Annotated in this window: 40 protein-coding genes (1 of these 40 only partly in view); 14 read left to right on the forward strand and 26 right to left on the reverse strand. The window is 61.0% G+C overall.

What is annotated here, in order from left to right:
• The 3 genes from AC13QY_RS19355 to zwf all read left to right on the forward strand — a co-directional run.
• On the forward strand, positions 1 to 470 hold the 3' end of the coding sequence (locus AC13QY_RS19355; RefSeq protein ID WP_113353988.1) for a zinc-dependent alcohol dehydrogenase family protein. 571 nt of this gene lie to the left of the window's left edge; only the last 470 of its 1,041 coding nucleotides appear in the window; its start codon lies off the left edge, out of view; its stop codon occupies positions 468 to 470.
• 56 nt (positions 471 to 526) lie between these two features.
• Positions 527 to 1,297, forward strand: coding sequence for a trans-aconitate 2-methyltransferase (gene tam, locus AC13QY_RS19360; RefSeq protein WP_113354082.1), 771 nt, complete (start codon positions 527 to 529; stop codon positions 1,295 to 1,297).
• Between the two features lie 172 nt (positions 1,298 to 1,469).
• Entirely contained in the window at positions 1,470 to 2,990 is a 1,521-nt protein-coding gene (gene zwf / locus AC13QY_RS19365; protein ID WP_113353987.1) for a glucose-6-phosphate dehydrogenase, read from the forward strand.
• Positions 2,991 to 3,021: 31 nt separating this feature from the next.
• Here zwf and AC13QY_RS19370 read toward each other — a convergent pair whose 3' ends face one another.
• Positions 3,022 to 4,377, reverse strand: a complete 1,356-nt coding sequence (locus AC13QY_RS19370; RefSeq protein WP_113353986.1) for a metallophosphoesterase family protein — start codon at positions 4,375 to 4,377, stop codon at positions 3,022 to 3,024.
• 161 nt (positions 4,378 to 4,538) lie between these two features.
• Positions 4,539 to 4,934, reverse strand: a complete 396-nt coding sequence (locus tag AC13QY_RS19375) for a hypothetical protein (protein WP_113353985.1) — start codon at positions 4,932 to 4,934, stop codon at positions 4,539 to 4,541.
• 430 nt (positions 4,935 to 5,364) lie between these two features.
• Between AC13QY_RS19375 and AC13QY_RS19380 the strand changes: the two genes are divergently transcribed.
• On the forward strand, positions 5,365 to 6,879 hold the full coding sequence (locus tag AC13QY_RS19380; protein ID WP_113353984.1) for a helicase HerA-like C-terminal domain-containing protein: 1,515 nt from the start codon (positions 5,365 to 5,367) through the stop codon (positions 6,877 to 6,879).
• Between the two features lie 160 nt (positions 6,880 to 7,039).
• Here AC13QY_RS19380 and AC13QY_RS19385 read toward each other — a convergent pair whose 3' ends face one another.
• Positions 7,040 to 7,816 (reverse strand): VOC family protein, encoded by a 777-nt coding sequence (locus AC13QY_RS19385; protein ID WP_113331877.1) that lies wholly within the window; start codon positions 7,814 to 7,816, stop codon positions 7,040 to 7,042.
• A gap of 219 nt (positions 7,817 to 8,035) precedes the next feature.
• Positions 8,036 to 8,761, reverse strand: coding sequence for a DUF899 domain-containing protein (locus AC13QY_RS19390; RefSeq protein WP_113331878.1), 726 nt, complete (start codon positions 8,759 to 8,761; stop codon positions 8,036 to 8,038).
• 71 nt (positions 8,762 to 8,832) lie between these two features.
• Between AC13QY_RS19390 and AC13QY_RS19395 the strand changes: the two genes are divergently transcribed.
• On the forward strand, positions 8,833 to 9,279 hold the full coding sequence (locus AC13QY_RS19395; protein WP_113353983.1) for a MarR family winged helix-turn-helix transcriptional regulator: 447 nt from the start codon (positions 8,833 to 8,835) through the stop codon (positions 9,277 to 9,279).
• On the opposite strand, the gene AC13QY_RS19400 is transcribed toward AC13QY_RS19395, so the two are convergent.
• The 5 genes from AC13QY_RS19400 to AC13QY_RS19420 all read right to left on the reverse strand — a co-directional run bounded on the left by AC13QY_RS19400 (position 9,266) and on the right by AC13QY_RS19420 (position 12,904).
• Positions 9,266 to 10,036 carry an RES family NAD+ phosphorylase gene (locus AC13QY_RS19400; protein ID WP_113331880.1) on the reverse strand — a complete coding sequence of 257 codons (771 nt, stop codon included), beginning with the start codon at positions 10,034 to 10,036 and terminating at the stop codon, positions 9,266 to 9,268. The genes AC13QY_RS19395 and AC13QY_RS19400 overlap by 14 nt on opposite strands.
• Positions 9,996 to 10,379, reverse strand: coding sequence for an MbcA/ParS/Xre antitoxin family protein (locus tag AC13QY_RS19405; RefSeq protein ID WP_113353982.1), 384 nt, complete (start codon positions 10,377 to 10,379; stop codon positions 9,996 to 9,998). The genes AC13QY_RS19400 and AC13QY_RS19405 overlap by 41 nt, the downstream gene beginning before the upstream one ends.
• A gap of 132 nt (positions 10,380 to 10,511) precedes the next feature.
• On the reverse strand, positions 10,512 to 10,934 hold the full coding sequence (locus AC13QY_RS19410; protein WP_069613858.1) for an organic hydroperoxide resistance protein: 423 nt from the start codon (positions 10,932 to 10,934) through the stop codon (positions 10,512 to 10,514).
• Between the two features lie 273 nt (positions 10,935 to 11,207).
• Complete coding sequence (locus AC13QY_RS19415; protein WP_113331882.1) at positions 11,208 to 11,939, reverse strand: L,D-transpeptidase family protein; 732 nt, start codon at positions 11,937 to 11,939, stop codon at positions 11,208 to 11,210.
• A gap of 161 nt (positions 11,940 to 12,100) precedes the next feature.
• On the reverse strand, positions 12,101 to 12,904 hold the full coding sequence (locus AC13QY_RS19420; protein WP_113353981.1) for a L,D-transpeptidase: 804 nt from the start codon (positions 12,902 to 12,904) through the stop codon (positions 12,101 to 12,103).
• A gap of 171 nt (positions 12,905 to 13,075) precedes the next feature.
• On the opposite strand from AC13QY_RS19420, the gene AC13QY_RS19425 reads away from it, so the two are divergent.
• Together AC13QY_RS19425 and scpA are read left to right on the forward strand one after the other, a co-directional pair.
• Entirely contained in the window at positions 13,076 to 14,425 is a 1,350-nt protein-coding gene (locus AC13QY_RS19425) for a methylmalonyl-CoA mutase family protein (protein ID WP_113353980.1), read from the forward strand.
• Between the two features lie 253 nt (positions 14,426 to 14,678).
• Complete coding sequence (scpA, locus tag AC13QY_RS19430; RefSeq protein WP_113353979.1) at positions 14,679 to 16,811, forward strand: methylmalonyl-CoA mutase; 2,133 nt, start codon at positions 14,679 to 14,681, stop codon at positions 16,809 to 16,811.
• Positions 16,812 to 16,868: 57 nt separating this feature from the next.
• Here scpA and AC13QY_RS19435 read toward each other — a convergent pair whose 3' ends face one another.
• From AC13QY_RS19435 to AC13QY_RS19450, 4 genes are all read right to left on the reverse strand, one after another.
• Entirely contained in the window at positions 16,869 to 17,849 is a 981-nt protein-coding gene (locus tag AC13QY_RS19435; protein ID WP_113353978.1) for an alpha/beta fold hydrolase, read from the reverse strand.
• Positions 17,850 to 17,944: 95 nt separating this feature from the next.
• Positions 17,945 to 19,582 carry a cisplatin damage response ATP-dependent DNA ligase gene (locus AC13QY_RS19440; protein ID WP_113353977.1) on the reverse strand — a complete coding sequence of 546 codons (1,638 nt, stop codon included), beginning with the start codon at positions 19,580 to 19,582 and terminating at the stop codon, positions 17,945 to 17,947.
• A complete protein-coding gene (locus AC13QY_RS19445; RefSeq protein ID WP_488493804.1) occupies positions 19,582 to 20,592 on the reverse strand; it encodes a ligase-associated DNA damage response exonuclease in 1,011 nt (336 codons plus the stop codon). The genes AC13QY_RS19440 and AC13QY_RS19445 overlap by 1 nt, the downstream gene beginning before the upstream one ends.
• A gap of 111 nt (positions 20,593 to 20,703) precedes the next feature.
• Positions 20,704 to 21,018, reverse strand: a complete 315-nt coding sequence (locus tag AC13QY_RS19450) for a carbon-nitrogen hydrolase family protein (RefSeq protein ID WP_233788683.1) — start codon at positions 21,016 to 21,018, stop codon at positions 20,704 to 20,706.
• Between the two features lie 207 nt (positions 21,019 to 21,225).
• On the opposite strand from AC13QY_RS19450, the gene AC13QY_RS19455 reads away from it, so the two are divergent.
• Entirely contained in the window at positions 21,226 to 22,596 is a 1,371-nt protein-coding gene (locus AC13QY_RS19455; RefSeq protein WP_152095990.1) for a TIGR03808 family TAT-translocated repetitive protein, read from the forward strand.
• On the opposite strand, the gene AC13QY_RS19460 is transcribed toward AC13QY_RS19455, so the two are convergent.
• From AC13QY_RS19460 to AC13QY_RS19490, 7 genes are all read right to left on the reverse strand, one after another.
• On the reverse strand, positions 22,593 to 23,381 hold the full coding sequence (locus tag AC13QY_RS19460) for a crotonase/enoyl-CoA hydratase family protein (protein WP_152095989.1): 789 nt from the start codon (positions 23,379 to 23,381) through the stop codon (positions 22,593 to 22,595). The genes AC13QY_RS19455 and AC13QY_RS19460 overlap by 4 nt on opposite strands.
• The gene (locus AC13QY_RS19465) at positions 23,378 to 24,247 is read right to left on the reverse strand and encodes a hydroxymethylglutaryl-CoA lyase (protein ID WP_152095988.1); all 870 of its coding nucleotides are present in this window, start codon (positions 24,245 to 24,247) and stop codon (positions 23,378 to 23,380) included. Before AC13QY_RS19465 ends, AC13QY_RS19460 begins: the two co-directional genes overlap by 4 nt.
• The gene (locus tag AC13QY_RS19470) at positions 24,244 to 26,232 is read right to left on the reverse strand and encodes an acetyl/propionyl/methylcrotonyl-CoA carboxylase subunit alpha (protein ID WP_152095987.1); all 1,989 of its coding nucleotides are present in this window, start codon (positions 26,230 to 26,232) and stop codon (positions 24,244 to 24,246) included. Before AC13QY_RS19470 ends, AC13QY_RS19465 begins: the two co-directional genes overlap by 4 nt.
• 9 nt (positions 26,233 to 26,241) lie before the next feature.
• Positions 26,242 to 26,625 carry a RidA family protein gene (locus tag AC13QY_RS19475; RefSeq protein ID WP_113331893.1) on the reverse strand — a complete coding sequence of 128 codons (384 nt, stop codon included), beginning with the start codon at positions 26,623 to 26,625 and terminating at the stop codon, positions 26,242 to 26,244.
• 10 nt (positions 26,626 to 26,635) lie between these two features.
• Entirely contained in the window at positions 26,636 to 28,243 is a 1,608-nt protein-coding gene (locus AC13QY_RS19480) for a carboxyl transferase domain-containing protein (RefSeq protein WP_152095986.1), read from the reverse strand.
• Positions 28,244 to 28,278: 35 nt separating this feature from the next.
• Positions 28,279 to 29,442, reverse strand: a complete 1,164-nt coding sequence (locus AC13QY_RS19485) for an isovaleryl-CoA dehydrogenase (protein WP_488493805.1) — start codon at positions 29,440 to 29,442, stop codon at positions 28,279 to 28,281.
• Positions 29,443 to 29,528: 86 nt separating this feature from the next.
• Entirely contained in the window at positions 29,529 to 33,002 is a 3,474-nt protein-coding gene (locus AC13QY_RS19490) for an indolepyruvate ferredoxin oxidoreductase family protein (protein WP_488493806.1), read from the reverse strand.
• Between the two features lie 304 nt (positions 33,003 to 33,306).
• Here AC13QY_RS19490 and AC13QY_RS19495 point away from each other — a divergent pair, with 304 nt between their 5' ends.
• Positions 33,307 to 33,966 (forward strand): glutathione S-transferase family protein, encoded by a 660-nt coding sequence (locus AC13QY_RS19495; RefSeq protein WP_113353966.1) that lies wholly within the window; start codon positions 33,307 to 33,309, stop codon positions 33,964 to 33,966.
• A gap of 2 nt (positions 33,967 to 33,968) precedes the next feature.
• Here the strand turns inward: AC13QY_RS19495 and AC13QY_RS19500 are convergent, their stop codons facing one another.
• Positions 33,969 to 34,865: a LysR substrate-binding domain-containing protein gene (locus AC13QY_RS19500; RefSeq protein WP_113331898.1), complete on the reverse strand. Its 897-nt coding sequence runs from the start codon at positions 34,863 to 34,865 to the stop codon at positions 33,969 to 33,971.
• Positions 34,866 to 35,015: 150 nt separating this feature from the next.
• On the opposite strand from AC13QY_RS19500, the gene AC13QY_RS19505 reads away from it, so the two are divergent.
• Both AC13QY_RS19505 and AC13QY_RS19510 read left to right on the forward strand, forming a co-directional pair.
• Entirely contained in the window at positions 35,016 to 35,201 is a 186-nt protein-coding gene (locus AC13QY_RS19505; protein ID WP_113353964.1) for a hypothetical protein, read from the forward strand.
• Between the two features lie 28 nt (positions 35,202 to 35,229).
• Positions 35,230 to 35,586, forward strand: coding sequence for an MmcQ/YjbR family DNA-binding protein (locus AC13QY_RS19510; RefSeq protein WP_113331900.1), 357 nt, complete (start codon positions 35,230 to 35,232; stop codon positions 35,584 to 35,586).
• Between the two features lie 4 nt (positions 35,587 to 35,590).
• Here the strand turns inward: AC13QY_RS19510 and AC13QY_RS19515 are convergent, their stop codons facing one another.
• Both AC13QY_RS19515 and AC13QY_RS19520 read right to left on the reverse strand, forming a co-directional pair.
• Positions 35,591 to 36,211: a glutathione S-transferase family protein gene (locus AC13QY_RS19515; protein ID WP_113331901.1), complete on the reverse strand. Its 621-nt coding sequence runs from the start codon at positions 36,209 to 36,211 to the stop codon at positions 35,591 to 35,593.
• A gap of 153 nt (positions 36,212 to 36,364) precedes the next feature.
• The gene (locus AC13QY_RS19520; protein ID WP_015339137.1) at positions 36,365 to 36,721 is read right to left on the reverse strand and encodes an ADP-ribose pyrophosphatase; all 357 of its coding nucleotides are present in this window, start codon (positions 36,719 to 36,721) and stop codon (positions 36,365 to 36,367) included.
• A gap of 126 nt (positions 36,722 to 36,847) precedes the next feature.
• Between AC13QY_RS19520 and AC13QY_RS19525 the strand changes: the two genes are divergently transcribed.
• Positions 36,848 to 37,603 carry a DeoR/GlpR family DNA-binding transcription regulator gene (locus AC13QY_RS19525; RefSeq protein WP_488493810.1) on the forward strand — a complete coding sequence of 252 codons (756 nt, stop codon included), beginning with the start codon at positions 36,848 to 36,850 and terminating at the stop codon, positions 37,601 to 37,603.
• Positions 37,604 to 37,683: 80 nt separating this feature from the next.
• Positions 37,684 to 38,172: a DUF2127 domain-containing protein gene (locus tag AC13QY_RS19530; protein ID WP_095434223.1), complete on the forward strand. Its 489-nt coding sequence runs from the start codon at positions 37,684 to 37,686 to the stop codon at positions 38,170 to 38,172.
• 15 nt (positions 38,173 to 38,187) lie between these two features.
• Here AC13QY_RS19530 and AC13QY_RS19535 read toward each other — a convergent pair whose 3' ends face one another.
• Together AC13QY_RS19535 and AC13QY_RS19540 are read right to left on the reverse strand one after the other, a co-directional pair.
• Positions 38,188 to 39,195, reverse strand: a complete 1,008-nt coding sequence (locus AC13QY_RS19535) for an asparaginase (protein ID WP_488493807.1) — start codon at positions 39,193 to 39,195, stop codon at positions 38,188 to 38,190.
• Positions 39,196 to 39,294: 99 nt separating this feature from the next.
• Complete coding sequence (locus AC13QY_RS19540) at positions 39,295 to 39,921, reverse strand: helix-turn-helix transcriptional regulator (RefSeq protein WP_113353959.1); 627 nt, start codon at positions 39,919 to 39,921, stop codon at positions 39,295 to 39,297.
• Positions 39,922 to 40,022: 101 nt separating this feature from the next.
• Between AC13QY_RS19540 and AC13QY_RS19545 the strand changes: the two genes are divergently transcribed.
• On the forward strand, positions 40,023 to 41,447 hold the full coding sequence (locus AC13QY_RS19545; RefSeq protein ID WP_113353958.1) for an MFS transporter: 1,425 nt from the start codon (positions 40,023 to 40,025) through the stop codon (positions 41,445 to 41,447).
• Here AC13QY_RS19545 and AC13QY_RS19550 read toward each other — a convergent pair.
• Positions 41,428 to 42,426 (reverse strand): NAD(P)H-quinone oxidoreductase, encoded by a 999-nt coding sequence (locus tag AC13QY_RS19550; RefSeq protein ID WP_113353957.1) that lies wholly within the window; start codon positions 42,424 to 42,426, stop codon positions 41,428 to 41,430. The genes AC13QY_RS19545 and AC13QY_RS19550 overlap by 20 nt on opposite strands.
• Positions 42,427 to 42,651: the final 225 nt, after the last annotated feature.

Genomic DNA, 42,651 nt, shown 5'->3' on the forward strand with positions numbered 1-42,651 from the left:
ATGCCATCGCCGTCGACATTTCCGACGAAAAGCTCGCCTTTGCCCGCGAATGCGGCGCGGTCGCGACGATCAATGCGGCTGAGGTCGCTGATGTGGCGGAGGCGGTGCGCGAGATCACCAAGGGCGGCGCCCATGTCTCGATCGACGCGCTCGGCCACCCTGCCACCTGCTTCAACTCCATCAAGAACCTGAGACGGCGCGGCCGGCATGTGCAGGTCGGCCTCATGCTCGGTGACTATGCGACTCCGCAGATCCCGATGGCGCAAGTCATCGGCCATGAACTCGAGATCTACGGCAGCCACGGCATGCAGGCCTGGCGCTATGATGCCATGCTCGACATGCTCGCCGCCGGCAAGATCGCGCCGCAGAAGCTCATTGGCCGCAGGATCAGCCTGGAAGACGCCGTTCCGGCGCTGATGACGCTTGATAAGGCCGAGGGCAAGGGCATCAGCGTCATTACACGGTTCTGATACATCCCGGTGCTATGCGCATCGGGAAAACGGCAATCCAGGAAGAGGGTATGCCCATGGCATGGTCTGCTGGCCAATATGTGAAATTCGAGGATGAACGCACGCGTCCGGCGCGCGACCTCTTGGCGCAGGTGCCGCTGCAGCATGTCGAGCGAGCGATCGATCTCGGTTGCGGCCCTGGCAATTCGACCGAGCTGATCGCCGAACGATATGGCATTGCCAGTGTCTCCGGCCTCGATAGCGACGACAATATGCTGGAGGCCGCTCGCAAGCGCATGCCCGGCACGCACTTTGAAAAGGCCGATCTCGCCACATGGCGGCCGGAAGAACCCGTCGACCTGCTTTTTGCCAATGCCGTGTTTCAGTGGTTGCCCAATCATCTCGACATCCTCGACCACCTGATGGACGGGCTGAAGCCTGGCGGCGTTCTTGCCGTGCAAATGCCCGACAATCTCACCGAACAGAGCCATCTGATGATGGAGGAAACGGCCAAGAATGGTCCTTGGAGCGAGGCCTTTGCGAAGAAGAGCGTACGCCGCAATCCCCTGCCCGCGCCCTCGGTCTATTACAACAGGCTAATCGGCAAATCGGCCCGGGTCGATATCTGGCACACCAACTACAATCACGTGCTGGAAAACGCGGCAGCCATTGTCGAATGGGTGAAGGGCACGGGCTTGCGCCCCTATCTCGACCATGCCGGCGACGAGCATCGCGATGCCTTTGCCGTCGAATATCTGAAGCATATCGAGCAGGCCTATCCGCCGCTTGTCGACGGCAAGGTGCTGTTGCGCTTTCCGCGGCTCTTCCTGGTCGCGGTGAAGAAATAGGATATTTATCAGCCGCGAAATGCCGACTGACGGCGGTGCGTCGATCCCATCGACAACCGGCATCGGCCCGCGCTAGAACACCCACAGCCAAAGCTGAAACAGCAATAGCTCCGAGGAGATAGTCGATGTCGTCCAGAAGCCCCGAATATGGCCGCCAGAAGGAGATGCGCGCATGACCACCCCCGACGTCGCACCGGCTCCGCCGCTGACATTCGTGATCTTCGGTGCTGCCGGCGACCTTACGCGGCGCCTGCTGATCCCGACGCTGATCAACATGACCCGCAGCGGGCTCGTCGGCGAAGACCTGCATATTCTCGGCATCGGCATCGAGACCGGCGGCGTCGACATGCTGCTGGATCGTCTGGAATCATTTCTGAAGACCTCCGGCGATATGGACGATCCGGAGCGGCAGGCCGCGTGGCAGAGCCTGCGCAAGCGCATCAGCTACATCTCTGGCGATTTCACCCAGAACGGCGTCTACAAGGAGATTTCGGATTATCTCTCGCATGCGCCGACCGCCAATGCAGCCTTCTATTTCGCCGTGCCGCCGCGCTTCTTCGGCGATATCGCCGAGAAACTCTCCGAAAACGGGCTGATGAACGAGGCGACCGGCGCCTTTCGCCGCATCGCGATCGAAAAGCCCTTCGGCCACGATCTTGCTTCGGCACAGGCTTTGAATGCGCGGCTGCTGAACCATGTGTCCGAAAGCCAGATCTATCGCATCGACCATTTCCTCGGCAAGGAAACGGTGCAGAACATCATGACGACGCGCTTCGCCAACATGATGATCGAGGCGCTTTGGAACAACAACTATATCGACCACGTGCAGATCACGGCGGCAGAGCTTGTGGATGTCGGCACGCGCGGTAAATTCTACGATTCGACCGGCGCGCTTCGCGACATGGTGCCGAACCATCTTTTCCAGCTGCTGGCGATGGTGGCGATGGAACCCCCGAACAGCTTCGATGCCGAATCCATCCGTAATGAAAAGGGCAAGGTACTGAAGGCTCTGCGTGTCTACTCGCGGGAGGAGGCAATCAAGAACGGCGTGCGCGGCGCCTATACGGCCGGCCCTATTGCCGGCAGGGATCTGCCAGCCTTTACCCAGACGCCCGATGTCGCGCCCGACAGCAACACCGAAACCTTTGTGGCGCTAAAGCTCTTCGTTGATACATGGCGCTGGGCGGGCGTGCCCTTCTACCTGCGCACGGGCAAGGCGATGAAGGCGCGCGATACCGAAGTGGTCATCACCTTCCGGCCGGTGCCTTTCGCCCAGTTCCCGCGCCACGAATCCCGCCCCGAGCTGCCGCCGAACAGGCTCATCATCCAGGTGCAGCCCGACGAAGGCCTCGACATGGAAATCTCGATCAAATCGCCGGGGCTGGTGCTGAAAACCGCGCCGGTTTCACTCGATTTCCGCTATGCCGACAGTTTCGACATCGGCAAGCAAACCGGCTACGAAAGCCTGTTCTACGAACTCTTCGTCGGCGACCAGACGCTCTTCCAGCGCGCCGACGGCATCGAAGCCGGCTGGGCGGCCGTTAAACCCTTCCTCGACCTCTGGGCAGAGGGCGGCAAACCCGATCCTTACGCCCCCGGCAGCACAGGCCCGGCCTGCGCCGACGAACTCATCGAACGCGACGGCCGTAAATGGCATGAGATCGATGGGACGCCGAAGGGCAGGAAGGTTTAGTATTGCCGGCTGGTCTGTGCGGCGAAGGCGCTCATGCCGACGCCGCAATCTGGACGGCCAGATCCTCGCCCGTGAAGGGACGGTCCGCGGCGCCACCCTGGCCATGGCCCATAGCCCATCGTTCAGGCCATATGGTGCGCTCGAGACCGGTTGCCGACGCGCCCTTGAGCGAGCTCCACCCGTGGTCGGTCGGCATGCGAAAGAGCATGCCGCCAGGCCCCATGCCTGCGTGCAGGGCAATGTCTATATCGAATGGTCGGCCCGGAGCGAGATCAGGCCCGAACCAGTAATGCGGACTGCGGCCGGGATCGCGGCCAAGAATCAAAGTCAATGTCTGCCGGGAACCACGCAAGCCCAGCCACACGGGGGCGATCTCCTGGTTTTCGAAGGCGGAAAATAGCGTTTGCGCCGGGGCATGCACCTCGTCCGCCAAGCGTCCGGAGATCCGGAGGTGAACGATATAATTGTCGCCCTGGAGACCGCCAAAGTCGGCTTCGTTCAATCCGAGCGATAGATGTCGCAACGTCTTGGCCGATTTAAAAGGCCATTGCAGCCGCTCGCGAACAATGCCGCAGGTGTCGAGCACCTGATAGCGGAATCCGTCCGCGTCCAATGCGGCCTGAACGCAGTGGAGATACTCCACGCCTTCCGGCATACGGTGCGCCGTCCCTGCTCCCGCCGTGCAAAGCTGCAAGACGCCGCGATGAACTTGAACGTCGAAAACCAGCATATGGCTGCAGACATAAGCCAGGACATCGGCGTCCACGAGAATATCCCAGAACGGCTTCGCATATTCGTGACCGATCTCCCGCTGGTATGTACCGGAATAGCCGTTGACGGGGAAAACAGGGTGATGACCCAGCACGATCTTATGCCTGGCATCGGAATGCGCCTTCAGCGTCGCTTCCAGCCATTCCGTCTCGACGTGCCCTTCACCGCCCAACCCCGTCCACAACGTATGTACGAACACCAGCAGCAGATCATCGCGACGAACCCAGTAGGATAATCCCTCCTGCCCCGCTGGCCCGTTTTCGGGCAGCTGAAGGACTTCGCGGAAAATCCGCTCGCTCATCTCGTCATAGGTCGTGTGGTTGCCTGTCGTATGCCAAAGCGGCGTTTTGCTGCGATCGAGCCATGCCATCTCACGATCAAGCCAATGCCGCCATTGCGCCCGCAATGCATCCGGATCGGCGGTTAGCCCGATGATCTCGTCACCCGGAAACAGAATGAATTCCGGGGGCGGATCGAGCCTGCGCAGGATCTGATTGACGCTGGCGAAAGTGCTTTCATGAAGGGCGCCAGGGATACCAGAACAGGCATCACCATAGAGGACGAACTGGTGACCGGACCTGCTTGGCATAAGGGCCGGGATAGGGCTGTCTGGCACGAATCTGCCTCCTCAAAAACGACGGCCCTCGCCCAAGGGCGAAGGCCGAGATCGAAGTAATCAATACTTAAACTGCGGAACGTACCCATGAAGTCAACGGATGAAACCGATGGCTATCGGCCAGTCGGCTCTCTCGTCATCAGGAGAACGCTTCTTCAGCCTCAAATGAACTGGTGCAGGCCCGGGACGGAATTGACGACCTGGTCGACCACCTCGTCGCCGGCATGCTGGCGAGCGGTTGCAATCGTTTCCTTGGCGAGCGAGCCGATTTCACCCATGCTGAGACCGCTGCTCATCAGCTGCTGGCCGAGCGCCATCAGGCCGCCGCCACCGCCGACTGCGCTAAGCAAGCCGCCGAGCAGGCCGCCGCCGCCCGTTTCCTCGCCATTATATTGTGCAACGAGATCGGTGGCGCCGGGAATAGATTCGATCATTTTGGTGACGGGACCATCCGGAGCTTCGCGCTGCAGGAAACCGAGAATCATGCCGACGGCCTTTTCCGCGAGGTCGGGAGCGATGCCGGCTTTGGTCGCGATCTGATCAATAACTTCGTTCACTGTGGCCTCCTGCCTTTATAACGTTAACGTCAACGTAACTGAATGCGGCAACCGGCACAAGACGCCCCGGCGGCTATCATTCTACCAGAAGCGGAACCTCGACGCGAATGGTTGTCCCTCTTCACGCGAGTTCTTATAACAGTGTCAGGACAAATCGATGAATGGCCCTTGCAGCTTTCAGAAGCTGCTGTGCCGCCGCCCTAGAACCGGATGATTTCGGATCCAATCGATCCGAAATCATCCGGTTCTAGAATCATATAGGTAGAGCATGATGTCGTCTGAAAACCGGTGACATTTTTCGGCAGCATGCTCTGGAGCATTTCCGCTTTTCTTCGAATCGCGAAAACGTTCTATCTTTTTGTTTTTACGCAGTTCCGGACGCAAAACCGCTTCGCACTTTTGCTGGAAGTGCTTTAAGGGAGACGACACCATGCCGCAGCAGGATGGACAGATTTTCGTCGGCGCGAGCCGCAATCCGGATGACAGCATCAACAAGGACGAATTCCTGACGCTGAAATTCGGCAACCGTCATGGCCTCGTCACAGGTGCCACCGGCACCGGCAAGACGGTGACGCTGCAGGTTCTGGCGGAAGGATTTTCCAAGGCCGGCGTGCCCGTCTTCTGTGCCGACATCAAGGGCGATCTTTCGGGCATCGCCGCCAAGGGCGAGCCGAAGGACTTCCTGCTGAAGCGCGCCGAGGAAATCGGCCTGTCGCCCTATGAGTTCGACCAGTTCCCGGTGATCTTCTGGGACCTCTATGGCGAAAAGGGCCACAGCGTGCGCACTACCATCGCCGAGATGGGGCCGCTGCTGCTGGCGCGCTTGATGGATGCGTCCGAGGCGCAGGAAGGCGTGCTCAACATTGCCTTCAAGATCGCCGATGAGAATGGCCTGGCGCTGCTCGATCTCAAGGACCTGCAGGCGCTGCTGAATTATATGGGCGACAATGCCAGCGAGCTTTCCAGCAAATACGGCCTGATCTCGAAATCCTCCGTCGGTTCGATCCAGCGCGCAATGCTCGTGCTGGAGCAGCAGGGCGCGGAAAACTTCTTCGGCGAGCCGGCGCTGAAAATCTCCGACATCATGCGGGTCAGCAATGACGGCTACGGGCAGGTCTCGGTGCTTGCGGCCGACAAGCTGATGATGAACCCGCGGCTCTATGCCACCTTCTTGCTGTGGCTGCTCTCCGAGCTATTCGAGGAACTGCCCGAAGTCGGCGATCCGGACAAGCCGAAGCTGGTCTTCTTCTTCGATGAGGCGCACCTGCTTTTCAACGACGCGCCGAAGGTGCTGATCGAACGCGTGGAGCAAGTGGTGCGACTGATCCGCTCAAAGGGCGTGGGCGTCTATTTCGTGACGCAGAACCCGCTCGACGTGCCGGAAACGGTGCTGGCACAGCTTGGCAATCGCGTGCAGCATGCGCTTCGCGCCTATACACCACGCGAACAGAAGGCCGTGCAGACGGCGGCCTCGACCTTCCGGCCCAATCCGGCCTTCGATTGCGCCACCGTCATCACGACGCTCGGCACTGGCGAGGCGCTGGTATCAATGCTCGAGGGCAAGGGTGCGCCCTCCATCGTCGAACGCACGCTGATCCGCCCGCCATCGGGCCGTATCGGCCCCGTCACGGATGGCGAGCGTCAAGCCATCATCAACGGCAGTCCGGTTGCAGGCGTCTATGACCAGACGATCGACCGCGAATCCGCTTACGAGATCCTGACGGAGCGTGCGCGCAAGGCGGCTGCGCCGCAGAGCGAGAGTGCCGGCGATGGCTGGACCTTGCCCGGCTTTGGCGGCGACAGCAGCAAGCCGGCAAGCCGCGGCCGTTCGGGCTATCAGCGCGAGACGATTCTGGAGGCGACGATGAAAAGCATGGCGCGCACGGTGGCAACGCAGGTCGGACGAGCGCTGGTGCGCGGCATTCTTGGCAGCCTGAAGCGATAGAAGATTACCCTCCCCTTGAGGGGGAGGGTCGGAGCGAAGCTCTGGGGTGGGGTGATCCGCGGAGACCTTTCCGGTTCCGACTATCACCCCCACCCGCCGCTTTGCGGCGACCTCCCCCATCAAAGGGAGGTGTTACTTCCCTCAAGGGAGAAGGTGAAGATCAGCGCACCGGTGCGACCAGCGAGAAGAATGCGCCTTGCGGATCGGTTGCCTGGACGATCCAGCTGCCGCCGGGCACTTCCATCGGGCCGTTGGCGATCCTGCCGCCGCCCTCCGTGATGCGGGCGATCGCGGCGTCGATCGCCGGAACGTTGATGTAGAAATTCCAGGCCGCCATCGGCATTTCCGCCGGCTTGGTCATGATGCCGCCGAAGTCGCGATCGCCGATCTTGAAGATCTTGTATTTACCCATCGGCCCCATGTCGAAATCGGAGCTCAGTTCCCAGCCGAACATCTCGCTATAGAAATCGAAGGCCTTCGGGCCGTCGTTGGAATAGAGTTCGTGCCAGCCGAAATAGCCCGGTGTCGCAGGCGCAGGCGGCTCCCAATCCTGGCCCGGCAGCGGGGTGAACAGGCAGAATGCAGCGCCATAGGGATCGGAGACGACGGAGAACCGGCCGACGCCTGGAATATCCGTGGGCTCGCGATAGGTCTTGCCGCCCTTAGCGACAACGGTCTTGGTGGCTTCATCGACATTGGGAACGCCGATATAGCCGGTCCAGCAGGGCGGCGTGCCCATGGCCTTCGCCTCGTCAGGCAGGATCATCAAACCGGCAACAGGGCCTGCACCGGCGCTGAACAGCGTATAGTCCATGCCGACATCAGGCATGCCGGCATCCGCCGCATCCCAGCCGACGACCTTGGTATAGAAGGCTTCCGCCGCTTTCATGTCTGTCGTCATCAGCTCGTACCAGACAAAATATCCCTTCTCAGCCATAACATCGCTCCCTATTGTGATTGTTGCGGTCATCCGTCTCATCCTGAGCCTGATGTCGGCGCAAGCTCATCATGGCCGATGAAAGTGACGGCCGAACGATGGTCAATCGGTTGATCCGTCGTTCCCCGGCGAGCAGGCTCCAGGTCTTAACTAGGCGCAAGGCGTAATAATTCGACCCCTTGTGCCGCATGGCATGAATTTGGCGGTCTCGCCACGCCCTCAATGGCAGCAGGAGCCCGCCTTCTCCGCCTCCTGATATTCGTCATGGCGGCGCACGAAATCCATGGTCTGGCCTTCATTTCGGCCCTTCGGTGCGTTGTCGAGGATCATCAGCGTGCCGATCATTTCCTCGCCGCCGCGGGCATAGCTGGAATAGGTGTGGAAGATATTGCCGGCTTCATCCTTGTAGAAGGCGCTGAGTCCAGGCAACTCGTCGTTGCCGTTGGCGGCGTCCATATCATTGAAATTATAGAACACCTTTTCACCGGCGAGCTGCTCTTTGGTGAAAGAGACGTGATAGTCGAAATTGAAATCGTTGGAGAAGGACGACACCCAGGGGAATTTCCAGCCCATGCGCTTCTTATAGGCCTCTATCTTTTCGATCGGCGCGCGCGACACTGCGACCAGCGTGACATCGTGATGATTGAGATGCGGAAGCGTTCCATCGAAATGATCGGCGAGGAAGGAGCAACCGGTGCATCCGGCATCCCAATCCGGGCCGAGCATGAAATGATAGATGATCAGCTGGCTGCGGCCGTCGAAGAGATCGGCAAGCGTCCTCTTGCCGGCCGGCGTGTCGAAAACATAATCCTTATCGACCTTTACCCAGGGCAAGGCTAGGCGTTCCGCATTGACGCGATCGCGAAGATGCGTGGCCTCCTTCTCCCTGGCAAGCAGTTGACGGCGGGCCTCGAGCCACACTTCCCTGGAAACGACCTGGTTCATTGTCCGCGCCCTCCTCCGGCGTTTTCATTTCCAAATCTTGACAAATATATTGATATCAATATTAATGAATCATGTCAAACGCAGTCCAAATCCCCTTTGAAACCACGCTGTTAGTCCGCGATACCTGCCTGTGCCTGCATGTCCAACGCGCGGCGCGCGCGCTTGCCCGCCGTTTTGACGAGGCACTGCGGCCATTCGGACTCACCAACGGCCAGTTCTCCCTGATGATGTCTCTGAACAGGCCGGCGCCGGCATCCATGGGATCGGTCACAGCGCTCCTGGCAATAGACCAGACGACGCTGACGGCGGCCTTAAAGCCACTGGAACGGCGGGGATGGGTGAGCATCGTGCCCAATCCAAAAGATCGCCGCGCCCGCCTGCTCAGCCTCACGCCATCGGGAAAGGCGGCGCTCGCCGCCGCCGTGCCGATCTGGAAGACGACACATGCCGCCCTCGAAGAGCGGCTGCCCGACGGCAATGGCGACCGCCTGCGTAGCGATCTCGCTATTCTGCTCTGAATTGCGGTTCAGACAATCGCGGATCGCCCTCGAAATCCTGCCTTTCGAAGCCGATGCGGCGCCGTGGGAATTCGCACAGCGCCTGCACGCCGACGCGAGACAGCCGGATGCGCCAGGTCTGGCGTTCGACGGGTTCGCGGGCGGAGAAGGCCCTGGCCGTGAGCAGCGCGATGTTCATGCCTCCGCGGGGATCCCGGACGGAACGATAAAGGATTGCCTCGATACCGCCGGCTCGCGCCGCCTCGGCGAGCGACTGGCAGGCTTCGTAGTTGACCGGATCGGTCCACAGTTGCCGATCGCGATCCAAGGGAGGCACTGTCAGATCGATCCCGGCCTTCGTCGCAATCGCAGCAGAAAAGGCTGTATATTCAGCGGCATTGGCAGGCAACGGCGTGTCAGGGGAATCACGGAAGAAGAGCAGCCGATAGAAGCTCATTTCAGCCAGGGCCGTCTCCACCTGCTCCGAGGCATAGAAAACGCCGAGCGTGCGGCCGGCGCGTCTGAAACGGGAACCGTGGGGATAGATCGCTCCGTAACGGAAGGGTGTGGCGAGCAGATAATCCAGCCCTGCGCATTCCGGCGGCAGCGCCGGCTTGGTTTCCTCGAGCACGCTTTCGAGAAGCGCTTGCTCCTCCAGCGTATCGACAAGCTTCAGCGTCGAGACCTGATGCTGCGATTCCACCAGCCGCCAATATTGGCCGGAGATGACCTTTGCCTCAGACGAGAGCGCGGCGGGCGTCCAGATAGGCAAGGACATCGGTCAAACCGGAAATCGAGATGATCTTGTCGATCGGCGCTGCGCCAAAGGCGATATTGCCGTTACGCAGCCATTGCCGCGCCACAGCCTCGTCGCCGCCGACGATGGCATCGAGCGAACGGAAGAGACGAACGAAAAGCACGGCAAGTTCGAAAGGCTTGCTATCGCGCTCCAGCAGATGATCCTGCCGCTTCATGCGCGATACCGTCGCCTCCGACACGCCGATGATGGCCGCAAGGATGCGGGCGTTCAATCCCAGCCTCTCGGCGGCATTGACGACGGCCTTGGTGATGACCAGCGCTTCACCGGGCATCGGCTGGCCTATTACCTGGGCTTTTATCATGGCTACTTCCTTTCCTAAGAAAAGATATAGCATTTTTCTTGCAAAAGAAAAGGAGCGATAGATAAAACTGCCGCTCCTTTTCAATATATTCCCACATATCCGGTCCTCAATCGACCGGCGGCGCGTTTCCCGTCAGACAACAGCAACCGGCACTTCGGTCGAGGTGCGCATGGCATGGCTGTAGGGGCATACGATATGGGCGGCAGCGGCGAGCTTTTCAGCCTCGGCCTTGTCCATGCCGGGAATGTGGACAGCCAACGAAACTTCGATGCCGAAGCCGGTGCCATCCGCGCGAGGACCAATCCCGACAGTCGCCGTGACCTTGGCGTCTTCCGGAATCTTGACCTTCTGCTGGCCTGCGACAAATTTCAAAGCGCCCAGGAAGCAGGCGGAATAGCCGGCTGCAAAGAGCTGCTCCGGATTGGTGCCGGTAGCGCCATCGCCACCGAGCTCCTTCGGTACGGTCAGCGTGACGTCGAGGACGCCATTTTCGGAAACTGCATGGCCGGCGCGGCCACCGGTGGCGGAAGCTTTGGTCGTATAAAGAATAGGCATGTCCTGTCTCCTTCGGTTGGATGAATTTTATATACATCACGATTTAATCGCGCGCAACATATATTTCGCAATGGTTTTGAGAAAGTGAATTGCGATAAGGCCGTCAATACGAGGATAGTGACGACTGCGATATGGCGGAGAGCCAATCAGCGCGACCAGCGCCGGCAGTCGAAAATCAATCTGACAATCGTTTGAGATCGGCTTCCGGGTACTTCCAGTCAGGACCGCAAACAAAAAGGGCGCCAGCGGCGCCCCTTTTTCAATGATGCGGTATCAGGCCGTGACCAGGATCGGCGCGCGCTCGGGAACGCGGTCATAGAGATCGATGACATCCTGATTCAGCAGACGGACGCAGCCGGAGGAAACGGCCTTGCCGATGGAGCGCCAATCGGGATTACCGTGCAGGCGGTAAAGCGAATCCTGCTTGTCCTCGAAAATATAGAGAGCACGTGCCCCCAGCGGGTTCTTCAGGCCCGGGTCCATGCCGCCATTGGCGATGGAATATTTCACGAGTTCCGGCTGGCGGGCGACCATTTCATCCGGCGGATTCCAGCGCGGCCATTTCTTGCGCCACTGGATGACGCCCCGGCCCTGCCAGGCAAATCCTTCGCGGCCGACGCCGATGCCATAGCGCATCGCCGTTCCACCCTGCTCGGTCACATAAAGCATGCGCTGGGTTGTATTGACGACCACGCTGCCGGGTGCCTCGCCTGTTGGGTCGATCACCCGTTGACGATAGAAGCGGGGATCGATTTGCTGGTAGGGAACCGCCGGAATGATGAAGCCGCCATCCTCGACGGAGGCATAGATTACGGCCGGATCAGGCTGCTCGCCATCATAGCTGGAGAACCAGGTTCGGAACGGCCGCGGGGAGCCGGTATATTGAACCGGGCTGACGACGGGGCCGTTGTCGATGGTGGAGGCGCAGCTGGCAAGCGTCGAAACGGCGCCGAGACCCGCCAGAGCGAGGAAGTTACGTCGCGATAGGGATGAAGGAAGGCTCATGTCGACAGCATAGTTCCTTTTGTGGAGGAAGCGAAAACCCGTACCAACAGGCTGATTCGGCTCCCCGAGAGGTTCGCAGAGACAGACGCAAAACTAAAGAGCGCAAACCACCCCGACTATCGCACTTATGCAACATCACGAAAATTTGTGGTAAAATACCGCTACAGAACGACGATTTCCGCCTTATCGGGCACCCGGTTGTAAAGATCTATCACGTCCTGGTTGAGCATGCGAACACAGCCGGAAGATGCAGCCTTGCCGATCGACTGCCAATCCGGGGTGCCGTGAACTCGATAAAGAGTATCCCGGCCATTCTGATAGATATAGAGCGCACGCGCGCCGAGCGGATTGGTCGGCCCCGGATTCATGCCGCCGCGCTCGGCCGATAGCGGCCTCATCTGCGGGTCGCGCGCGACCATTTCTGCGGGCGGGGTCCAGCGCGGCCATTTCTGCTTCCATTGGATCAGGCCCCTGCCGTGCCAGGCATATCCTGCCGCGCCGAGGCCGACGCCATAGCGCATCGCCTTGCCGCCCGGTTCGATGAAATAGAGGAAGTGGTCGCGCGTATCGACAACAATGGTGCCGGGGCGTTCCCTGGTCTGGTAATCCACCTCCTGGCGCAGGAAGCGCGGATCGATGCGCTTGTAGGGGATGGCCGGCAACGTGAAGTCGTCTTCACTGCGCTGCGCATACATGGCCTGGTGCACTGGATTGAAGGTCGGCAGGCCATAGGTCTGGTGGAATTGGGTGCGGAAGAGATCGCGCGATTGCGGCACGGGCTGCACCGGCAGGCGCCTTACCCTGTTCGGCTCGATCCCCTCCGGACGATAGAAGACGGGCGTCGTCTCCTGCACGAAGCGATCCGGATCGGTGGCGCCCGTATCGGGAATGATGCTGCAGGCGGACAATGTCGTCAGTGCGGCAGCGGCAAACAGATGACGGGAAACGGGCAGCAGGTCGGCCATTATCGGAAACCAGTTGGGACACATCGGATCGGCCGCATAATGACTGCCGCGGCTGGAGCGAGGCTGGCGTCGATCGCCAGACGGTTCCAACGAAGATATTGCACCGATCGGCCAAACTCCTGTTTTCCCTTGCGACATCATGGGCTAGACCAATGCAGTACGGAGGAGCGCATGAATATCGACAGTCTCGACCCGGGCATCTTCGGCCAGACCGACCAAAAGACTTGGCTGAAGCTGGTGGAACGGGCGCTGAAAGGCAAGAATTTCCAGGAAGCACTGGTCTCGCGAACCGATGACGGCATCGCGATAGAGCCGCTTTACCAGCGACGGCGCGACGGCAAGCCGCTATTTCGTCAGCGGGCCGAGTTGCCATGGACGGTGATGCAGCGCATGGACGATCCGGACACCGAGCGGGCAATGGTGCAGCTCGGCGACGATCTTGCCAATGGCGCAAGCGGTATCAGCCTCGTTTCCAGCAGTTCCGCTTCGGCCTTCGGCATCGGGATGGATGCTCAGTCGCCAATCTTTTCCGAAGTGCTGGCAGCAGCATCCGCCAAGACTACGACCCTGCGCCTCGATGGCTTTTCTTCCGGCATTGCGAAAATGGCGGCAGCCTCGATTGTGGATGGTGGCGCCCAAAGATTGCACCTTGGACTCGACGCTTTCTTGACAGCCGGGCGTTTCGCCAATTTTACCAGCGACATCAAATACTTCAAAGAGTTGAAGTCGGTTGGTACGATCGTCAATGCGGACGGCCGTGCCGTGCATAACGCCGGCGGGACCGAGGCGCAGGAACTGGCGGTGATGGCGGCAAGCCTCGTAGGCCATTTACGACTGCTTGAGGAGGCGGGACTGTCACCGGAAGCAGCGCTTGCGGCAATCAGCCTCTGCCTTTCGGCCGATCAGAATCAGTTCATCACAACCGCGAAGATGCGCGCCGCGCGGCTGATCTTCACCCGGATCGCCGAGGCCTGCGGCGTTACCGACCCACGACCGGCACATCTCTTTGCTGAGACCAGCTATCGCATGCTGACCCGCCTCGATCCGGAGACGAACATCCTGCGCAACACGATCGCGGTCTTTTCAGCCGGCGTTGGCGGCGCCGACGAGATCGGTGTTCTGCCGCACAGCCTGACGCACGGCATTCCTGATCCGCTGGCGCGGCGCCTAGCGCGCAACACGCAGACGATTCTGATCGCCGAAAGCCACCTCGATCATGTCGCCGATCCAGCTGCCGGGGCCGGCGGCATCGAGGCGCTGACCGACGCGCTTTGCGAACGGGCTTGGGAGATTTTCACCCGGATCGAAGGCAAGGGAGGATTGGCGAAGGTCATTTCCAGCGGCGAGTTAGCGGCGATGATCGCAGAGGCGCGGGAGAGCCGTGCCGCGAGGCCGATCGTGGGGACGACGCTGTTTGCCATGAAGACCGAGCGGCCGGTGACGGTTTTGGGGCCTTTGGGTCCGATTGTTGGCGGGATGGGGTTGGTGCCGATACGATTGGATGAGGGGGTGGAGGCATGAGGATGGACATCGGGTTCGAGGAGATTGGGCACCCCCCTCTGTCACTTCGTGACATCTCCCCCACAAGGGGGGAGATCGTTCCGTGCCAGAATTTAACCCCAGCGAGAATGACAACCTATGCTGCCGCAGATGCGGTATCTATTTGGGGCAGAAAGACTCCACCAGTTTCCAATCTCCCCCCCTGTGGGGGAGATGTCGCGAAAGCGACAGAGGGGGGTACCGCAATCTCCACATCCACGGAGGCATCGGCTCCATGACCAATATCCCCGACTTCGCCACCATCCCCTGGGCCAAGCCGCAGGCAACGACGCCAACAATCGGCGCCCCAGCCTGGGAAACTCCCGAAGGCATCAGCGTCAAGCGCAGCTATGGCGAAAGCGACCTCGCCCGCCTGAAGTTTTTGGATGCCTATCCCGGTGCTGCGCCGTTCGTGCGCGGCCCCTACCCCACAATGTATGTCCAGCAGCCCTGGACCATCCGCCAATATGCCGGCTTCTCCACTGCCGAGGAGTCCAACGCCTTCTATCGCCGCAATCTTGCCGCCGGCCAGAAGGGCCTCTCCGTCGCCTTCGATCTTGCCACTCACCGCGGCTATGACAGCGATCATCCGCGAGTGGCCGGCGATGTCGGTATGGCGGGGGTGGCGATCGATTCCATCCTCGATATGCGCCAGCTCTTCGACGGTATTCCGCTTGACGAGATGAGCGTATCGATGACCATGAACGGCGCTGTGCTGCCGGTCATGGCGCTCTATATCGTCGCGGCGGAGGAACAGGGCGTTTCCGAGGATAAGCTGTCGGGCACGATCCAGAACGACATTCTCAAGGAGTTCATGGTTCGCAACACCTACATTTATCCGCCGCAGCCCTCGATGCGCATCGTCTCGGACATTTTCAGCTATACCAGCCAGCGGATGCCGAAGTTCAACTCCATCTCGATCTCCGGCTACCACATGCAGGAAGCCGGCGCGACGGCGGATCTGGAGCTCGCCTACACGATCGCCGACGGCATCGAATATGCACGGGCAGGCGTGGCAGCCGGGCTCGATATAGACAGCTTCGCCCCTCGCCTCTCCTTCTTCTGGGCCGTCGGCATGAACTTCTTCATGGAGGTTGCCAAGATGCGCGCGGGACGGCTGATCTGGGCCGCGCTGATGCAGAAGAATTTCGCACCGAAAGACCAAAAATCCCTGGCACTCAGAACCCATAGCCAGACCTCCGGCTGGTCGCTGACGGCGCAGGATCCGATGAACAACATCATCCGCACGATGGTCGAGGCCATGGCGGCGACGCAGGGGCATACGCAGTCGCTTCATACCAATTCCTTCGACGAAGCACTCGCACTCCCGACCGATCATTCCGCTCGCATCGCGCGCAACACGCAGATCCTGCTGCAGAAGGAATCCGGCACGACAGGGATCATCGATCCCTGGGGCGGCTCGGCCTATGTCGAACGACTGACCCATGATCTCGCCGCCCGCGCCCTTGCCCATATCGAGGAAGTCGAGGCACTTGGCGGCATGGCGAAGGCGATCGAGAAAGGCATTCCGAAGCTTCGCATCGAGGAAGCCGCGGCCCGCACGCAAGCACGCATCGACAGCGGCCATCAGACCGTCGTCGGTGTCAATTTTTCCAAGCCGGAGCAGGATATCGAAGTCGACGTGCTGAAGGTCGACAATTCCGAAGTACGGGCACGCCAGCTTTCCAAACTGCAGCAGTTGAAGGGCACACGCGAGACGGCCGCCGTCGAGACTGCCCTCGACGCCCTGACGGATGCGGCGCGCACCGGCAGCGGCAATCTGCTCGACTTCGCCGTTAAGGCAGCAAGGGCAAGAGCGACCGTCGGCGAAATTTCGCTGGCGCTGGAAAAGGCATATGGCCGGCATGTGGCCGAGATCAGGACCATTTCCGGCGTCTATCGTCGGGAAGTCGGCGATGCCGATCCTGCTTTCAACAAGGCTGTGGTCAAGGTTGAAGCCTTCCGCAGAGCGCGCGGTGAAAAGCCCCGCATCCTCATCGCCAAGATGGGCCAGGACGGCCATGATCGCGGGCAGAAGGTGATTGCGACGGCCTTTGCCGATCTCGGCTTCGATGTCGTCGTCGGCGCCATGTTCCAGACTCCGGAAGAAGTGGCCGATGTCGCCGTTCGCGAAGGCGTCGACATCCTCGGCGCATCATCGCTTGCCGCCGGCCATCTGACGCTAGTGCCGGAACTGAAGGAAGCGCTTGCGCGCCGTCATGCCGGCAATGTGCTGATCGCCGTCGGCGGCGTCATCCCGCCACAGGATTTCGCGGCGCTGGAAGCGGCCGGTGCGGACGCAATCTTCCCGCCCGGCACGGTGATTGCAGAAGCGGCGACTGCGCTGATCGAGAAGCTGATGGCGTAAGCATCGACTCGCAGAGCGGTTCGGATTATCTCCCGCGCCGCTCTTGCGGGCGCTGGTTCAGACAGCCACGCTCTTGAAGAACTCGATACTTTGAGCGATTTCGCCCGGCAAAGCCGAATTGTGGCTGCCCGGCACCGTCGCCATTTCGATCTTCACGCCGGCGGCCGTTGCCCGTTTCGAAAGCAATGCCAGACGCGAGTCGAAATGCGCCTCTTCGGTTCCGTGGAACAGTTTTATCGGGCTTTTGAAGCTGTGCGCGTAGCAGAGCGGCGAGCGCATCTGGTATTCACGCGGGTTCCTGGTGTTGAAGCGGATGTCCTGCGGGTAACGGCTGAAGAAGGCGTAAGCGTCGGGGTTGCCGGATATCGGCGCGACCGCACGGAAGCGCTTCGTCGACATGGCCGCCAGCATGGCGAGCGTACCGCCGATGCTGTGGCCAGCCAGGAACATGCGATGCGGATCGACACCCGGCAGATGCCGCAGCCGGTTGGACGCGGCCAGCACATCGGCAACTTCGTCGTAAAAGCCGGAAAAATTGCCCTTCTGGCCGTTTTCGCCGCGCATGGAAGGGATCATGACGACGTAGCCGGCCTCGACATAGGGCTTCATCAGCTGCCAATGTCCCTGGCCGATGGCGTTGCCGCCATGCAGGAACAATACGGCCGGCTTCGGTTTCTCCGAACGCGTGTAGCGGGAAACCCAGGCGACGAGCTCCAGCTCCTCGCCGACGCCGCTGCGATAGAAAAGCCGTTCGGCGGTCGATGGCGTCACCAGCGGTTCGTAGATATCGGGAGCAGGTCCCTTGCTCACGAGATCAGTGCGAAACAGATGGCGTTCCTTGGCATAGTCGCCCGAAAGCAGCGGCGGCGCATCCTCGGCCTTCTCGTCGTTCCGTGTGGCGACACTCTTGTTCTCGGCAGGCTTGCTTGCAGTCGTACTGTCGTCGGCAGCTCTGACGATGTTGGGCGCAAAGAGCGTGAAGGCAATACCGGCTAGAAGGCTGCGGCGATTGGGACGAAATGCGTGGTCGTCGGACATGGTCGTGGGCTCTGTCGAAATATCCCGGCGCAGATCGAATCTGCACGGGTTGGAAGGCTAGGCCAACTCACTTTGTGGTGAGGAATCGCCCTCGCCTATTCATCGACAACCGGAGCCTTGGCGTCAATCATCGCGATCAAAGTTTCCAGCCTGTCGGCCTCGTAGGGCGGTTTGTCGGGCCGCAGTCGGGCAATGCGTGGAAAGCGCATGGCGACACCCGATTTATGGCGGGTCGAGCGGTTGATGCCCTCGAAAGCGACCTCGAGCACGAAGCCAAAATCGCGATCGGCGCGCACCGCTCGCACTGGGCCGAAACGGTCGACCGTATTGTTGCGCACGAACTTGTCGAGCACCTCAAGCTCCGCATCGGTAAAGCCGAAATAGGCCTTGCCGACAGGCACGAGCTGCTCACCCTCCGGCGTCGTCGCCCAGACGCCGAAGGTGAAATCGGAATAGTAGCTGGAGCGCTTGCCGTGGCCGCGCTGGGCATACATCAGCACGGCATCGACATTATAGGGATCGCGCTTCCACTTGAACCAGGGGCCTTTGGCGCGGCCTGCGAGATAGGCGCTGTCCCTGCGCTTGATCATCACGCCTTCGATCACCGGATCGGGCGGCGAGGAGCGCAGGCGGTCGAGCTCCTCCCAGGAAGAGAAATCGACGAGCGGCGACAGATCAAAGCGGTCGTGGGGCGCGGCATCGATAATCTCCGTCAGCCGCTCCCGCCGATCGAGGAACCCGCGGGCGCGCACGTCCTCCGCGCCGTCAAAAAGAAGATCATAGGCGCGGATGAAGGCCGGAAACTCGTCCAGCATCTTTGCCGTCACGGTCTTGCGGTTGAGGCGCTGCTGCAGATCGGAGAAGCTGCGTGTCGGGCTGTTGGAGCGAACAGTGCCGCCAACCAGCAGCTCACCGTCCATGACGCCCTCGAAATTCATGGCGTCCACAACGTCTGGAAAGGCGCCGGATATGTCATCGCCGGAGCGCGAATAGAGCTTGCTCGTCTCCCCGGAGCGCGAAAGCTGGACGCGGATGCCATCCCACTTCCATTCGGCGGCGAAATCGCGAGGGTCGAGCCCGTCGAGATCGCCTGTTTCAACAGGATTGGCCAGCATAACGGAATGGAAGATCGCCGGCGTCGCCAATATCGGCCGCTCGCCCTTTCCTTCCAGCCATCGAAACAGGCTTTCATAGGGCGGCTGCAGACCATGCCACAGCGTTTCGATTTCGGTCACATCCTTGCCGCTGAGTTCGGCCAGCGCCTGTTTGGCAAGCCGGGCCGAAACACCGATGCGCATGGCGCCGGTCGCAAGCTTCAGGAAGGCAAAGCGGCCCGACGTATCCAACCGATCCAACAGGTCGCGGACGAAGCTGCGCACTTCGGTCCGCCCAAGCGCATTCATGCGCCTGATAACCTCGCCGAGCTTCGGCTGCTCTCCGGCAGGACGCTCGATATCGCTTTCCTTGTCCCATACCAGCGAGATCGTCTCGGCAAGATCGCCGACATAATCGTAGGAATAGCGAAACAGCACCTCGTCCATGCGCTCGAGAACGAGCTCGCGCAGCATGGCGGGCTTGACGTTGCGCACCTCGAGCGTGCCGGCAATGGCGGCCAGACCATAGCCGCGGTCCGGATCGGGCGTATCGCGGAAATAATCGGTCAGCAGCTTCAGCTTGCCGTTGCGGCTCGGCGTCAGCACCAGGCGATCGAGGAGGTCGGCAAAGGCTTTCATCAATCGCCCTCATCTTCATAGCCGATGAGATGCAGCGGCTTGGCGGCGATGCCCTGCAGCTCGCACCAGCGCACCAGCGCCTCTTCGCGGCCGTGGGTGACCCACACCTCGCTCGGCTTCAAATCGGAGATCGTCTCGGTCAGTTCGGGCCAGTCGCAATGATCCGATATGACCAGCGGCAGCTCGACGCCAAGCTGCTTGGCACGCTGGCGCACCATCATCCAGCCGGAGGCGAAAGCCGGCAGCGGATCGTTAAATCGTCTCGCCCAGCGATCCTGAAACGCGGAGGGCGGACCGACGACGACGGCGCCCTGAAAGATCGACTGATCGCGGCTTTCGAAGGTGGCTGGCTTGAGTTCGCCAAGCGCGATGCCCTGGCTGACATAGTAGTCGCACAGGGTTTCGAGCGCGCCATGGATATAGATCGGCTTGTCATAGCCGGCATCGCGCAGCAGGCGGATGACACGCTGTGCCTTGCCGAGCGCATAGGCGCCGACCAGATGCGTTCGTTCTGGAAACTGCCGAAGCGAAGCCAGGAGCTTGCGCGTCTCTGCCATCGGATCGGGATGATGGAAGACCGGCAGGCCGAAGGTCGCCTCGGTGATGAAGACGTCGCAGGGAACCGGCACATAGGCTTCACAGGTCGGGTCCGGCCGGCGCTTGTAATCGCCTGAGACCACGATGCGCAGTCCATCCTTCTCCACTGCGATCTGAGCCGAACCCAGGACGTGGCCGGCAGGATGGAACTGCACCTTGACGCCATTGATCGTCACTTCCTCGCCGAAGGCAACCGCCTGCTCCGATCCTGCAAAGCCATCACCATAGCGGATGCGCATGATATCGAGGGTCTGGCGCGTGGCGAGCACATTGGCATGGCCGGAACGAGCGTGGTCCGAATGACCATGCGTGACGAGCGCTCGCTCGACCGGCTGCACGGGATCGATATAGAAGCCGCCTATCGGGCAGAACAAGCCCGCAGGCGCCGGATAAAGCAGTTGATCGGGTCTCATGACTTGTGAGGATAGCGCGATTTGCACAATTAGGTAGCGATATCAGCTGCTTTTCGCGCGAATCCGCGCTCGGGTTGCCGATCCGGCAGATCGAAGACGAGGACATCCTCGCTATGCGGCTTGGCCTTTGCCACGACGGCGCCGTTCGGATCGACGATTGCGCTTCTTCTCGAAGAGGCCAATAATCGCTGTCGTCCTGCTCGAGGCGAAGCGAGCGACAAGCGCGTCCAAACCGGGATCGTCGAGGGAAAGCGCGCGGCGTCTGGCGATGGCTTCGTTGTAGCTGTGTCCCTGCAGATAGCATTCTGGAAAGAGGGCGAGATCGATGCCCTGCCTTTCCGCCCAGGCGAGATCGCGCGCCAAAGCCTGGGCCGCCTGCTCGACGGCATCGAAAAGTGCCAGACGTTGAAAGGCCGCGATCCGCATGCGGCAGAGGTAACATGCGCGGCGAGTCGCCCCTAGCACAAATGGATCAGGTGCGGGTCATCGCCTCTACCGGACTGGTAAATGAAATAGAAAGAGGTCGAGGCTCTTGGCCGATCGAAAGCGTTTGAAGAACAGCTTCTGTATCAAAACGGCACAGATGGGCCTGGCACGATTTCTGCTTCGTAAGTGACGTTCCAGGAGTTCATAATGATGCAACGCCGCGCCTTTATCGCTTCCCTCGCCGCCTCGGCAGCGGCTGGCGTGCTTGCACGGCGCGGTTTCGCGGCACCACTTGCCAAGATGGCCGGTGCCGAGCTGCGCGGTCCGATCGACGCCATTGCGCTGAAGACGACACCGGGCGCCAGCGATTTCAAGAGCGGCAAGCTGCAGGCGATGATCGACAATGCGGCGCGAAGCAACATGCCGCTTTTCCTACCACCGGGCACCTACAACATCTCAAACCTGACACTCCCCAATAATACGCGCATCACAGGCGTTCCTGGCGCCTCACGGCTCATCTATAGCGGCGACGGCCATCTGATGAATGCAGATAAAGCCAGGCGTATCGAGCTTTCCGGCCTGGTTTTCGATGGCGGCAATCGCTGGCTTGCCGATTATGCCGGCGGTCTGCTGCAATTTACCGGCGTCGACGAGGTGCTGATCGACAATTGCGAGGTCGCCGGCAGCCGCAAACACGGACTGCAGCTGGAGCGCTGCGGCGGCCGGATCGAGCGCAGCCGAATCTCCGGGGCCGCCGAGGCCGGCATCTATTCCGTCCAGTCCACCGGCGTGGCGGTGACCGGCAATCGCGTCGAGGATTGCGGCAATGGCGGCATCCTCATCCATCGCTGGGACAAGGCCGAGGATGTCAGCAGCGTCGTCAACAACCGCGTTACCCGCATCCGTGCCAATGGCGGCGGCACCGGCCAGAACGGCAACGGCATCAACGTCTTCCGCGCCGATGGCGTGACGGTTTCGGGCAATCAGATCGCCGATTGTGCCTTCACCGCCATCCGCGCCAATTCGGCCTCGAATATACAGATCTCGAATAATCAATGCGTGCGTTCGGGCGAAACGGCCATCTATTGCGAATTCGAATTCGTCGGCGCCACGATCAGCAACAATCTGGTCGATGGCGCCGCCAACGGCATTTCAGTTACCAATTTCGACAAGGGCGGAAGGCTCGCTTCGGTGACGGGCAACGTCATCCGCAACCTGTCGCTTATCGCACCCTATGCGCAGGATGGCGGCTTCGGCATCGGCATCTCGGCGGAAGCCGATACGCTTGTTGCCGATAATGTTATCGAGAATGCGCCGCTCTGGGGCCTGCGGCTCGGCTGGGGGCAATATCTCCGTAATGTCGTTGCGACCGGCAATATCGTCAGACATGCCGGCATCGGCTGCGTCGTCTCCGTCGCCGATGGCGCCGGCTCGGCGGTGATTGCAGGCAATCTCTTCCAGGAAATGCAGCAAGCCGCGATCATGGGCTTCCGCTGGGACAAGCCGGCATCGGGAGAGCTGGTCAGGGGAAGCATGCAGTTTCCGCAGCTGACCATCGAAAACAACAGACTCGTTTAGGCCGATCGCCAGTTCGGCTGCCGCTTTTCGAAGAAGGCGGTGATGCCTTCCTTCGCCTCGTCGGTCTCCCAGGCATCTGCCAATTGTTTGACGACGTGATCGATCATGCCATCAGTAATCGGCCTGCCGACGGAACGCGCCAGAGCCTTTGCGCGGGCCGCTGCCTGCGGTGACGCTCCCAGGAAATGGCGGACTTCGGCTTCTACGGCTTCATCCAACGCCTCCTCCGCCACGACCCGTGACAGGAGGCCCGTGGCATGCGCCTGCCAGGCATCGATGATTTTGCCGGAGAGAAACAACGGGCGCGCATTCGCTTCGCCGATACGCGCGACGACATAGGGACTGATCGTGGCCGGAATGATGCCGAGGCGCACCTCCGTCAGGCCGAAACGGGCCGTCGATGCCGATATCACCATGTCGCAGACGCTGAGGATGCCGATACCGCCGCCGAAAGCATTGCCCTGGACGCGGGCGATCAGCGGCTTCGGCAATTCGTTCAACGCCTTGAACAGCATGGCAAGTCGCCGCGCCTCGGCCATACGCCCATCCCGCGTAGCATCGAACTGGGCACGCATCCAACCGAGATCGCCGCCGGCACAGAAACTGGCGCCCTCGCCGGTCAGCACGATGACCCGGACTGCGCTGTCGTGAGCAAGGTCGTCCGTTGCCGCTGTCAAGTCATCGATCATCTCCGCCGAAAGGGCATTGTGCTTTTCCGGGCGCGCCAGCGTCACATGGGCAACACCGCGCTCGTCGGTGGCGATGCGGATCGTCTGCGATATCATGAGGCACTCCTGAGGCTGCGGGCAAAGGCGGCGGCGCGGGCAAGCTTGTCCTCGTCGAGACCGGTCTCGAAGCCCCGCGCCGATAGATAATCTTGAACAGAAACGGTATCGACATTGCCCTTGGCGCCGGGAGCGAAGGGACAACCGCCAAGGCCGCCGGCTGACGCATCGAATACCCGCAGGCCGCGCTCCAACGCGACGCCGATATTGTCAAGCGCACGGCCGGACGTGTCATGAAAATGGCCGGCAAGGACTGCCGCGGGGAGTTCTCCGAGCACTGCGCCAAGCATCCGGTCGACGGCCTCGGGCGTGCCTTTGCCGATCGTGTCGCCAAGGCTGATCTCATAGCAACCAAGCGCACGCAACTGCCACGCGACGCTGACAACATTTTGCGGCGGCACCGCGCCCTCATAAGGGCACTCGACGACGCAGCTGACATAGCCGCGCAACGGAACGCCGCGATCCCGACTGGCGGCCGCCACCGGCCGAAAGCGCTCGATGCTCTCGGCGATCGAGCAGTTGATGTTGCGCATGGAGAAGGTTTCCGAGGCGGAAGCGAAGATCGCCACTTCATCGGCGCCAGCCGCAAGGGCGGCCTCGAAGCCCTGCATGTTGGGCGCCAGCGCTGCGTAACGAACGCCTGGACGCCGCTCTATGCCGGCCATGACCGAAGCGGCATCCCCAAGCTGCGGCACCCATTTCGGGCTGACGAAGCTGGTGACTTCAATTCGCTCGAAACCGCAATCCGAAAGCAGATTGACCAGCTCGATCTTGTGTTCGGTATCAACCTGCCGCTTCTCGTTCTGCAGCCCGTCACGCGGTGCCATCTCGACGATGGTGACGTGGTTGGAAGGCTTGTCGTTCATGCCGCATCCTCCGGACGGAGTGACAGAAGCACGGCGCTTTCGCTGGTCTGATCCCCCTCGCCGACATACAGACCTTCGACGATGCCGTCGCGTGCCGCCGTCAGCGTCAGCTCCATCTTCATGGCCTCCATGACGATCAGCGCCTGGCCCCTCGCCACCGCGTCACCCTCGCGCACACGTACGATCTTGACGAGGCCCGGCATCGGCGCGATGACGCGATCGCCACCGCCGGCCGCCTCTTCTCCACCGTCGAGCAGATCGAGTCGATGGAAATGATGCGTCTGTCCATCGAGGAATAAAGTCACGCCTGACGATGTCTCGAAGATATCGACATGGGACTGCCGGCCGTCGATCTCGACGTGGTGGGAAAGGCCCTCGCCTGCGAGCAAGCGAACGAGAATGATGCGATCGTCAAAGGTGACGCTAAACAGCGACCGACTCTTTGCAGCCACGCGGCAATTCTGATAACCACCGGCAAAATGCAGCGTGAGGGGACGGCTTGCTTCACCCCAGAGCTGCCAAGGACCGAGCGACAGCCAAGGATCACTGCCAGTGGCTTCTGCGAACCCACCCGCCTCCACAATGGCAGCAATGGCGAGGGCAGCATCGTCTGGCGGTTGCGCCGAGGTCAGCGCCTCCACGTCACGATCGATCAATCCCGTATCCGGATGGCCGGCGGCGAAATCCGGCTGGCGGCTCAACCGGATAAGGAAATCGAGGTTGGTGGTGGTTCCGGCAACCTGTGTCTGCTCGAGACCGTGCGTGAGCTTGGCAAGCGCCGCCGCCCGATCGGGCGCATGCACGGTCAGCTTGGCGATCAGCGGGTCGTAATGCGGGGTGATGCTGTCGCCCTCGCGCACGCCGGCATCGATGCGGACATCGCCTTCGGGAAAGCGCAGGCGGGAAAGCGTGCCGGTTGCCGGCAGGAAGCCGCGCGATGGGTCTTCGGCATAGATGCGGGCTTCGAAGGCCCAGCCGTTTATGGTGAGCTCAGCTTGCGTTTTCGGCAGCGCCTCGCCGCTCGCAACGCGCAATTGCCATTCGACAAGATCGACGCCGGCGATTGCCTCTGTGACGGGATGCTCGACCTGCAGGCGGGTGTTCATCTCCATGAAGAAGAAGCGATCCGGCGACAGGCCGTCGGAGACATCGGCGATGAACTCAACGGTGCCGGCGCCGCGATAATCGATGGCGCGGGCGGCGCGAACCGCCGCTTCGCCCATGGCGCTGCGCATCTCCTCCGTCATGCCGGGCGCCGGGGCCTCCTCGATCACCTTCTGGTGCCGGCGCTGCAGGGAGCAATCGCGCTCGAAGAGGTGCACGGCATTGCCCTGGCTGTCACCGAACACCTGAATCTCGATATGGCGCGGCTTGATGAGATATTTTTCGATGAGCACGGCATCGTCGCCGAAAGCGGATTTCGCCTCGCGCTTCGCCGCCTCCAGCGAAGCCTCGAAATCCTCCGGACGGTCGACGCGGCGCATGCCCTTGCCGCCGCCGCCGGCCCTCGCCTTGATAAGAACGGGAAAGCCGATGCCGTCGGCCTGCTCGGCAAGAAAGCCGGGCTCTTGCCTATCGCCATGATAGCCGGGAACAACGGGCACGCCGGCCCGCTCCATCAGCGCCTTGGCCGCATCCTTGAGCCCCATCGCTCGAATGGAGGCCGGCGACGGGCCGATGAAAACCAGGCCGGCAGCTTCGACGGCCTCGGCAAAAGCTGCATTTTCCGAGAGAAAGCCGTAGCCCGGATGGATGGCCTCCGCGCCGGTTCGCTTTGCGGCTGCGATAATCTTTTCCTTCGAAAGATAGCTTTCGCTCGCCGCCGCCGGGCCGATATGGGCGGCTTCGTCGGCCAGGGTCACATGCAGGGCATTCCGATCGGCGTCGGAATAGACGGCGACCGTGCGGATGCCGAGGCGCCTTGCGGTGTAGATGACCCGGCAGGCGATTTCGCCGCGATTGGCGATCAGTATCTTCGAAAACATCGGCAGACCCTATTGCGCGGCAATGACTTCGACTTCGAGCAGCCAGGCCGTATCGAAAATACCGGCGATCACGACAGTCATGGCCGGCGTGAGCGAGCCTAGATATTCGCTACGGATCTCGCGGTTCTCGATCGTATGATGTCGATCGGCGAGAAAGGTGGTGACCTTGACGATATCGTCCTTCGTCATGCCGGCCGCCTTCAGCTGCGCATCGATGTTGTGCCAGACCTGGCGAGCCTGCGCCTTAAAACCCTCCGGCAAGGCATCGTCGACGTCGGTCGGTATCTGTCCGCTGATAAAAAGCAATCGTTCGAAATTCTCGAGCTTTACGGCTTGAGCATAACCGCCGCGGGGCTGCGGCGCATTCTTGGCATTGATGGCATCGCGTTTCATCTCCGTCTCCTCACATCCTGAACAGACCGAAGCGTGTGTCTTCGATCGGTGCGTTGAGTGCTGCTGAAAGCGACAGAGCCAGCACGTCGCGGCTCTTGCGCGGATCGATGATGCCATCGTCCCATAGGCGGGCCGAGGCGTAGAGCGGGTGGCTCTGGGTTTCGAACATCTTAAGTGTCGGCGCCTTGAAGGCGGCCTCTTCTTCCTGCGTCCAAGGCTTGCCGGCACGCGCCAGCGCCTCGCCGCGTACGGTGGCGAGCACGCCTGCCGCCTGCTCTCCGCCCATGACGGATATGCGGCTGTTGGGCCAGGTCCAGAGAAAACGCGGCGAATAGGCCCGGCCGCCCATGCCGTAATTGCCGGCGCCGAAGGAACCGCCGATCAGCATGGTGATCTTCGGGACCTTGGTCGTCGCCACAGCCGTCACCAGCTTGGCGCCATTCTTGGCGATGCCCTCCGTCTCGTATTTGCGGCCGACCATGAAGCCGGTGATATTCTGCAGGAAAACGAGCGGGATCTTGCGTTGCGAACAAAGCTCGACGAAATGCGCGCCCTTCAGCGCCGACTCCGAGAAGAGAACGCCGTTGTTGGCGATGATGCCGACTGGGATGCCGTGGATGTGGGCAAAGCCGCAGACTAGCGTCGTGCCGTAGCGCGCCTTGAACTCATCCAGCCGGGAGCCGTCTACCATGCGGGCGATGACCTCGCGCACGTCATAGGGCGTGCGCAGATCCGAGGGGACGATGCCGAGAATATCCTCGGGATCGTAGAGCGGCGCCTCGGGCGTGCGACGCTCGACACTCTCGGGCTTGCGGCGATTGAGATTGGCGACCGCTTGCCGGCCGAGTGCGAGCGCATGGGCATCGTCGCGCGCCAGATGATCGGCAACACCGGAAAGGCGCGTATGGACATCGCCGCCGCCTAGATCTTCGGCAGAGACAACCTCCCCCGTCGCCGCCTTGACGAGCGGCGGACCGGCGAGAAAGATCGTTCCCTGTTTCTCGACGATGATGGTTTCGTCCGACATGGCCGGCACATAGGCGCCACCCGCCGTGCAGGACCCCATGACGACGGCGATCTGCGGAATGCCGGCCGCCGACATATTGGCTTGATTGTAGAAGATGCGCCCGAAATGATCGCGGTCGGGAAATACCTCGTCCTGGTTCGGCAAGTTGGCACCACCGGAATCGACGAGGTAGATGCAGGGGAGATTGTTTTCCGCCGCAATCTCCTGCGCGCGCAGATGCTTCTTCACCGTGATCGGATAATAAGTGCCACCTTTGACGGTGGCATCATTGCAGACGATCATGCAATCGCGGCCGGAAACGCGGCCGATGCCGGCGATCAACCCGGCGCCCGGTGCCTCGCCGCCATAGAGACCGTGGGCTGCCGTCGTCCCGATCTCCAGAAACGGCGTGGCGGGATCGATCAGCCCGGCGACACGATCGCGCGGCAGCATCTTGCCGCGGCCGACATGGCGCTCACGCGCCTGCGCGCCGCCGCCTTCCGCCGCCTGCGACGCCGCAGCCTCAGCGACGCCGATCGCCTCCAGCATGGCGGCGCGATTGTCGCGGAAGCGATCCGTATGCGTCGATATCTCTGATTTCAGGACGGTCATGCGCTTCACCGGTTGATGGGAATGGAATTTCGCAGTCAGGCCGTTTCGCCAAACAGCTCGCGGCCGATCAGCATGCGCCGGATTTCGGATGTGCCGGCACCGATCTCATAGAGCTTGGCGTCGCGCAGCAGCCGTCCAGCGGGATAATCATTGGTGTAGCCGTTGCCACCGAGCGCCTGGATGCATTCGAGCGCCAGCGCCGTCGCCTTCTCGGCGGAATAGAGAATGCAGCCGGCCGCATCCTTGCGCGACGTCTCGCCGCGATCGCAGGCGGCGGCCACGGCATAGACATAGGCGCGGCAGGCATTCATGGTGACATACATATCGGCCAGCTTGCCCTGCATCAGCTGGAACTCGCCGATCGACTGGCCGAACTGCTTGCGCTCATGCATGTAAGGCAGCACCACATCCATGCAGGCCGCCATGATGCCGACGGGGCCACCGGAAAGGACCACGCGCTCGTAATCGAGACCCGACATCAGTACGCGCACGCCGCCATCGATGTGACCGAGAACATTCTCCTCCGGAACCTCGCAATCGAGGAAGATCAGCTCCGAGGTGTTGGAGCCACGCATACCGAGCTTATCGAGCTTCTGGCCGACGGAAAAGCCGGGGAAGCCTTTCTCGACGAGAAAGGCGGTAATCCCGCGCGGACCGGCATCCGGAGAGGTTTTGGCGTAGACGACGAGCACATCGGCATCCGGGCCATTGGTGATCCACATCTTGCTGCCGTTCAGCACATAGCGATGGCCGCGCTTTTCGGCATACAGCTTCATGGAGACGACATCGGAGCCTGCACTCGGCTCCGACATGGCGAGAGCCCCCACATGCTCGCCGGATATCAGCTTCGGCAGGTAGCGCTCCTTCTGTGCCGCCGTGCCGTTGCGGTAGATCTGGTTGACGCAGAGATTGGAATGAGCGCCGTAGCTCAGACCCACGGAAGCCGAAGCACGGCTGATCTCTTCCATGGCAACCGTGTGGGCGAGATAGCCGAGGCCGGCGCCGCCATAGGCTTCGTCAACCGTGATCCCGAGTACGCCGAGATCGCCCATCTCCCGCCACAGATGCATCGGGAAGCTGTTGTTGCGATCGATCTCGTCTGCAAAGGGTGCAATGCGATTGCTGGCAAAGCGGCGCACCTGCTCGCGCAGCGCATCGATGTCCTCGCCCAGCGCGAAGTTCAATCCCCCAGAAAACATCCGGCTTCTCCTCCCGACCTTCCCGAACGTCCAATTTCTTTGAACGTATGTCTCGTTATGCCTGCTTCAAGTTTCCGCCGCCGGCGTCATGCCGCATCTGCGGGTACATGCTGCGCCTCCCGCGGCACCTCATAGGCTTTCAGTCTGTCCGCTATCCTCACCATGATCGTCCGGCGAGCCTCCTCCTTGACCGGGCCAAAGCCTCTTATCTCATCAAACAGCGAGAGAATGGCAAGGGCTTCTGCCTCGTTGTCGTGGCGCAGACTGGAAAGCACACGCCCGGCGATCTCTTCGTATTCGGCAATCAGGCGGCGTTCCATTTGCCGTTCCGCCATATAGCCGAAGGGATCGAAAGCGGTGCCTCGTAGCCGCTTCATCGGTGCAAGCATCCGCAGCAGCGGCAGGATCCAGGCGCCGAACTCGCGCTTCCTTGGTCGGCCGTTCGGATCCTTGCCGCCGAGGATGGGTGGAGCAAGATTGAGGGCCAGCTTGAAATCTCCCTCCATCTCCTCACGCAATTGCGCTTCGAAAGCAGGATCGGTGAGTAGCCGGGCAACCTCATATTCATCCTTGTAGGCCAGGACCCGCGCATAAGTGACGGCGACGGCAAAGGGCACCTTGTCCGAAAGCCGCTCTTTTGTCGCCAGAGCATTGGCGTGGGCGACGAAAGCACCATAGCGCTCGGCAAGGGCCGCATCCTGATAGGCGATCAGATGCGCCTTGCGATGCCTGACGAGATCATCGAGACTCATGTCAGCCAGCGTCTTGCCGGCATCGGGCGCGACCATCAGGGCATGCACGGCCTGCGGATCATGCGCGAGAAGCCGGCCCCAATGAAACGCGGAGAGGCTCGCCTTGACGGCGACGCCGTTGAGCTCGATCGCCTTTTCGATCGCCTCCAACGATAACGGCAGCAGACCGCGCTGCCAGGCAAAGCCGGTCAGCAGGATATTGGTCGAGATCGCATCGCCGGTGACCTCGGTCGCGACATGACCGAAATCGAGGAAGACGGACTTATCGCTGACGGTCTTTGCAATCGTATGCTGGATCGAACCGGTCCTGAAGTCGAAATCGCGGTTGCGAACAAAATCGGCGACCGGCATGAGCCCGGTGTTGACGATGGCGGTCGTACGCGTCGTTGAGCAGAGCGTGACCGCATCCTTGGAGGCCCCAACCACTTCGTCCGCCGACAACAGCAAGTCCGCGCCGCCATTGACGATGCGCGAGGAGGTGACGTCTGTCTGGTTGAGACCGATGCGCAGATGGCTCATGACGGCGCCGCCCTTCTGGGCGAGGCCTGCCATGTCAAGGATCATCGGCACCTTGCCATCCAGATGCGCGGCCATGCCAAGGATGGCCCCGATGGTCAGGATGCCCGTGCCGCCGACGCCGGCTATCGCGATGTTCCAGGGACGATCGGCGATGGCAGGGATTTCCGGCATCGGCACGTCGATGTCGGCGTGGCCCAGTGCCTTCCGCTTGCGGCGCTTGCCGCCATGAACCGTGACGAAGGACGGACAAAAGCCTTTGACGCAGGAGAAATCTTTGTTGCAGCTCGATTGGTTGATCTGGCGCTTGCGGCCGAATTCCGTTTCCAGCGGCTCGACGGAGATGCAGTTCGACTGTACCGAGCAATCACCGCATCCCTCGCAGACAGCCTTGTTGATGAAGACGCGCTTGGCCGGATCTTCCATCAGGCCGCGGCTGCGGCGACGGCGCTTCTCGGCGGCGCAGGTCTGGACATAGACGATCGCCGAGCATCCTTCGGTCTCGCGCAGCGTCAGCATCACCTGATCGATATGGTCGCGATGCAGGACCTTGACGCCGGGCGCCAGCTCCGAAGCGCGATAGGCATCGGGATTGTCCGAGAGCAGATAGATCGGCCGGACACCCTCGTCATGCAACTGCTTGGTCACCAGTTGCGGCGTCAGATGGCCGTCGATCTGCTGCCCGCCGGTCATCGCTACGGCATCGTTGTAGAGCAGCTTGTAGGTGACGTTGACCTTGGCGGCGACGGACTGGCGGACGGCAAGAATGCCGGAGTGGAAATAGGTGCCGTCACCGAGATTGACGAACATATGCTTTTCGTCGGTGTAACGCGCAATCGCCGTCCACGGCACGCCTTCACCGCCCATCTGGGTGAAGGTCTCGGTGTTGCGGTCCATCCAGGTGGCCATGTAATGGCAGCCGATGCCGGCGATGGCGCGGCTGCCTTCGGGAACGCGGGTGGACGTATTATGCGGACAGCCTGAGCAGAAGAACGGCGTACGGTTCAGCGGCGCCACATGGCTGCGGCTGATCTGACCGCGCTCGGCAAGATAGGCAAGCTTGGCGGCAATGCGATCATGCAGGCCCTGATCGAGATCGAGCTTGACGATGCGTCCGGCGATGGCTCTCGCAACCGCGCCGACGGTCAGCGCCGAAGACAGGCTGAGATAGGGTTTGTCATGCTCGTCGAACTTGCCGACGATGCGCGGGCGCACATCGGCGCGCCAGTTGAAGAGCTGCTGTTTGATCTGGTTTTCGATGATTTCGCGACGCTCCTCGACGACAAGAACTTCGTCCAGCCCTTCCGAGAAATGGCGCACGGCCTCCGGCTCCAACGGCCAGGGCATACGCACCTTCAAGATACGCAGGCCGATACCAGCCATTTCCCGCGGGCCGATCTCCAGCTCGCGCAGCGCCTGCAGCACATCCTCATAGGCCTTGCCGGAGGAGATGATGCCGAAGCGGGCATTGGGAACATCATGGGTGATTTCGTCGACGCGATTGGCGCGGGCGAAAGCGATGGCCGCATAGGCCTTGTAATTCTGCAGGCGATCGTCCTGCACCAGCGGCGGATCGGGCCAGCGCAAGTTGAGGCCGCCGGGAGGCAGCTCGAAATCCGTCGGCAAGACGAACTGCCGCTTTTCTCCCGATAGATCGACGGCCGCCGTCGTCTCGACCGTATCGGCAATGAATTTCATGCCGACCCAGCAGCCGGAATAACGCGACATGGCGATGCCGAGCAGACCGTATTCGAGGAATTCGTGGATCGAAGAAGGATAGATGACCGGCATGACCGCCGACATGAACTCATGGTCGGTCTGGTGCGGAATGGTCGAGGATTTGGCGGAATGATCGTCGCCGGCAAAACAGAGGACCCCACCATGCCTGGAGGTGCCGGCGGCATTGCCATGCTTCAGCACGTCACCGGAGCGGTCAACGCCGGGGCCTTTGCCGTACCAGATGCCGAGCACGCCGTCCTTGCGGGCGCCGGGAGAAAGGCCGACCTGCTGCGAACCCCACACGGCCGTGGCTGCAAGGTCTTCATTGATTCCAGGCTGGAAGGTGACATCATGCGCGTCAAGGTAAGTCCGGGCCTTCAGAAGCTGCTGGTCGTAGCCGCCGAGGGGCGAGCCGCGATAGCCTGAAATGAACGTTGCCGTATTGAGTCCTGCGGCGCGATCACGCCGCATCTGCGTCATGGGCAGCCGCACCAGCGCCTGCAGGCCGGTCATGAAAACGCGGCCATCCTCAGCGGTATATTTGTCGTCTAGCGAAACGCCGGTCGCAAGCATCTGCTCTCCTCCCGAGATCGCAGTTACCGATTGCCCATGTACCTTTCACCGGATGCCTCCTACCGCATCCGACGAAAGCCATAACCGAACGGTAACATGCAGCGACGCTAATTTCTGAACGAAGGCTAGGCCTCGGCAGCATGATTTGCAAAGATTTAGACGGGCTGGCGGATATTTTCGTGCTTGCTCGGCGCTGGCCATCCGCCATCCATCACGAGCTTTCATCGCAGATATCAGCGGCAGGGTCTTTTACTCGCCCAAGCTGCCCAATAAGGTCGCGCCGACTCGAATCTGGGAGACCCATATGCTGACGATCTACGGTGTCTATCGCTCGCGCGCCTCGCGAAATTACTGGATGGCGGAGGAGCTCGGCATCGAGTTCAAATCCGTGCCTGTCATCCAGGCCAGCCGGCTTGCCAATCCGCTCGCTGCCGACGCGCCAATCAACACGATGTCGCCGGAGTTTCTGGCGGTCAATCCGATGGGCATGATCCCCTGCATCAAGGATGGCGATCTCGCGATGCATGAGTCGCTCGCCATCAACCTCTATCTCGCACGCAAATATGGCGGCCCGCTGGCTGGCAAGACGGTAGAGGAAGAAGGACTAATGTCTATGTGGACGATGTGGGCGGCGACGGAAGTCGAACCCTATAGCGTCGCGCTCGTGCGCATCTATGACAATGCGCAGGAAAATAGCGATGCCGGCAAGGCCGGGATCGCAGTCGCCTGCCGCTCGCTGAAGAAACCGCTCGACGTGCTCGAAAAGCACCTGCAAAACCAGGACTATCTCGTCGGCAATCGCTTTACCGCCGCCGACCTCAACCTGGCCGAAGTGCTGCGCTATGCCCAAACCGAGCAGGACTTGTTCGACGCTCGCCCGAAGATGAAGGCCTGGATCGAGCGCTGCCAGGCGCGCGATGCCTACAAAGCCATGCAGGCGACCCGCGGCAAGGAGCCGGTCTGACATTATTGGAAGAGACGCATGCTCTCTTCCATTTCCTCACGGATCCAGGCCTTGAAGGCGGTGACCTTCTTCGGCTCCCGCACGCCTTCGGCGGTGACGAAATAATGGCCGAAACCGGTTTTGGCGCGGATGCCGAAGGGATCGACGAGGCATTTCTGCTGGAGGGCATAGGCCGCCAGCGTCTGCCAGGCGAGCATCACCCCTTGCCCCGCTATGGCCGCATCCAGACAGAGCGATGCGTCGTTGAAGATGTGACGCTCTTCCATGCAATGGCCCGGGAGCCCGGCCTCGCGCAACCACACCTCCCAGCCGAACATCGCATGTCCGTCGATGACGGCGGGGACTTTCAGTATATCGACAGGCTCCTGAAGCGTCGCGGCAATCTGCGGCGTAACGACCGGGAACACCTCCTGGGCCAGCAGCAGCTCGGCCTTGACGCCGGGCCATTGCCCATTGCCGACCCGAATGCCAATATCGACATCAGACGTCGCCGGGTTGATCAGCCGTGTTGTGGCATCGATGCGCAGGCGGATATCCGGATGGCGGCCGGCGAAGCGGTCCAGCCGATAGACTAGCCAGCGGGCCGCAAAAACCGGTGCCACCGAAATGGTGAGGATATTCTCATCCTTGTGCTGCACAAGCGCAATTGCCGCCGAAAGCGCCTGAAATCCCTCGCCCAACCTTGCCAGCACCGCCAGTCCCGATGCCGTCACCGTCATCCCCTTAGGCGTCCGCTCGAACAGCGGCCGACCGAGTTGCGCCTCGGCCTTGATGACCTGCTGGCTGACCGCACCGACCGTCACGCCGAGTTCATCGGCCGCTGCCTGCAGCGAACCGAGGCGCCCGACCGCCTCCAGCGCGCGCAAGCCATTCAAATGAACGTTGTTGAGGTTTTTCATTATAGAATATCTATATCAGCATCCCCGCATTCTCAATTGCATCGAGCGCATATTCGCGCGATTATTGCACCATGAAATTGAAGACCGTCGCCGCTCGCTCGGCTGATGCCCTCACGGTTGCATCGATGCGAGCATCCAAGGAGGCATGCCATGTCGATCTTGAAGCTTTTCTTCAATCATCTTCTCGAAGAGGATCGCAAATCGGATAGCGATCCGTTGCAGCATCCCATGCTTGCGGCCATGTCGCTGGAAGAATTGGCCGATCTGCCGCTGATGCCGGAAAACCTGGGGCGGCCTATGGACAAGCGGACCATTCAGCCGGAAGAATGCGCATAAGAGAGTTAATCATGGCACTCACACGCGCATGACATCGAACCTAGGCATGGACGCCATAGCAGAACGATTGCAGCGGCTGGTGGCGCAAGCCAGGCTGCTCGAGGTCGAGCCTGGCCTTCATTATGGACTGCCGGCCTTCAAAGTCGGCGGCAAGGCGTTTGTGACCGTCAAGAACAACGAGACCATCGTGCTGTCGCTGCCGGTCGACCGCAAGGAACAGCTGATGGAAATGGCACCGAAGATCTATTTCCAGACGGATCACTACGTCGGCTGGCCATCCCTGCCGCTGCGCATCGCCGCGATCGGCGACGAGGAACTGGAGCTGCGCTTAGTCGAGGCGTGGCGATACCGCGCCCCGAAAAAACTTCTGGCAATGTTCGGCTGATCGATCAGCCCTGTTCGACGGCAAGGGCCTTCTGAACGGCCGGGCGCTCGAGCATACGCTGATAATGCGCGCTAACCTTGGGGAACTGCTTGATATCGACATTGTCTCCCGGCAGCCACTTCTCCATGGTGAAGAGATAGCCGTCTGCGACGGTATATTGCTCGCCCATCACCCAGGGACCCTTCAGCATCTTATCCTCGATCAAAGCGAAGCTTTCGGTCATGGTCTGCGGCACCTTGGCCTTCATCGTCTCGATGGCTGCCGCATCGTCGGTCCAGCGGTAGCCGCGTCCCTTGTGCGAATGGTTCACATGAACGGTGGAGACGATGTAACTGTTGAAGGACTGCATCTGCGCGAATTCGAAGGGGTCGTCGAGCGGTGCCAGCTTCGCGGCCGGTGCGATCTGGGCGAGATAGGCCATGATCGCGATATTCTCGGTGAGGACGCCGCGATCGGTCACCAGCGCCGGAACGCGACCTTTCGGATTGATGGCCAGATAATCCGGCTGGCGCTGATCGCCGTTGGCGAGGTTGAGGCGTCGGGGCTCGTAGGCAAGGCCGGATTCTTCCAGGGCGATGAGACTGGCGAGCGCGCAGCTTCCGGGCGCATAATAGAATGTCAGCATGTTCCGTTCCTCAATTGAATTCTGCAAGGAAGCTAAAACGAACCCGGCCGATACGGAAGTGGCTGATGCTGATGGGCGCCACAAAAGGTTTTGATCGATTAAGCCGATATCCCCATCCCCATTGGCTGGCTCAATGGGGATGGGCGGTTGATCTCAGGCGCAGCCTGGCACGTCTTCCAGCCTGTACCAGACGGGAATGCCGCGCTCGCGGGCAATGCGGACATCATTATCGGCGCCCTTGGAATCACCCGGCAACCTGAGAACACCCTCGCAAAGCTGCAGCAGGCGGCCGGCTGTCGGGTGGAAGATCTCTTCATAGAGATCGTCGCCGATGCTCTTGCCGCCGGCGGCATGCCAGACCGGCAGGGCGACCCATTCGCCGATCATGGGGAGATGACCTGCCTTGAACAGGGCATAGGACGGCTCCTCAAGGCGCTTGAGGTTTTCGGCCATCTTCTTCGGATCATCGCCGGTGCCGGAGCGATAGGGCCCCGCAATCAGGATCAACATGTCATGTCTCCATTCTGAGTACCTGCTTCCTGCAGGAATTTGCACGAATATGCGCATATTTTCTTGAATGTCGAATCGATTCTGATAAATTCATGATTATTCGTGATGTATCGTGCAGAAATCGACATGCTGACCAGCCAACGCAAAGCCCTCATCCTCGACAGATTGCGCCGGGACGGCCAAGTGATCGCCAAGGTTCTGGCCGACGAACTCGATCTGTCCGAAGACACGATCCGCCGGAATCTGCGGGAAATGGCAACGGAGAAGCTGCTGAAGCGCGTGCACGGCGGCGCATTGCCGCTGTCACCTGAGCTCCCCGATTTCACCGCGCGGCAGGCAGTCTCATCCGATGCGAAGCGACGGCTCGGCGCCTATGCGGCCAGCATGATCCAACCGGGCCGGACCGTATTTCTCGATGGTGGCACGACCAATGCCGAGATCGCCCGGCAGCTTCCGAAGGACCTTCCCGTCACCATCGTCACCCACAGCCCGACGATTGCTGGTGAGCTGGAGCATCATCCTCTGGCCGAGGTGATCCTGATCGGCGGCAAGCTCTACAAGCATTCGATGGTCGCGACGGGTGCTGCCGCCATGGCGGCCATCGCCTCGATAAGGGCCGACATCTTCTTTCTGGGCGTCACCGCCATCCATCCCGCCCGCGGCTTTTCGACCGGCGATTTCGAGGAAGCGGCCATCAAGCGACATATCGCGCAATGCTCGGCCGAAACCTATGTGCTGGCGACGGTCGAAAAGCTCGACGCAGCCTCACCATGCCAGATCCTGCCATTGACAGGCGTCTCCGGCCTGATCGTGCCCTCCGATATTCCGGAGGGGAGCCTGACACCCTATCGAGATATGGACGTGCCGATCTTCCTGGCCTGACCGACGGCCGGAGATCGGTATGCCTTGTCGTCGCCGCCGATCAAGTCTACCTGAATAGGCCCCAGAGGTTGTGATCGCCCATGAACGAACGACGCATTCATCAGCTCTTCGAAATCAGCGTCCTGTTGAAGGGCGCGCATGCCCTGATCGAATGCCTCGGCGGCCTTGTGCTCGCGCTCGTCAGCACCGAATCGATCCTTCGGCTGGCGAACCGGATCACCCAGCCCGAGCTGCTCAACGACCCGCATGATTTTATCGCGACCCATCTGCTCACATGGGCACAAGATTTCTCGGTCGGCACCAAGAATTTCTATGCCTATTACCTCTTGAGCCATGGGCTGGTGAAGGTGTTGCTGGTCATCGGCCTGCTCCGGGGCAAGATGTGGGCCTATCCGGCCTCGCTGGTCGCCTTGGGCCTTTTCATCGTCTACCAGCTTTATCGCTTCACCGACACGCATGGCATCGGGCTCATCATCCTCACCATCTTCGACCTCGTGGTCATGGTTCTCATCTGGCAGGAGTACAAGGTCGTCCGGCACCATGTACCGGCTCAGAAAACGAGCGGCTGAGACGAAGAGCCTAACCTATGCCGTCAGCGCCGCTGCCGGCCTGATATCGCCGACATGGATGCCGTTCCAGTTCTTGAAGGATCGTTCAGCCATCGCCATTAGGCCAGCATAAACAGCGCCGTCCTTCTCGAAGAAGCGGGCCAAGGTTGCGGCCACCATGACTTCGGCGGCACGGCTGTTGCCATCGTCGCATTTGAGCGCGATAGCAATGCCCTGCTCGGGGATCGCCGCGCAAAATACACCCTCGGCGCCGGTCTTGGCGAAGATGCGGCCGGGGGCAATCTGCATCAGCCTAGTGCAGGCGCGGTCGGTGCCGGCAACGTAGAAGGGTTCGGCCATGCATGCCTCGAACAGCCGGCGTGACGCCTTGGCGCGCAACGGCTCCAGGCCGATGCCGGTCGCCATCCTGGCGAAGCCATGGGCCAGTCCCTTCAGCGGAACCGCATAGGTCGGGATCGAGCAGCCATCCGTGCCGCAATTGTCGTGCGTGAGAATGGCGCCGGTCAGGCTCTGCATCGTATCACGGACCTGCTGCTGCAGCGGATGGTCATAGCCGACATAGCCCTTGGGATCGATGTCCTGATGACAGCAAGCGCAGACGAAGCCGGCATGCTTGCCAGAGCAATTGTTATGCAGCGCCGTCGGCGTCTCAATGGTGCGGGCCTGATGGATTGTTGTTTTCAGGTTGGAGGACCAGTGCGCGCCGCATTCGAGCGTGCCGACATCGCGGCCGGCGCGAGCCAGCATCGCGGCGGCGAGTGCAACATGCTCGTCCTCGCCATTGTGGGAGGAACAGGCGAGCGCCAATTCCTTGTTGCCGAAGCCATAGGCTTCTGCCGCACCGCTTTCGACCAATGGCAACGCCTGCATCGCCTTGCAGGCGGAGCGCGGAAAGACGCCGCTTTCGATATCACCGAGCGAGAAGACCAACTTGCCATCGCCATCGACCGCAACGATGGAACCGCGATGGCGGCCCTCAACCAGAGAGCCACGGGTGACTTCGACGCAAACAGGATTGGACATGGGGGACGCAGCCTTTGATTTGCTTGACGGCCAGTGGTAGCCGCTGCCCCCTGAATTGCCAATCGCCGATATTAGCGAGCAGCATCAAAAAGCAATCTCTCAGGCTGCGTCACGGATCCTGTAGGCGCAACGCCGAGCGCCGAGCAGGATATGCTCCTCCCGTTCGACATCAGCGCCGAGCACCATACGGAAAGTCTCCAGCTCGGATCGACAGAAGCCGGCACAGGCAGATGCGGCGGCGCAGATGGGACAATGGTTCTCCACCAGCACCAACGAACCGTCATCGTCCTGCCAGTGATCGGCCATATAGCCTTCCTGCGTGCGGATGGCAGCAAGGCTCGCGACTCGTGAGGGCAGATCGGCCGTCAAATCGATTTCGCTGCGATAGCGCCGAAGCGTCTCCGTTTCGCGTGCCGAGATGACAGCATCGACGGCCCCCTGCCCCAGCTGGCTGGCCATGGTGGCAAGCAGGGTGGCGGTCAGATCTGCATGGCCATCGGGAAACTGCCGATTGCCGGCCGCCGTCAGATGCCAGAACTGGCGCGGTCTGCCTCTGCCGGCGGAAGCTTCCGCTACAGGCTCGACCAACCCTTCCTCCGCCATCTTCGTCAGCTGCTGACGGGCTGCTTCCGACGATATGCCGAGCGCATCGCCGACAGCCGCTGCCAGCTGCGGCCCGTCGGTTTTCAACAGGATCAGAATTCGATTGGCAGGTGACTGACGCATTTTTCCAAGTTTTCTCTTGTTTTAATCCGACAAGGATGTAATTTTCCAAATTATAACTTGGAAAATAATCAACCGCTAGGGAAAATACCGAGGATTGCCCGATGTCCAGCATCGAAACCACAGCTCACCTCAAATCAGCCTCCATCTTCACGCTGTTCTCGCCAAGACTTCTGCCTGCGACACTGATGCTGGGCGGAGGCGTCACGCTTTATGCCGTCGAATCCTACATCACCGCCACGATTGCGCCCTCGATCGTCCGCGATATCGGCGGCCTCGAATTGTTCTCGTGGATGACGACGCTTTTCGTCGCCGCAGGCGTGCTCGGCTCGATCACGGTTGCGACCCGGCCGAAAGGAATAGGCTTGCGTGCCGTCTATGTTGCAGCGGCGCTCACCTTCGGCGTCGGCAGCCTAGCTTGCGCCATCGCGCCGACCATGCCCGTGCTGCTGATCGGTCGCGCCGTTCAGGGATACGGCTCCGGCATGCTGTCCGGCCTCGCCTATGCCTTCATTCGTTTCATCTATCCGGAACCCCTGTGGCGCAGGGCCTCTACGCTCTACGCTGCCATCTGGGGTGTAGCGACCGTACTCGGGCCGACGCTCGGCGGCCTCTTCGCCGCAGGGAGCGCCTGGCGAGAGGCCTTTCTCATCCTCGTCCCGGTGGCTGTCCTCATGACGCTCTCGGGGCGCTGGCTGCTGCCCGATGTCGCGGACGATCGGATCGACACCAGAACGCCGCTGATCCAGATCATACTTCTGCTTGCCGCAGTTCTATTCGTGAGCATTGCCGGCACGATCGAACATGGATCCTACAAGATGGTGCTGATCGCAGCTTCGATCGTGCTTATTGCAACGATGGTGCTGATCGAGCGCAAGAGCGAAGTGCGCCTCCTGCCCTATGGCGCCGTCATGCTCAGCAACCCCATCGCGCGGCTCTATTTGACGATATTCACGATGATGCTGGTGCTGACGAGCGACATCTATATCCCCTACTTCCTGCAGACGCTCCATGGCGTAACGCCACTGGTCTCAGGCTATCTCGTGGCGCTGGTAGCGCTCGGCTGGACCATCGCGGCCTTCTTCAGCAACTCTTTCTCGGGTCGGCCAGCGGCCATCGCCATCGTCAGTGGCTGCATTCTGGAAACGGCCGCAACCGCATCGCTGATCCCGTTCCTGGCAACGAATACGCCCTTCGACACCATCGTCAGGTTCGCGCCGGCCGTGATCGCCATGTTCCTGATGGGATTCGGCGTCGGTCTCGGCTGGGCGCATCTTGTAACCAGGATCATTGGCATCGCCCGCAGGACCGAACAAGACAAGGCCTCGGCGGCGATCTCGATGACACAGTCGCTGGGCGGCGCATTCGGTGCCGCGCTCGCCGGCGTCATCGTCAATGGAGCGGGCCTGACCCATCCGGGTGGCATTGCCGGCGGCCTCTCTGCCGCAACATGGCTCTATGCGCTGATGGCCATACCCGGCCTTATCGCCGTCGTCCTGTCACTGACGATCAAGCCAGCTGCAGCATGATCTTACCGATGTGATCGCTGGTTTCCATCAATCGATGTGCCTCGACCACATCGTCGAAAGAGAAGGTCCGATAGATAACGGGGGCAACCGTGCCCTCGTCCAGCAGCGGCCAGACTTGGGACAGCAGGTCGTCGCGGATGGCCCGCTTTTCCTCAGCCGTGCGCGGGCGCATGGTCGAACCGGTCACGGTCAGCCGCTTGACCATGATCGGCGCAAGGTTTGCCCTATCCGCCACCGCGCCGCCAAGGAAAGCAATGATGGAAAGGCAGCCATCGCGGGCAAGCGAAGCGAGGTTCTTTTCCAGATAGGCGGCGCCGATCATGTCGAGGATGATATCGACGCCATGTTCCGTCTCGGCCTTGATGACCTCGGCGAAATCCTCTTCTTTATAATTGATCGCCCGCTTGGCGCCGAGCTTCTCGCAAGCCTCGCATTTTTCTTTCGATCCGGCGGTCGCATAAACGGTCGCGCCGAAAGCGCGGGCAAGCTGGATCGCCGTCGTGCCGATGCCGCTGGAGCCGCCGTGGATCAGCACGCTTTCGCCTTCGGTGAGGCCCGCCATCTGGAAGAGATTGGCCCAGACCGTGAAGAACGTCTCAGGCAATGCCGCTGCGCGCACCGCATCATAGCCGTTCGGAAATCGGAGCGCCTGGCCGGCGGGCAGGATGCAATATTCGGCATAGCCACCGCCATTGGCGAGGCCGCAAACCTTGTTGCCGATCGAAAACTCCGTCACGGCGGGCGCGACATCGACCACTTCGCCCGATATTTCGAGACCGAGGATCGGACTTGCCTCCTTCGGTGGGGGATAGGTGCCCTGCCGTTGCGCCACATCCGGCCGATTGACGCCGGCGGCCTCGACGCGGACCAGGATCTCGCCCGGCTGCAAGACCGGCAGAGGCTTTCGGGCGATGGTCATGACCTCTGGTCCGCCAAAGGACGGCAAATCCACGAAACGCATTTCAGACGGCAAGGGCATGGCGCTATCTCCTCTCCCAGCAAAGCAGTGGAGATAGTTTAGCGCAAAGCGCTTGAAAAGGACCGAGTGCCGGAGGGCGTCAATTCGTCTCGGCCAAGCCGAGGAATGCCACGCCCATGGCGCTTTCCTTTGCCTTCGCCTTGATACCCGCAATGGAGGTGCTGACCCGGCTGATATTGTCGATCACCAGCCCCTCCGGCAGTTGCAGGATGCCGATCGAGCAGC

The sequence above is a fragment of the Martinezella sp. CNPSo 3795 genome (assembly GCF_057784475.1).

Coding starts and splice junctions, on each gene's coding strand:
- tam (WP_113354082.1), top strand. CDS start 527: ATGGCATGGTCTGCTGGCCAATATGTGAAATTCGAGGATGAACGCACG.
- zwf (WP_113353987.1), top strand. CDS start 1,470: ATGACCACCCCCGACGTCGCACCGGCTCCGCCGCTGACATTCGTGATC.
- AC13QY_RS19380 (WP_113353984.1), top strand. CDS start 5,365: ATGCCGCAGCAGGATGGACAGATTTTCGTCGGCGCGAGCCGCAATCCG.
- AC13QY_RS19385 (WP_113331877.1), bottom strand. CDS start 7,816: ATGGCTGAGAAGGGATATTTTGTCTGGTACGAGCTGATGACGACAGAC.
- AC13QY_RS19390 (WP_113331878.1), bottom strand. CDS start 8,761: ATGAACCAGGTCGTTTCCAGGGAAGTGTGGCTCGAGGCCCGCCGTCAA.
- AC13QY_RS19395 (WP_113353983.1), top strand. CDS start 8,833: ATGTCAAACGCAGTCCAAATCCCCTTTGAAACCACGCTGTTAGTCCGC.
- AC13QY_RS19400 (WP_113331880.1), bottom strand. CDS start 10,036: ATGTCCTTGCCTATCTGGACGCCCGCCGCGCTCTCGTCTGAGGCAAAG.
- AC13QY_RS19405 (WP_113353982.1), bottom strand. CDS start 10,379: ATGATAAAAGCCCAGGTAATAGGCCAGCCGATGCCCGGTGAAGCGCTG.
- AC13QY_RS19410 (WP_069613858.1), bottom strand. CDS start 10,934: ATGCCTATTCTTTATACGACCAAAGCTTCCGCCACCGGTGGCCGCGCC.
- AC13QY_RS19415 (WP_113331882.1), bottom strand. CDS start 11,939: ATGAGCCTTCCTTCATCCCTATCGCGACGTAACTTCCTCGCTCTGGCG.
- AC13QY_RS19420 (WP_113353981.1), bottom strand. CDS start 12,904: ATGGCCGACCTGCTGCCCGTTTCCCGTCATCTGTTTGCCGCTGCCGCA.
- AC13QY_RS19425 (WP_113353980.1), top strand. CDS start 13,076: ATGAATATCGACAGTCTCGACCCGGGCATCTTCGGCCAGACCGACCAA.
- scpA (WP_113353979.1), top strand. CDS start 14,679: ATGACCAATATCCCCGACTTCGCCACCATCCCCTGGGCCAAGCCGCAG.
- AC13QY_RS19435 (WP_113353978.1), bottom strand. CDS start 17,849: ATGTCCGACGACCACGCATTTCGTCCCAATCGCCGCAGCCTTCTAGCC.
- AC13QY_RS19440 (WP_113353977.1), bottom strand. CDS start 19,582: ATGAAAGCCTTTGCCGACCTCCTCGATCGCCTGGTGCTGACGCCGAGC.
- AC13QY_RS19445 (WP_488493804.1), bottom strand. CDS start 20,592: ATGAGACCCGATCAACTGCTTTATCCGGCGCCTGCGGGCTTGTTCTGC.
- AC13QY_RS19450 (WP_233788683.1), bottom strand. CDS start 21,018: ATGCGGATCGCGGCCTTTCAACGTCTGGCACTTTTCGATGCCGTCGAG.
- AC13QY_RS19455 (WP_152095990.1), top strand. CDS start 21,226: ATGATGCAACGCCGCGCCTTTATCGCTTCCCTCGCCGCCTCGGCAGCG.
- AC13QY_RS19460 (WP_152095989.1), bottom strand. CDS start 23,381: ATGATATCGCAGACGATCCGCATCGCCACCGACGAGCGCGGTGTTGCC.
- AC13QY_RS19465 (WP_152095988.1), bottom strand. CDS start 24,247: ATGAACGACAAGCCTTCCAACCACGTCACCATCGTCGAGATGGCACCG.
- AC13QY_RS19470 (WP_152095987.1), bottom strand. CDS start 26,232: ATGTTTTCGAAGATACTGATCGCCAATCGCGGCGAAATCGCCTGCCGG.
- AC13QY_RS19475 (WP_113331893.1), bottom strand. CDS start 26,625: ATGAAACGCGATGCCATCAATGCCAAGAATGCGCCGCAGCCCCGCGGC.
- AC13QY_RS19480 (WP_152095986.1), bottom strand. CDS start 28,243: ATGACCGTCCTGAAATCAGAGATATCGACGCATACGGATCGCTTCCGC.
- AC13QY_RS19485 (WP_488493805.1), bottom strand. CDS start 29,442: ATGTTTTCTGGGGGATTGAACTTCGCGCTGGGCGAGGACATCGATGCG.
- AC13QY_RS19490 (WP_488493806.1), bottom strand. CDS start 33,002: ATGCTTGCGACCGGCGTTTCGCTAGACGACAAATATACCGCTGAGGAT.
- AC13QY_RS19495 (WP_113353966.1), top strand. CDS start 33,307: ATGCTGACGATCTACGGTGTCTATCGCTCGCGCGCCTCGCGAAATTAC.
- AC13QY_RS19500 (WP_113331898.1), bottom strand. CDS start 34,865: ATGAAAAACCTCAACAACGTTCATTTGAATGGCTTGCGCGCGCTGGAG.
- AC13QY_RS19505 (WP_113353964.1), top strand. CDS start 35,016: ATGTCGATCTTGAAGCTTTTCTTCAATCATCTTCTCGAAGAGGATCGC.
- AC13QY_RS19510 (WP_113331900.1), top strand. CDS start 35,230: ATGACATCGAACCTAGGCATGGACGCCATAGCAGAACGATTGCAGCGG.
- AC13QY_RS19515 (WP_113331901.1), bottom strand. CDS start 36,211: ATGCTGACATTCTATTATGCGCCCGGAAGCTGCGCGCTCGCCAGTCTC.
- AC13QY_RS19520 (WP_015339137.1), bottom strand. CDS start 36,721: ATGTTGATCCTGATTGCGGGGCCCTATCGCTCCGGCACCGGCGATGAT.
- AC13QY_RS19525 (WP_488493810.1), top strand. CDS start 36,848: ATGCTGACCAGCCAACGCAAAGCCCTCATCCTCGACAGATTGCGCCGG.
- AC13QY_RS19530 (WP_095434223.1), top strand. CDS start 37,684: ATGAACGAACGACGCATTCATCAGCTCTTCGAAATCAGCGTCCTGTTG.
- AC13QY_RS19535 (WP_488493807.1), bottom strand. CDS start 39,195: ATGTCCAATCCTGTTTGCGTCGAAGTCACCCGTGGCTCTCTGGTTGAG.
- AC13QY_RS19540 (WP_113353959.1), bottom strand. CDS start 39,921: ATGCGTCAGTCACCTGCCAATCGAATTCTGATCCTGTTGAAAACCGAC.
- AC13QY_RS19545 (WP_113353958.1), top strand. CDS start 40,023: ATGTCCAGCATCGAAACCACAGCTCACCTCAAATCAGCCTCCATCTTC.
- AC13QY_RS19550 (WP_113353957.1), bottom strand. CDS start 42,426: ATGCCCTTGCCGTCTGAAATGCGTTTCGTGGATTTGCCGTCCTTTGGC.